The sequence below is a fragment of the Phenylobacterium sp. genome (assembly GCF_028290885.1).
In the GTDB taxonomy this organism is placed as follows: domain Bacteria; phylum Pseudomonadota; class Alphaproteobacteria; order Caulobacterales; family Caulobacteraceae; genus Phenylobacterium.
In genome coordinates this window covers 1-42,886 of the sequence record NZ_JAQGIZ010000010.1, presented here as the reverse complement: position 1 = coordinate 42,886, position 42,886 = coordinate 1, and the positions used below count along the sequence as shown (strand labels likewise).

Genomic DNA, 42,886 nt, shown 5'->3' with positions numbered 1-42,886 from the left:
CGCGCGAAGTGGGTACCGAGGGCAAATTGGGCGGTCAGGCGCGCGTTGAAGGCGTCGCCGGTACCTGGAAGGATCTCACCGACAACGTGAACCTGATGGCGACCAACCTCACCAACCAGGTGCGCGGCATCGCCAAGGTCGTCGCCGCGGTGGCCAACGGCGATCTCAAGCGCAAGCTCGCCGTGGACGCCAAGGGCGAGATCGCCTCGCTGGCCGACACCATCAACGGCATGATCCAGACCCTGGCGACCTTCGCCGACCAGGTGACCAACGTGGCCCGCGAGGTGGGCATCGAAGGCCAGCTCGGCGGTCAGGCCCGGGTGCCCGGCGCCGCCGGCCTGTGGCGCGACCTCACCGACAACGTGAACGAGCTCGCCGCCAACCTGACCAACCAGGTCCGCGCCATCGCCGAGGTGTCCACCGCCGTGACCAAGGGCGACCTGACGCGGTCGATCACCGTCGAGGCCTCCGGCGAGGTGGAGGAGCTGAAGAACAACATCAACGAGATGATCCGGAACCTGAAGGATCAGACGCTGAAGAACACCGAGCAGGACTGGCTGAAGACCAACCTCGCGCGGTTCACGCGGATGCTGCAGGGCGAACGCGACCTCTCGACCGTGTCCAACCTCGTGCTGTCGGAACTGGCGCCCTTGATCAACGCGCAACACGCGGTGTTCTACGTCTCCGACCTCGATGACGACGGCCAGGTTGTGCTGAACCTCGCGGCCACCTACGCCTTCAACAACCGCAAGCACCTGGCCAACTCGTTCAAGCTGCGCGAGGGCCTGATCGGCCAGTGCGCCTACGAGAAGTCGCGGATCCTGCTCACCAACGTCCCTGGCGACTACGTGCAGGTCTCCTCCGGCCTCGGCGAGGCGCCGCCGCAGAACATCATCGTCCTGCCGGCGCTGTTCGAAGGCGACGTGAAGGCGGTGATCGAACTGGCCACCTTCGGCGACTTCAATGAGACGCAGCAGGCCTTCCTCGACCAGCTGATGGAATCCATCGGCATCGTGCTCTCCACGATCGCCGCCAACATGCGTACCGAGGGCCTGCTCAAGCAGTCGCAGCTGCTGACGTCCGAGCTGCAGGCGCAACAGGAAGAGCTGACCAAGACCAACGACCGGCTGGAACAGCAGGCTGCGTCGCTCCGTCAATCCGAGGAACTGCTCCGCACCAAGCAGGAGGAACTGCAGCAGACCAACGCCGAGCTGGAGGACAAGGCGCAGCTCTTGTCCGAGCAGAACACGCAGGTGGAAGCCAAGAACCGCGAGGTCGAACAGGCCAAGTTCGCGCTTGAAGACAAGGCGGAGCAGCTGGCGCTGACGTCAAAATACAAGTCCGAATTCCTGGCCAACATGAGCCATGAGCTCCGCACGCCGCTGAACAGCCTGCTGATCCTCTCCAAGCTCCTCAGTGACAACACCCAGGGCAACCTCTCGGACAAGCAGGTGGAGTTCGCCCGCAACATTCACGACGCGGGCGCCGACCTCCTCGGCCTGATCAACGACATCCTCGACCTGACGAAGATCGAGTCCGGCACGGTCACGCTCGACATCAGCGAGATGTCCTTCGCGAGCCTGCGCGACCAGGTCGACCGGACATTCTCGCAGGTCGCCGCCGACAAGAAGCTCGACTTCGAGGTGGAGCTCGACCCGGCGCTGCCGCGGTCGATGTACACCGACGACAAGCGCCTGCAGCAGATCATCAAGAACCTGCTCTCCAACGCCTTCAAGTTCACCGAGAAGGGCCATGTGAAGCTGAAGGTCGAGCGCGCGCACAGCGGCTGGCACTCCACCAACGACCACCTGAACACAGCCGGCCAGGTGCTGGCCTTCTCGGTCGAGGATTCCGGCATCGGCATTCCGGAGGACAAGCAGCGCATCATCTTCGAATCCTTCCAGCAGGCCGACGGCTCGATCAGCCGGAGGTATGGGGGGACGGGCCTGGGCCTCTCGATCAGCCGCGAGATCACCGGCCTGCTCGGCGGCGAGCTGAAAGTGCAAAGCCGGCCCGAAGAGGGATCGACCTTCACCCTGTTCCTGCCGCTCAACTTCAGTCCTCAGGCCCAGGTCCTGACCGGCGGCCGGGCGCTGAACGTGACGCCGCGTCTGGCGGTGGCGTCCCACCGCTCGGAAGACTCCCCCGAGGCGGTCGCCGATGACCGTGACGACATCAAGCCGGGCGACGCCGTCGTGCTGATCGTGGAGGACGATCCGCGCTTCGCCTCCATCCTGCTGTCCCTGGTTCGCGACAGCAGCTTCTTAGGGGTGGTGACCGGCGAGGGCGGGGCCGCCGCGGCGCTGGCCAAGCGGTTCTCCCCCGACGCCATCATGCTCGACATCGGGCTGCCGGATATGGACGGCCTGGCCTTGCTGGACCTCCTGAAACGCACGCCTGAAACCCGCCATATCCCGGTGCACGTCATCTCCGCCGACGACCAGCGGGGGCTGGGCTTCGCCATCGGAGCGTTTGGTTTCACCCACAAGCCGGTCGACCGGGACGACGTGATCTCCACCTTGGAGGAGGTGAAGAGCTTCGTCGCCAAGGCCGACCGGCGCGTGGCCCTGGTCGGTGGGAAGGGACCGGCCGCCAAGGCGTTGCGCCAGTCCTTCAAGGCGGTCGAGCTTGTCGACGACCTGCCTTCAATGCTGGCGCGCCCCGAGGCGGACCGCCCCGAAGGTCTTGTCGTCGAGGTTTCCGCCATGCGCGTGGTCGAGCTGATCGAGACGCTGAAGCAGAGCGGCCAGCGGCCGGCTGTCGTGGTCTATGCGCCCGACGAGCTTTCCGCCGACGATGAGCGGCGGCTGCGGCTTGGCGTATTCGGCGGGCTGGTGCGGCTGGCCCGCACGACCGACCAGCTGATCGAACAGACCAGTCAACTGCTGCACCAGCCTGTCCAGGCCCTGCCGGAATCCACCAGGGTCAAACTCGCCCAGAGCCGCGCCGAGGATCCCGTCCTCGCCGGCCGCAGGGTCCTGGTGATCGACGACGACATCCGCAACATCTTCTCGCTGGCGAGCGCGCTTGAGGAATACGGGGTCGAACTGTCCTACGCGGAAAGCGGTCGAGCCGGCCTGGAACTGCTCGACGCCGATCCGACCGCCGACGTGGTGCTCGTGGACATCATGATGCCCAACATGGACGGCTACGAGACCATCCGCGAGATCCGGTCGCGTCCGGGGATGGCTGACCTGCCGATCGTGGCGGTGACGGCCAAGGCTATGAAGGGCGACCGGCAGAAATGCATCCAGGCCGGCGCGTCGGACTACGTTTCGAAGCCGGTGGACATCGACCACCTGGTGTCGGTGCTTCGGGTCTCGGTGCAGAAGGCCGACGCCCAGCGCCTGGCCAGCGAAGCCGTCGTATCAATGCTGCCCCAGGTTGGCTGAACATGATTGCGTTACCGCCCGAGAAGCTGGACCCCAGGCGGGATCGGCGCGACCCAGCCGACCTGACGGCGCCGCTTTGCGCCAAGGTCCTGATTGTCGACGATGACGAACGCAACGCCTTCGCGGCTGTCCAGGCGCTGGAGGGGCTCGGCCATGAACTGGTGGTGGCGTCGTCGGGGGAGGAGGCGCTTCGGCGCCTCCTGAAGGATGATTTCGCGGTGATCCTGCTGGATCTGCACATGCCGGGCATGGACGGCTACGAGACCGCCGCCCTGATCCGCAGCCGCAAGCGGACCAGCCAAACGCCGATCGTGTTCCTGACCGCGATCTTCCGGGACGAGGCCCATGTCTTCAAGGCTTACTCGGCCGGCGCGGTCGACATGGTGTTCAAGCCGGTAGACCCCTTCATCCTGCGCTCCAAGGTCTCGGTGCTGGTTGACATCTACCTCAGGACCGAAGAGGCCAAGCGCCTGGCGGCGCACCGGCAATGGCTGCTCGACGAGAACGCCCGCATGCAGGCGGCCCAGGCCCGCACCGAACAGGCCCTGCGCCGGTCCGAGGCCCATCAGCAGGCGATACTTTCGTGCCTTCCGATCACCTTCCACGCCCGCAATGTCGAGCCGCCGTTCGCGCCGACCTTCATCAGCGACGGGGTGGAAGCGATTACCGGCTTCCCGCCTGAACGCTTCGTCAGCGAGCCAGACTTCGGTTCGTCCAGGATCCATCCCGACGACCTCGCGCGGGTGGTCGAGACCGTCTCGGCCACCACCCGCACCGGAACCTATGCCTGCGAGTTCCGCTGGCGCTGCGCCGACGGACAGTATCGCTGGCTGACGGACCAAGGCGTCCTGGCCCCCTCCGGCGAGACCGGCGAGCGTGAGATCTTCGGCGTGATCATGGATTCCACCGAACGCCACCGGCTGGAGGAGCAGCTCGCGCAGGCGCACAAGATGGAGGCGGTCGGTCAACTGACCGGGGGCGTCGCCCACGACTTCAACAACCTGCTCACCGTGGTGCTGGGCAACATCGACATCCTGGCGCGGCGGCCGGAGGATGAGGTCAAGCGCGCCTCGCGCATCGACACCATCCGCCAGGCGGCCGAGCGCGGGCGGGCCCTGACCCAGCAACTGCTGGCTTTTTCGCGCCGGCAGAACCTGCGCCCCGTCACGGTCGAGGTCCGTCAGCTGGTGCAGGACTTCGAACCGCTGCTCCGGCAGGCGGTCGGCGACGCGGTGACCGTGCGCCTCGATCTCGGGGATGCGCCGCTGCGCGCCAACATCGACGTGGGCCAGATGGAAGCGGCCCTGCTCAACCTCGCGGTCAATGCGCGCGACGCAATGCCGAACGGCGGAACCTTCACGATCTGCGCTTCGCTGACCGAGGCCAACGACCCCAGCGGCCTGCCCGCCGGATCCATTTGCCTGGCCGTCGAGGACACCGGTACGGGCATGACGCCCGAGGTGTGCGAACGGGTCTTCGAGCCGTTCTTCACCACCAAGGAGATCGGACGCGGATCGGGCCTCGGCCTTTCGCAGATCTACGGCTTCGTGCAGCAGTCCGAAGGGCACGTGCGCATCGAGAGCGAAATCGGCGTCGGGTCGCGGTTCGAAATCCTGCTGCCGATGTCGTCCGAGCCGGTCCAGGCCCCGGAGCCCAAGCCCTCGATCGACGAGATGGTGGGCGGCAGCGAGCGGATCCTGGTGGCGGAGGACGACCCGGCGGTCCTTCGGATGACGGTCGACCTGCTGGAGGGGCTTGGCTACGGCGTCGCCAGCGCCGCCAACGCCGAGCAGGCGATGGCAATCCTGCGCGAGGACCCCCAGATCGACCTGCTGTTCTCCGACGTGGTGATGCCTGGCGGAACCAGCGGGATCGCCCTGGCGCGCGCGGCGCAGCGCGAGCGGCCGGAGCTGAAGATCCTGCTGACGTCGGGATTCATCGGCGACAAGGGCCTGGTGGGCGGCGCCGACCACCCGATCCTGGACAAGCCCTACGCCGCACCCGTGCTGGCCGCGAGGCTGCGGGAGCTGCTCGACCCGCCCCGGCGCGCGCCAGCCCGCCGGCGATCGCGCGGCCTCGCCAAGTCGGCCTGAGGCGCGGGCTTCTGTTGCGCGGATGGCCGCGGCCCTGAACGCCGCGGCCGCCTGGCGACGCCGGTCCAGGACCTAGTCCCAATCCGATTTCTTCTTCTTGCGCACCATGCCGCGCAGACCGGGGTATGGCCCCTTTCCGACGCGGTAGAGGCACCAGTCGTCATCGGGTTTGCATTCGAAAGTCCCGTCAAAGATCTTCTTCAGTTTGGGACTAATCACAGGGTAGGCGCGCGCGTTGGCTACGTCCCGCCCCAGCCGCTCTTCGCAGGCGTCTCGCTCAGCGTCCGTCAACGCCACCAGATTGGGGTTTGTACAGCCGAGGCGGTCCTTGAGTGCGCGTTGCAAGGTCGCTGCACTGGCGTCTTTCGGGCTCGTGTCTGGCGGCGACGTCTCGGGGCGCCCGACTGGTCCAGCGGACACCGGCGGTGCCTCGGGCTGCGGCGGTGGCGCTTGGACCGGTCGATGCAAGATTGGCGGAGCGCGGAGCGCAGAAGCCGGATGGCCGGGGGGCCTCTCCTTGGTCACGGCAGGCACAAGGCTCACCTGCATCGCCGTATCCGACGACAAAGCAGGATCGGGCGCCCGGCCCAGGAGCAGGAGGATGAAGCCGAAATGCACGGCGATCGCCAGAACTGCCGCAGCGGTTCGACGCCGGTTCGTGGCGCGCAAGCAACAAGGCTCCTGGCTTAAGCCGCCCCTCCGGATTGCCCTGGGCGCTGAGCCACAAGCTAGCCGACCGAAAAGGCCGCCTTATGGCGAAGGCTTCAAGGCGTCGAATCTCTGAGGGCAGTTCAGCCGATGGCGCCGATCACCCGGCCAGCGATTGTCGCCGACCGCGCTCCAAAGCACCGTTGGGCTGCCGGCGAGACCTCAGACAAGCCGAACGACTACGACCAGGCGCGGCGAAGCGGACGTCTTTGCCCAGCCGTTAGAGCTATTCTTCGTGGTCTCCGAATAGCCCCTTCTCGATGTTCCGGCTTATCGGCGGATAGGCCGGCCGCCAGACTGTCGGTTGGACGGCTCGCGAAGGTCGTTCCAGCGCGTGTGCGGCGGCGCTTGAGACAACGCAGAAGATCGCCGCGAATTGGAAGCAGCGCCCAGCAACGAAACTCTCATCCCCGTAGAGGTGACGTCCATGGCGGCCGACCACAACACCAAGGTGATCGAGGGGGTGAGTTTCGCCGGCTTCAACGCCGGCCTCTTCGACCGGATGCGGCGGATGAATCGCTCGTGGCTTGAGCGACTGCGCGAAATCCATCAGATCGAGTCCGAATTCGGGGCCAGATTGCTGGCGGCGAATAGCCGGGCTGAAGCGACGACGGTATGCCACGAGTGGATGGCGAAACGCCTGGAGACGGTGGCCAGCGAACAGCAGGCCTTCACGACCGCCTGGCTGGGACTGGTGTCGGAGACAATGGACAGCCCTCGGCCGGCCGGCGCCCGCAACGCAGACCGGTCGTCGGAAGGCCGTTAGCCGCGGCACGCAGCCCGGCGCCGGCGGTCGGGATCAGTGCGGTAGGTGATGACCAGGTATTCGCGATCGACGAACCGGTAGGGCCCGGGCGGATAGGCCGGCGCCGTCAGCGGCATCGCGAAGGCCTGCTCACGCACGTCCTGCTCTTTCACGGCGGCTCGCCTCCTTACGATCTGCCCGCGAGGCTATTCGCGGCCGTCCCGCTCCAGGTCGAAGACCACCACGCCCTCGTGGTTGGCCGGCCGCTCCAACAGATGCGGGTGGCGCAGGGTGCGGACCGTGTCGTGGTATCCGGCGCGCCAATGGGTCTCCATGCTGGAGCGCGAGAATTCATAGTCTTTGGAGTGGCCTTCGTGGCCGCTGGCCCGGTAGATCAAATGGGCGATGGTGTAAGCCTTGCGATCGGCTATGCCGCTCAGCAGCTGGGCTTCCGGACTGGCCTTCAGCTCCTCGGGCAACTGCGCCAGCAGGCTGGCGACCGTGTTCCGGACCCGCTGGGCGTATTTGAACTGGTCGGTGTTGGCGCGGGTGCGACTGGAATATTGTATCTCCTTTCGCCGCGTCTCGACCTCGGCCAGGTTGCCCGGAAATGTCCCCCGTGCGCTCCACAGGTCGACCTGGAAGGCCAGGGTGTCCTGGCGCGGCAGGCTGTCCATCACCCATTGCAGCGGGGTGTTGGAGATGAGACCGCCGTCCCAGTAGCGCTCGCCGTCGATCTCAACGGCCGGGAAGCCAGGCGGCAGCGCGCCACTGGCCATCACATGCTCCGGGCGGATGGTATGGGTCGCGGTGTCGAAATAGACGAAGTTGCCGGTCCGCACATTGACCGCACCGACGCTGAACCGCACGCCCTCGGCGTTGATCCGGTCGAAATCGACAAGGCTCTCAAGGGTGCTCTTGAGCCTTGCGGTATCGTAGAAGCTCGTCGCCTCGATCGAACCGGTCGGGTGCAACCAAGGCCAGCGCGAGCGAGGCGCGAAGAAGCCCGCCGCGCCGCCCATCATCGCCAGGCCGGCGCTCATGTGGCTCAACAGGCCGCGGCCCCAGTCCCCTTTCAACGGAGGCGGCAGCAGGTCCTGCCCCCAACTCTCGAACGCGTCGGTGGTGACCTGCTCCCAGAACTGGCGCAGCTTTTCAACGCGGGCTTCCGGCGGATTGCCCGCGATCAGCGCGGAATTGATGGCGCCGATCGAGATGCCGGCGACCCAGTCCGGATGGATGCCGGCTTCCGCCAGCGCCTCGTAGCAGCCGCCCTGGTAGGCCCCGAGGGCTCCGCCCCCCTGGAGCAGCAGGGCGATGCACTCGAAGGGCGGCCGCTGCTGGAGCCGATGGGTCTTGCGGTGTGCGGCTGCCGGCATCCGAAACGCTCCTCCCGGCCGGCGGCGCAATGCCCAGCCGCCGATGGCTACGTCCGGTCCGCATCAGGCTGGCCCGGGGGTCGCCTCAGCAAAGACCCGGCCCAGGCCATTCGATTAGCCCGAACATTCTGAAATGGTTATTTGTCTGCGGAGAAGAATTGATGGTCTTCGGGGGAATCCCGCCGGCCGTTGGTCAGGCGGCGCCCGCCGACGCGGCATGAGCCCGCCGATCACCTTTTCGCCATTCCTCGATGAACCGCAGGAAAACCATGAGCGGCATCGGCTTCTGGCGACGGCTGGGATGGTAGAGGAACACGCCATCCACCTGCCGACTCCAGCCTTGCAGCACGGTCACCAGGCGACCCTGCGCGAGGTGTTCCGCCACCATGTGCTCGGGGAGATAGCCGATGCCGGCGCCATCAAGAATGGCGCTCTTCATGAGCTCAAGGTCGTTGATGATCAGCGAACCCTCAACGGCCGTATCGATCTGCTCGCCGCCCTTGCTGAAAATCCAAGACGCGATCGCGTCGTCCCAGGGTGACCGGTAGAGGACACAGTTGTGAGAGTGCAGGTCCCTCGGATGGGTCGGCGTCGGATGGGTTTCCAGATAGGACGGCGCGGCGATCGCCAGGACCCTGAAGTCGTCGCCGATGCGCAGGATCGTCATGTCCCGCTCGACACGCTGACCGACGCGAATGCCCGCGTCGAACCGACTGCTGACGATGTCACTGTTGGTGTCGTCGACAGCGATCTCGAGGCGGATGGCGGGGTATTCCGCCAGGAACGGTGCGATGAGCGGTGCGAGCAGCATCGTCGCGAACGGCCGTGAGACCGCGAGACGCAGGGACCCCATCGGCTTGTCGCGAAAGGAATTGACGCTCTCCAGGGCGTGATCGATGCCGTCGAGGATCGGCTGGACTTCCGCGAGCAGCCGCTCACCGGCCTCCGTCAACGCCACGCTGCGGGTGGTGCGGTTGAACAGCCGGACCCCCAGTTGCTCTTCGAGCGAGCGGATCGTCTGGCTCATGGTCGGCAGCGCGATCCCCACCTGCGCCGCCGCCTTGGTGAAGCTGCAGTGTTCCGCGACCGCCACGAAGGCGGTGAGTTCGGTGAGTTGGATGCGGGTCATTCTTCTTGAGGTCCAAATAACCCCTTCTGAAAGTGTGCGGTTATCAAAAGGCTGCGGCCCCTTCAAGTTGGTCCTCACACGGCGCGGCATCCTGATCCGGCCCCCGGCCTCGACGAACCGCTCGGGCGCCCCCCCGGTCCCGGAAGCCACGGAGACGCGTCGGGATCGGACTCTGCTCCGACCAGGGCGGGCCAGGAGCCGGCGTGGTCAGGCGCCTACGGGAGACACACCATGACCGACTGCAAGACGCGCCGCCTTCGGGGCGCCCGCTGACATGAATGCGCCCAATCCCGCCGGACCGCGGGCCGAAGACCGTAGCGTGCTCGGGGACAAGGTGGTCGACAACCTAGAGCCGCGCGCCCGCCGGGCCCGCTATCGCAAGCCCCTCCTGTTCGCGGCGCCGGTCGTGGTGATCGTCGGCGGCCTGTTCATCTATCTGCACGGCGGCCGTAGCGAGGCGACCGACGACGCCTATGTGCAGTCGGTCAAGGTCCAGGTCAGCGCCAACGTCCCGGGCCGGGTGGTGGCGGTCGGGGTGACCAACAATCAGCGCGTGCGGGCCGGACAACTGCTGTTCCGCCTCGACCCGGCGCCCTACCAGGCCATGGTCGACGAAGCGGCGGCGAAGCTCGCCTCCGCGCGCTTACGGATCAGCGCCCTGCAGGCCAACTATCGCCAAGGAGCCTCCGAACTGAAGGCCGCGCAGGACCGCTTGCACTTCGCCGAGCGGGAACGCGACCGGCAACAGGAGCTGCTCGGCCAGGGCATCTCGTCCCAGGCGCAATACGACACCGCCGCCCTGGCCGCCGTCGCCGCCCGCCAGCAGATCGAAACCGTCGCGCAGCAGAACGCCAGTGTGCTGGCCAGCCTGGGCGGCGAGGCCACTCGGCCGGTCGATGCGAACCCGATCGTTCGCGAAGCTCAGGCGGCGCTCGACCAGGCCAACCTCCGGCTCGGCTACACGATCGTCCAGGCGCCGCAGGACGGCATCGTCACCCGCGTCGATCAGCTGCCGGTGGGCAACTACGTCGAGGCGTCGAGACCGGTCTTCACCCTGGTGGGAACCAGCCTCTGGATCGAGGCCAACTTCAAGGAAGACCAGCTGCACTACATGCGACTCGGCCAGCCAGCGACGGTGAAGCTCGACGCCTTTCCCGACCTGCGGCTGAAGGCCCGGCTGGCGAATTTCAGCCCCGGCACAGGCAACACCTTTTCGCTACTGCCGCCGGAGAACGCGACGGGCAATTGGGTGAAGGTCACACAGCGGCTGCCGGTTGAGTTCACCCTCGGCCCGACGCCCGCCAACCTGCCGCTGCATGCCGGTCTCAGCGCTTCGGTCACGGTCGACACCGGCCATCGCCGCCACCTGTTCGGCGGGGGCCAGGATCCGGGACGGCGCGCAGTGGTCGCCGCGGCTGCGCCATGACCCAGGCCGTCGGCCTTCCGGACAGCGCGACGCGCCTGTTCATCACAGCCTCGGTGATGGCCGCGACCCTGATGAATTCGCTCGACACGACGATCGCCAACGTCGCGTTGCCGCACATCCAGGGCAGCGTCTCGGCGTCGCGTGATCAGATCACCTGGGTGCTGACGTCCTATATCGTGTCCGCCGCCATCACCATCCCGCTCACCGGTTGGATCGCCGGCCGTTTCGGCCGCAAGCGCCTGATGCTGGTCTCGATCCTGGGCTTCACCCTGGCTTCGGGGCTCTGCGGGATCGCCAGCAATCTTGGCGAGATCGTCGGCTTCCGGTTGCTGCAAGGCGTATTCGGCGCCGCGCTGCTGCCCATGAGCCAGGCGATCCTGCTGGACATCAACCCACCCGAGAAGCACGGGCAGGCGATGGCCGTCTGGACGATGGGGGCGATCCTGGGGCCGATCCTGGGGCCGGTGCTCGGGGGCTGGCTGACCGACAATCTGTCCTGGCGCTGGGTGTTCTACATCAACCTGCCGATCGGCGTCCTCGCCTTGATCGGCATATCGCTCTTCCTCGCCGAGACCCGGTCGGCGAAGCCGGTCAGGCTCGACCTGTTCGGCTTCGCCACGCTCGGCCTGGCGATCGGGGCGCTGCAACTGCTGCTCGACCGCGGCCAGCAGCTCGACTGGTTCTATTCGACCGAAATCCGCATCGAGGCGGCGGCGTTCGGCCTGTTCCTGTTCATGTTCATCGTCCAGATGCTCACCGCGCGGCGGCCGTTCATCGAGCTTGGCCTCTTCGCCGACCGCAACTTCGTGTTCTGCTCTGTGACGGGATTTCTGCTCGGCCTCCTGGCCTATGGGGTGCTGTCGATCCTGCCGCAGCTGCTCGAAAGCCTGATGGGCTATCCGGTGGTGACCACGGGCCTGGTCATGGCCCCGATCGGGATCGGCACCCTGGTCTCGATCCTGGTTGTCAGGCGCATCGCCAACAAGGTCGACGGCCGGCTTTTGATGTTTTGCGGCCTGCTGCTGACCGCGGTCGCGGTGTTCATGCTGAGCGGCATGTCCCTTCAGATGAGCCAGAGCTTCGTGACGCTCGCCGGCTTCTGCCAGGGCATGGGCACGGGCCTGCTGTTCGTACCGCTCTCCACTCTCGCCTTCGCCACCCTCCCGGCGCACTTCCGCAACGAGGGCGCGGCGATGTTCACCCTGATCCGCAACCTCGGTTCGAGTGTCGGCATCTCCGCCTTCCAAGTGCTGAGCTACCGCAATGCCGAAACAGTGCGCGCGCGGCTCGCCGAAGGTCTGCGGCCCGACAATCCCGTCGTGGCGACCATGTCAGGGCGCTTTAGCCTCACCGATCCGGCGGGGATCGCCGCCCTCTCCGGCGAGGTCGAGCGGCAGGCTCAGATGGTCGCCTATGTCGACGGCTTCTGGCTGCTCGGCGTCCTGGCGATCGCCGCGATCCCGCTCATCCTGTTCATGCGCTCGCCGCGCCGCGGCGCGGCGAGCGTCAGCCTCCATCTGGAATGATCATGCGTTGCCGCTTCCATCTCCTCCCGCTGGCGCCCCTGTTCGCCCTCGGGCTGGCCGGCTGTGTCGTCGGCCCCGACTTCCATCGCCCTGCGGCGCCCGCAACGACGGCCTATCTGCCGCCGTCGGAGGCTCAGGCCGCCGCCGGGCCAGCCGGCGGGCCAGTGGCGACTTCCGGGGACGCGCCGCTCCGCTGGTGGGCGGCCTACGGTTCGCCGGCGCTCGACACCCTGGTCGATCGGGCCATCGCCAACAACCGCTCCCTGGCGGCGAGCAACGCCACGCTCGCCCGCAGCCGGGCGGAGCTCGCCGCGGTGCGGGGCTCCGCCCTGCCGCAGGTCGACATCAACGCTCGCGTGGAACACCAGCAGGTCAACCTCGCGGGCTTCGGCTTCCGGCCCGGAACCCTGCCGGGTCTTTCCGGCAATCCCGAATTCGACCTCTACTCGGTAGGCGGCGGCGTCTCCTACGACCTTGACCTGTTCGGCGGCCGCCGGCGGCGGATCGAACAGGCGGGCGCCGAGGCGGAGGCGCAATTGCGCCAGACGGAGGCGGCCCATCTGGCCATCGCGGGCCAGGTGGTGATCCAGACCATCACGGTCGCGGCGATTCGCTCGCAGATCGCCGCCGCGCAGGCGCTGATCCTCGAGGATCAGCGCAACGTCGAGCTCGTCGATCAGCGCCGGCGGGGGGGTGAAGGCACGATGGTGCAGGTGCTCAACGCCCGCAGCCAGCTGGTCGCCGACCAGGCCCTCCTGCCGCCGCTCCACCAGTCCCTGAGCGAGGCGCAGCATCTGCTCGCGACCCTGCTCGGCGTCGCGCCGGCGGAATTCGAGGCGCCCGAGCTGGATCTCGACGCCCTGCAACTGCCGGGCAATATCCCGGTGTCGCTGCCCTCCGCCTTCGTCCACCGCCGGCCCGACATCCTGCAGGCCGAGGCCAACCTCCACGCCGCCACCGCCGCGATCGGCGTCGCCACCGCGCGGCTCTATCCGGACATCACGCTCGGCGCCTCGCTCACCCAGGCGGCGCCGAGCGCGGGCGACGTCTTCAAGGGCGCGTTCCGCGGCTATGACGTGTTCGCAGGCCTGACCGCCCCGATCTTCCACGGCGGAACGCTCAAGGCCCAGCGCCAGGCCGCGATCGACGACGCGCGCGCGGCGAACGCCCTCTACCAGGACACGGTGCTGAGCGCCTTCGGACAGGTGGCCGACCTGCTCCAGGCCCTGGCGCACGACCAGCAGACGGTCGAGGCGCAGAGCCAGGCCTTGACCGTCACGGCCTCATCCCTCGACCTCTCGCGGCGCAGCTTCGCGGCCGGGAATTCCGGCGTTCTGGAGATCCTCGACGCGGAGCGCATCCATCAGCGCTCGGTCTCAGGCCTGGTCGACGCGCGCACGCGGCAATATCTTGACAGCGCCCGGCTGTTCGTCGCGACGGCGGGGGGCTGGACCGGGACGCCGGGCGGCTGACGGTCATGCCGGCGCCCCGCCCATCCGATCGTCCGCTGCCGGTCCTGGAACGCCCAACGGCGCCGGTCCGCCAGCGCGCGGAGCCCGACGTCGGTCGCCTCGACCTGAATCTGCTGCGCGTCCTGGACATCCTCCTGGAGGAACGCAGCGTCACCCGGACCGCCGCTCGGCTGGACCTGACGCAGTCAGCGGTCAGCCATACGCTGGGCCGCCTTCGTCACACGCTGGGCGACGAGCTCTTCCAGCGCAACGCCCAGGGCCTGCAACCGACCCGTAGAGCGCTGGAGATCGCGCCGGCGCTACACGCCGCGCTCGCCAGGTTGCAGGGTGCGCTGACGCCGATCGACTTCGACCCGGCGACCAGCGATCGAAGCTTCCGCGTGGTCGCCGACGCCAGCGCCTGCGCCCTGCTGATCCCGGCGCTGGCGGCGCGCCTACAGGCGCGCGCGCCGAACGCCCAGTTGCAGATCTCCGAGGCGTCCCTGGATCTGACCCAACAGCTGGACGCCGGACAGGTGGACTTCGTGCTGGGCGCCGTCACCGCCGCGCCGGAGCGGTTCGCCCGCGAGCGGTTGCGGCGCGAAGGGCTGGTCTGGATAGTGCGCGCGGGCCATCCGCTCGCCCAGGGACAGGCGACGCTCGAAGCCATCATGGCGGCGCCGCACGTGGCCGTGGCCACACAGCGCGCGGCAGCCGGACCGTCCGCCGTCACGCTGCGACCGGGCTGGGAGGACACCGGCGTGGTGGACGCGGACCTGGCCAGGCTGGGGCTCCGGCGGCGGGTCCGCGTCATGACCCCCGACATCTATTCGGCGCGGGCCATCGTCATGAGTTCGGACATGGTTGGCCTGGCGCCCGCCCGCCTGGCGCTGGCCTGGGGCCGGCGCGACGGTCTCCGGGTGCTTGAAACCCAGCCAGGCCTCATGGCGGACTTGTCGTTGCTCTACTGCAAGGATCGCCTCGCCGAACCGCCGGTCGCCTGGCTGCGCAGTCTCCTGATGACGTTATGACCAGGCGCACCCGGACTTTGGGCCTCGCGCCGCGCCCCGCCATCTGACGGACCGGTCAGCCGCCGGAGCGCGTCAACGCCGAGACGCGGGGGACGCGGGCGATGTTCGCGCCCAGGGGCCCGCACCAGTCGAACCGGGGCTCGCCAGGCGCAACCGCGAGGCCGTCGTCCAGCAGGGTCTGGCCCAGGTCGACGCCGTCGACGGAGACGCGGGCGAGGATGCGGTTGTCTTCGTCCGTCCCACCGGTCGGGGTGACAGTGACCTCGCGGGCCTCGGCGACAAGGCCTTGGACGTTTTGACGGACCTGACGCGCCGCGAGCGCTTCGCCCCAGCAGTTGGCATGCGGCGCGAGATGCGGGGCGGCCGCGTTGGACAGCCGGACGTGGCGGCCGTCGATGACCAGGGCATCGGGGTCCAACACCAGGACCTGGGGGGCGCGTGCGGCGGGAACGTCCATGAACAGCGGCGACCCGCGCGAGCAACCCACAAGCGTGATCGCCGCAATGACCCCCGGTAGCGCCGGTTTGTAGCTAAGCATGGCGAAGGGCGCTCAATCGCTCCGCGTGGGTTTGCGAAATAGGCCGCAGGGTCAGCTGGCCAGTCGCGCGCTCACCCCTGCGCGATAGGCCGCCGGCGCCACGCCGGTCAGCCGCCGAAAGACGCTGCTCATGTGGGCGTGGCTCGAGAAGCCTGCCCGGAGGGCCACCGTCGTCAGGCAGAGCGCCGGATCGCGCAGCAGCTCGCGGACACGGGCGATCCGCCGGGTGAGGATGAAGTGGTGTGGCGCCTCACCCGTAGCCTGGCGGAAGGCGCGGGTGAAATGAGCCGGGCTCAGCTGGACCAGCTCGGCGAGCTCCTGCACCGTGATCCGGTAGTCGAGGCGGGCCTCGACGTGGTCGACCACCCGGCGCAGCCTGAAGGGCGAGAGCGCCATCCGGACTGGTGATGGCGCACCTCCATAGATCACCGCCAGGGCGCGAACCAACATCGCCTTGCCAAGCGCGGCCATGTATCCGCGATCGGGGTGGGGCTCCTCGATCAACGCCCGGCGGACCTCTGCGGCCAGGGCGCCTACGCCCCGATCGGTGATCTGGATCGGAGCTTCGCCGGCGATCGCCGCGATGTCGGCGCGGCCGGCCAGGGCCTCAGGGCCGAACGTCAGAGCCAGGATTTCGAGAGGCGTGGTGCGGCTGACGCGCACGCGCACGCCGGGCGACAGCAGCGCGAAGGATCCGGGCGCGCAGGATATGTCCCGCGCCGGCGCGTCCTGGATGGCGACGATCGCATGGCCGGCGTCGAAGGTGAACCGTAGCTGCGGCCGCTGGCCGTCATAGCTCCAATGGCGTCCGGCGAGGCCAAGTTCGAACAGCACCCAGTCGGCGTCGAATGCAAGCACCGCCGCCGCCGTCCGTAGGGGTGACATCTTGGGTTCCGTCGCGCGCCGGGCCGCAGACTTCATCGCCCATCGCTCGGCGTGGGGCTTTGCCACTATCGCCTGGTTCATGGGGCCTTCCTGACGAGTTGACGCAGATCGTTGCGCACTTTTTGAGGCGTCACCGTTCCCGCGGTCGGGCAAGCGGATTGGCCGACTGGTGGCCATCTTGGAGGTTGGCAAGTGTTCCGATAACCACGAACATTCGGAATGACTTATTTGGTGACGACTAAGGATGGCCCGGATCCAACTGAACGAACTCCCGCTTTCGTGGCGGTGGAGGAACATCGCAGCTTCACGAAGGCGGCGAAGCGACACTGGCGACGGAGCGCGTCGCCATCCTGGCCTTTGGACGAGCTGCTTCTGAGGCAAGCTCTCCGGAAAGGACCGCGGGGCGGCAAGTTGGCGCCCCGCGTAGCCTTGTCGCTGGCGTGACGGCCCGAGGCCGGCAAGCTAGCATCGGGGATCCCGTCCCCTTGGTTCATCCGAAGGAGTTCGCCCTGGATCGCCCCGGCTTCCTCGCCCAGGCCGACAAACCGTCGCCCCGTCCCATTCGCGCCTGGGGCTTCACCACCGACAGCTTGGCCGCCGAGCAGCGCCGCGCGGCCTGGGAGGAGGTGATGGGTCGCCTGCGGTTGCCGCTCGGCCGGTTGGCCGAGGCCGAGCCGTTCCGCGGCAGCGTCTCCTGCCTCGGCTCGCCTCTCGGCATGGACTTCGCGCTGATGTCGGCGACGCCGCAGGAGATCTCCGGCCGCAATCCCGCGCAGCCCGCGGCGGTGTGGATCGTCGTCCTGCTCGAAGGCGAGGCCAGCTTCTGGGACGGCGAGACCACGACGGCGTTGAAGACCGGGGACATCATCTATGGGCCCACGGGGATCAACGCCGCCCTCAAGCTGACGACCGCCTTCCGGCTGCTATACATCAGCGCCCCGCGCGTCGCCCTCGACCACCGGCTCCTGGCCCCGCTGTCGCTGAAGGTGGGGCGGTTCGCCGGCGACCGAGGGCTGGGACACGTATTCTCCGGCCTGCTCCGCGCCACCGGGGAGACGCTGCAGGACCTCACCTCCGAACAGTTGCGGCCCATGGAGCTGGCGGTCACCGAGTTCCTGGTGGCCAATCTCGCCGCGGAGCATTCTCCCGCCGCCGTCGGGGGCGCCGGCGCGGCCCGGGCCGCTCACCTGCACCGGGTCTGCCAGACCATCGAGACGCTGCTCTCCGATCCCGAACTGGACCTGGAGCGCGTTGCGGCGGAGGACAGCATCTCGACCCGCTCGCTTCAGAAGCTGTTCGCCTCGGCGGGCCAAAGCTTCTCGACCTACGTGCGCGGCCGGCGCCTGGAGCGCTGCCGGCTGGACCTCTCAAGCCCGATTTGCGCGACCCTTTCCATCTCGGAAATCTGCTTCCGATGGGGCTTCAACGGCTCCGCCCATTTCAGCCGCGCGTTCAAGGAGCGCTATGGGGTGTCCCCGCGCGAATACCGCAAATCGCACCTGGGGGAGGACCTCGCCGCGGACGACGATCAGGCGGCGTGAGCGAAACGATCCGACGCGCGGGCGCGGCTGAGCAAATACTCGGGCGGCGGCCGCATAGACAGCCCTCGGTAAACGGGCGTCAATTCCGTTCAGCAAAACCCCATTTCGGTGAACGGAACGCGTGACCCTCGGCCTGCTCGCCCCACCACCGACCTCGACCGGCTCTGACCTGGAGTCCGTGGAGCTGATCTTCCGGCTGCTCGAGTTCCTGGCCGGGGCGCACCAACCACTGGGAGTCACCGAGATCGCCCGCGCGCTGGACATCTCCAAGCCGCGCGCCCACCGGCACCTGCGCGCCTTCGTGCAGCGGGGTTACGCCCGTCAGGACGCCCGCACCGAAGGCTATGAGCTGGGCGTGGGGCTGCTCACGCTCGGTGAACGGGCGCGCGAGCGGTTCGACGTCGTCGCCGCGATCCGGCCGCTCATGGCCCCCTTGCGCCGGGCCACGGGCTTCGCCGTGACGGCCTCCGTGCTGGTCGGCGACGAGGTGGTGGTGCTCGAAATGCTGCAGGGCGCGAGCGTGATCGAATTCGGCGTGCGACCTGGCTCGAAGCTCGATCTGCACGCCTCGGCGCACGGGCTCGTCGCCCTCGCCTTCGGACCGCCGCAGCTCATCGAAGAGGTCGTTCAACGCCCCTTGAAACCCTGGACGGAGCACACGCTCGTGGACCCGGCCGCCTTGCGTGATGCGGCCGCCCGCGTGCGGCGCCAGGGTTGGGCGACCGCCGTCGACGCCGTGCAGCTCGGCGTCAACGCCCTGGCCGCGCCTGTCCTCGACCACCGGGGCGTCTGCCGCGGCGCCATCGCGATCGTGGGCGCGACCCAACTGATCCCCGCCGAACCGTCGGCGAGCCAAGTGGAGGCGGTGATGGCCGCGGCCGCGGCGGCGTCTCGCAACATCGGATGGCAGGCGGCTTAGATCATGTCCTATTCCCTCGCGATCGACATTGGCGGCACCTTCACCGACGCGGTGCTGCGCGGCTCCGACGGGTCACTCGTCGTCGACAAGACCCTGACGACGCACAAGGACCTGCTCGAAGGCTTCTTCCGCGGCGTGGATCTGGTGCTGGGCAAGGCCGGCGTGGCGCCCCACGAGATTGACGGCGTCGTTGTCCACGCCACCACCGTCGTCACCAATGCGCTGATCGAGCGCAAGGGCTCCCCCACCGCGCTGATCAGCACCAAGGGCTTCGGCGACGTGCTCTCGATCCGCAACGAACATCGCTACGACATGTACGATCCGCAGATCGAGTTCGCGGACGCGCTGATCCCCAGGGCGCTGACCTTCGAGGTCGATGAACGCGTGCTGGCCGACGGCCAGGTGCTCCGACCGGTTCAGGCCGAGGAGATCGAGGCCCTCGCGCGACGGCTGAAGGCGGAGGGCGTGGTGTCCGTCGCCATCTGCCTCATCAACGCCTTCCGGAACGGCGCCAACGAGCAGGCGATCGCCGAGGTGCTGCGCGCGGAGGTCCCGGAAATCTATCTATCGCTCTCGTCGAGCGTGGCGCCGCAAATCCGTGAATATCCAAGGGCCTCCACCACCGCGATCAACGCCTACACCACCCCGATCACCGAGCCGTACCTCCGTGGGCTGAAGGCCGGGCTGGAGAACGCCGGGGTCGGCAACCGGCCGCTCATCATGCTGAGCAGCGGCGGCGTGATCGGGGCGGAGGTCGCCGGCCGCAATCCTGTGCGGATGATCGAGAGCGGTCCGGCCGCAGGGGCCCTGGCCGCCGCCTACTACGCCGAGCGCCTCGGGCTGAATCGGCTGCTCTCCTTCGACATGGGCGGAACCACCGCCAAGGCCTGCCTCATCGAGGACCGGAAGCCTCTGGTGACCGGAAGCTTCGAGGTGGACCGGATGTACCGGTTCGCCGAAGGCAGCGGCATGCCGCTGACGATCCCGTCGATCGACATGATCGAGATCGGAGCCGGCGGCGGCAGCATCGCCTCGGTGGACAGCCTGGGCCTCCTGAAGGTGGGCCCCCGCAGCGCCGGATCCGAGCCAGGGCCGGCGTGCTACGGGCGCGGCGGGACGGATCCGACCGTCACCGATGCCGACCTGGTGCTGGGGCTGCTGGACGCCGACAACTTCCTGGGCGGTGACATGCCCCTCGACCGCAAGGCTGCGGAAGCCGCCATGGATCGGGTCGCCGCTGAGCTCGGGACCAGCCGCGAGCACACCGCCGCCGGCGTGTTCCGCATCGTGGCCGAAACCATGGCCGGCGCCGCCCGCGCCCACGCCACGGACCGCGGCGTCGACCATCGCGGCCTGCCGCTGCTGGCGTTCGGCGGCGCCGGGCCCGTCCACGCCTGCGCGGTCGGCGAGCTCCTGCAGAGCACCGCCGTGATCTTTCCTCCCCAGGCCAGCGTGCTCTCCGCCTTCGGCTCGCTCGTGACCCCGGTCCGTCTGGACCTGGTGCGCAGCGCGCTCGGGCGGATCGAAGCCCTCGACTGGAGCGAGCTGGAGCGGCTGATCGGCGAGATGGAGAGCGAGGCCCGCGATGGGCTCGTGGAAGCCGGGACCGCGCCCGACGACATCCGCTGGAGCTTCGGCGCCGACCTTCGCTACGCCGGCCAACAGAACGAGGTCGGCATCGTCTTCGATCACGATCCACGCCAAACGCGCGACGTCGAGGCGATCCGCGCGACGTTCGAGGCCGCCTACTTCGCGCAGTACGGGGTCAATCCCTCCCACGTGCCGGTCGAGGTGGTCAGCTGGCGGCTGACGGCCCGGGGCCCCAACAATGTGGTGGATGCAGCGCCGGCGAACGCCAAGACGCCGGCCGCTCCGAAGGGCGAGCGGGCGATCCCGCTCTGGGCCGGAACGGCCAACGCCAAGCTCTACGACCGGACGGCGCTCTGCGAAGGCCAGACCATCGCCGGGCCCGCGCTCATCGAGGAGCGCGAAACCACCGTCGTGCTTCCACCCGGCTGGATCGGCGTCGTCGACGCGATCGGCTGCATCACCGCGAGGCGGAACCCCTGATGTTGGACGGCATCGAACTCGAGATCCTCTGGTCAAACCTGATCAGCATCGTCAGCGAGCAGGCCAAGGCTCTGCAGCGGATCGCCTTCAGCCCCGTGGTCCGGGAGGCCGGCGATCTGGCGAGCGGACTGTTCGATGCGCGTGGGCGGATGGTGGCGCAGGCGAACACCGGCACGCCGGGCCACATCAACTCGCTGGCCGCCGCCGGCGAGAGCCTGGCCAAGCTGTTCAAGGGGAAGCTCGTCCCGGGCGACATCGTGATCACCAACGATCCGTGGATGTCGGCGGGGCATTTCTTCGACATCACTGTCCTCTGTCCGATCTTCAAGGGCGAGCGCCTGATCGGTTTCATCGGCTCCACGATCCACCATACCGACATCAGCGGCTATGGGATCGGCGCCGGCGCCCGCGACATACACGAGGAAGGCCTCTGGATTCCGCCCCTCAAGCTCTACGAAGCCGGCGAGCCCAACGCCGTGCTGCACGCGATCATTGGGCGCAACGTGCGAACGCCCGATCATGTGTTCGGCGATCTCGCCGCCCAGGTCTCCAGCGGGCGCGCCGGCGGCGAGCGGCTCAACGCGCTTTGCGCGCGCCACGGCCTCGACGACATCGAAGCGCTGTCCGACGAGATCATCACCCGCTCGGAGAAGGCCACGCGGGATGCGATCCGCGCCCTTCCAGCAGGCACCTGGCATGGCGAAAGCCGCTTTGATGTGCCGGGCGGCGACGTCATCACCCTAAAGGCGGCGGTCACCATCGACAACGAGGCCGGCGAGGTCACGATCGACTTCACCGGCAGCTCCGGCGCGAGCCCGATGGGCATCAACGTGGTGATGAACTACACGCACGCCTATTCGACCTTCGCGGTCCGCAGCTGCCTCAACCCCGAGCAGCCGAACAACTATGGCTCGCTCGCCCCGATCAAGGTCACCGCCCCGAAGGGCTCCATCGTCAACGCCGAGTACCCGTCGCCGCTCAACGCGCGGCACGTGGTCGGCATGTTCGTACCCATGCCCATCTTGAAGGCCCTCTACCAGGTGATGCCCGACCGGGTGCTGGCGGAGGGATCCGGCGCGGTCTGGACGGTCCAGATCCAGGGCAAGTCGGCGACGGGCGAGGCCTTCACATCCTCGATGTTCAACTATTCCGGAGGCATGGGCGCACGGCTCACCAAGTCCGGCCCCAGCGCCACCTGCTATCCTACCGGCGTGGCGGCGGTGCCTGTGGAGATCCTCGAGGCCACCATGCCGATCGTCTTCGACCGGCGCGAGCTGCGCCGCGGCTCCGGCGGCAAGGGCCGGACGCCCGGCGGCGACGGTCAGGTGATCGGCTTCCACATGCGGACCGAGCAGCCGTGGCTGCTGAATGCGGTTCCCAGCCGCCTCGACAGCGGGCCGGAGGGCCTCGACGGCGGCGAGGACGGCGCGCCCGGCCGCTTCCTGATCAACGGCAAGTCCGTCTCGGAAGGCAAGAAGATGATGATGCAGCCCGGCGACCAGGTGGTGCTGGAGACACCTGGCGGCGGGGGATACGGTCCTGCCTGAGATCAAGGACACCGCAGCCATGGACATTCACGCGATCGATTGGAACGCCACGCCATGGGAGCATGTCCGCGACGGCGTGGAGCGCAAGGCGTTCTCCGGCGAGGGGGCGACCGTATCGCTCAACCGGCTGCAGCCCGGCCACGAACCGCGCCCACACGATCATCCGCACGAGCAGATCGTCTACATCCTGTCGGGCCAAATCGACTTCCACATCGGCGAAACCGTCACGCGGCTCGGACCGGGCGGTTTGCTGGTGGTGCCGCCGAACGCACGCCACTGGGGCGTGGTGGTCGGCGATGAAGCCGTGTTGAATCTCGACGTCTTCACGCCCAGGCGCGCCGAATACGCCGCCTGAACCCATGACCGACAAAGGACACCCGATGACGACGACGCCCAACACCCTGATCTTCGTCGACCTGGCGTCCGACGACCCGGCGGCGGCCGGCAAGTTCTACGCCGAGGTGTTCGGCTGGCGCGACGACGACCGACCGCGCGGCGTCTTCCACCGCATGGTGCCCGGCGGCAACTTCCTGAACCCGGACGGCTCGGAGAGCCAGATCGGCAACCTGCACCTCGGCATCTTCGATGCGGCCAACGCGCGTCCGCATCCCGACCCCAAGGGCGTGGGCCCGCGCACGCTCGCCGGCGAGGGGCGCAAGGCCCGCATCTGGATCCTGGTGGGCGACGGCCAGTCGTACGAGAACATCCTGGCGCGCGCGGTCGAGCGCGGCGCAACCGAACTGTGGCGCGACCACTACTGGAAGGAATTCAACGGCTACAACCACGCCTTCCAAGACCCCTGGGGCAATGAGATCGTCCTGTGGGGGAAGGCCGGGCCGGATCCGCAGGTTCCTGCCAACTACACCCGGGAGTAACCGCGTCTTGCCCCGCCTTCCCGCGCGTCGCTGGTTCACGTTCTCGGCCCTGAGCCTGATATTTTTCGTCGTCGCGGCGGGTGCGTTCTCGTCTCTGGGCGTGGTGCTGCCGGCCATGGTCAGCGAGATGCACTGGAGCTGGACGCAGGCGGGGCTCGGCTACACCTTGCTGGGCGTCGCCTGCGGGCTCGGCAGCCTGGCGCCGGCGGTGTTGATCCGGCGGATCGGCGTGCGGGGCTCCATGGTGATGGGCACGCTCTGCATGGCCGCCGGCTTTGGCGCCATGGCGATCACCCACTCCGTCTGGCTGTACCTGGCGGCCACCGTGCTGATCGGCCTGTCGTTCGCGCTGGTGAGCACGGTGCCGGGCACCCACGTGCTCACCGACCTCTTCAAGAATCGGTCGACCGCGCTCGGCGCCTATTTCACCATCGGCGCGCTCGGCCAGGTGGCCGGGCCCCTGATGTACGTGGGCGTGCACGAGCTGACCCACGGCTGGCGGCCCTACTGGCTGACCTTCGTGGTCATGGCGCTGGCGGCGGGGCTGTTCGCCATTCTGACCACCCCCGGCAAACGCGATGAGAGCCGTCACGCCGCCGCCGCTCCGGAGATCGAAGGCCCGGCCGAAGTGCTCGAGGGCCTGAAGGACTGGACGGTGCGTCGGGCGCTGGCGACCTCGCAGTTCTATGTGATCGTCGGCGGCTACACGACCTTCCTGCTGATCAACACCACGGCGCACGGCTTCGCCGTCGCGCACCTCACCCAGCGCGGCGTGGACGCGAAGGCCGCGGCCGCCATGCTCAGTCTGGAGGCTTTGATCGGCGCAGGCGTGTCGGTCTTGGGCGGCGTGGTCGGCGAGAGGGTTTCGGCCAAGACCCTGATGATCGCCTCGCTGCTGGCCCTGAGCGTCGGCACCGCGGGCCTGGCGCAGGCCAGCGGCTGGGGCCTGATGATGGTCTATGCGGTCGGCGTCGGCCTGGGCCTCGGCCTGTCGCTGCTGGCTTCGACCATGCTGCTCTACCAGTACTTCGGAAAGCGGCCGAACCTCGAGCTGTTCTCGATCATGTGCCTGATCAGCACCACCGCGGCGATCGGGCCCGCCTTCGGCGGCTGGGGTCGCGACACTCTGGGCAGCTTCACCGGCATGTTCTGGCTCTGCGTCGTCGTGACGTGTCTGATGCTGGCCGCCACCGTGTTCATGCGCCCGCCGGTCCCGCGGATCGCGCCGGAGCTCGAGGCCCTCGGCGAGGGCGCGTCATGAGTGGGCCACCCGTTCAAGCCGACCTGCTGATTTCCGGCGCGACGCTGATCACTATGGACGCCGAGCGCCGGGTGATCGAGGACGCCGCCCTGGCGATCGCCGGCGACCGCATCGTGGCGGTCGGCAAGCGCGAAGCCCTGGCGCGACAGGTGTCGGCCCGCGAGACCATCGACGGCCGTCGCTTCGTCATCACCCCGGGCTTCGTCGACGGCCACATCCACATCACCGGCGATCCCATCACCCGGGGATTCGCCCGGGGGGCGCCGGAAGACAGCTGGTCCGACAAGCTGCAGCGTTGGGTGATTCCCATCTTCCGGGCCCAGACCGCCGAGGAGGAGCGCATCGCGGCCCAGGTCGCGGCGCTGAGCATGATCCGCTATGGCACGACGACCTTCGTCGAAGCCGGCACGGTCATCCAGCTCGACGCGGTGATGGACGGCCTGGCCGAAACCGGGATCCGCGGTCGCGTGGGACAGTGGGTGGAAGGCCGCGCCTACAGCCCCGACGACGACCAGGCGGCGCTTTCGGCCGCGGCGATCGGCCTGCTCGAGGACGAGGTCGAACGATACCCTGACCGCGGTGAGGACAGTCGGCTGGCGGCATGGCCCCTGCTCGTCGGCCACTCGACTAACTCCGACGACGTCTGGCGGGCGGCCAAGGCCCTGGCCGACCAGCATGGCTTGCGCGTCTCGGCGCACATGAGCCCTCGTTCGGGCGATCCCGAGTGGTTCCTCGCGAAGTACAACCGCCGGCCGCTCGAACACCTGGCCGACATCGAGGTGCTGGGTGAGAGCGTGATGCTCACTCACCTGGCCGACATCGACGAGAGCGAGCTCGACCTGCTCGTGGAGTCCGGGGCTGGCGCCATCCACTGCCCTCATGCGGCCCTGCAGGGCGGGTTCGGGGTCGCGCACATCGGCCGCTTCCCCGAGATGCTGGATCGCGGGGTCAACCTGATGCTCGGGACCGACGGGCTGGCGGCGGACATCCTGGCGTCCGGCCGCCTGATGGCCAGCCTGTTTCGCGACGCGCGCCGCAACCAGGATCTGATCCCGGCGACGACGATCCTGGAGATGGCGACGCTGAACGCGGCCCGGGCGCTGGGCTGGTCCTCGTTCATCGGCTCGTTGGAGGTGGGCAAGAAGGCGGACTTCGTGCTCCACGACACGGACCTTCCGGAATGGGGCACGGTCTTCGACGCCGTGGGGCAGCTGGCGCTGAGCGCCCCCTCCTCCGGTGTGCACAGCGCCTGGATCGACGGCGTGCGGGTGCTCGAAGCCGGCCACGCCACCCTGATCGACGAACCCAAGCTGCTCGCCGACGCCCGTCAGGCGGGCCGGGCGGTGATCGCCCGCACCCGTCTTCCGAACCGGACGCCATGGCCAGTCAGCTGACCACCGCCCCTGCGCCGACGCCCACCGAATGGCGCGCCGCCATGGGCTACTTCCCGACCGGCGTCACCGTGGTGACCACCTGGCGCCGGGGCGCGCCGCTCGGCTCCACGGTCAGCGCGTTCTGTTCGGTCTCGCTCGAGCCGCCGCTGCTGCTGATCTGCCTGGATCGTTCGAATCCGTGCTGCAGCCCGGTCGCGGAATGCGGCGTCTTCGGGGTCAACATCCTGGCCGACGACAGCGGCGACCTGGCGCGCCGGTTCGCCGTGGCGCCGGAACTCGAGCGATTCGAAGGACAACCCTTCGGGTCCCTGGAGGGTGGCGCGCCACAGCTCCATGCGGCGCCGATCTTCATCGACTGCGTCGTCGAAACCACATCTCTCGCGGGAGACCACTTCATCGTCGTGGGGCGCGGGGTTCGCATCGAGCGCACCTCGGCCGCGCAGCCTCTGCTCTATCATGCGGGCCGGTTCCTGAGGTTCGATAGCTGTGGCTGAGGCCGCGCCCCGCAGCGGACGTGCACGCTCGGCAAATTGTCGTGCGCCTACGGACAAGCGCCATGCGTTCCTGGCGTATAGCGTTGCAAGTTCAGAGGCTTCTGACGAGGCGTGAGGCGATGACGAGCCAGACCAGTCATTCCGTTGGTCCCAGGCGGACCACCTGGACCCACATCGCCTTCGCCGTGAAGGACATCGACGCCAGCATCGCCTGGTACGAAAAGTTCACGCACCTGCGGCTGCTCGCCCGCGGCGAGGACAAGGACGGCAAGAACGCCTGGCTCGGCGATCCCGCCCAGACCGAGGCGCCGTTCGTCCTCGTGCTCGGCCAGTTCTATGAAGGGCACGATCCGTTCGCCCCGGCCGCGCACCCGCCGATGGGGCCCTTCGCCCATATCGGGATCGAGGCGCTGACCAAACAGGACGTCGACGACATCGCAGCTCGCGCCAAGGCCGAAGGCTCGCTGGCCTTCGGGCCGGTGCAGATGCCCAAGCAGATCGGGTATGTCTGCTTCATCAAGGATCCCGACGGCAACACCATCGAATATTCCTACGACCAGGGCGTCTACGAGAAGGCCCGCGAGGTGTGGGGCAAGAAAGCCGAGCCGGTCTGACCGGCCGCGACGGGACGGGGACGCATGATGGAGACGAATTCGAGAATTTGACCTTAAACACAGACACGATCCTCGACCGGGCGCCTCGGACGCTGGGTCGGATCGTTCGGCCCACACGCGGGTGTCACGCCATCGCCGTTCGCACCGGCGATGCCGCCGGGGGCGAGGGTCCTTCGGCGAACAGGTGCGCTTCAAATCCATTTATTACTGATGTTGTCTCTGTCAGCGAAATACTCGCGCGACGCACCGATGATGCGCGCAAGTTTTCGAGCTTGACGACCCGAGATATTCCGCCTCTATTTTGAACTCACATTGGGGGAGATGCTCAGATATTAACCGCAATGGCGGCAATGGCGGCCGATTCAGTACAGATCGCCTCATAAATCCGGCGCCCGCGGGGCGACCGAAGTAGCCTATCCAACAAGCACGATAATCCGGAACGGAGCGGGGGCCATGATTAGTCAATCGGTGCGCATCAAACGCAATCTCATGTTGTCGACCTGCGCTTTTGCAATCTCTGCGGCGGCGGCTTCATCCGCTTTAGCGCAAAGAGCCGCCCCCAGCGCAGGCGGCGGCGCGACCCTGGAAACCGTGATCGTCACGGCGGAGCGTCGCGGAACCGACGTGCAGCGCACGCCGGACGCGGTCACCTCGATATCGAGCACCACCCTCGACCAGTCGTTCACGACGTCGGTCGCCGGGCTGAACGCCGTGGTGCCCAGCCTGGAGGTGACCAAGACCTCAGGCTTCGAGAACCTGGTCACGGTCCGCGGCGTGGGCTCAGGGACGCCTGAGAACGGACTCACGACCGTGCCTGGCGTCTCGCAATTCATCGACGGCGTCTATATCGCCAACACCATCTCGCTCGATCAAACCCTGTTCGACGTGCAGAGCGTCGAGGTCCTGCGTGGACCCCAGGGCGCCCTCTACGGCCAGAGCTCGATCGGCGGCGCGATCAACATCATCACGCGCCAACCGCGACTTGGCGTCTATGACGCCTCGGGCGACGTCAGCTTCGGGACCTACAACCTGTCGCGCGTGCGGGCGGAGGTGAACCTGCCGCTGTCCGAGACGCTGGCCCTGCGGCTGTCGGGCCAGAAGTACGACCACGACGGCTTCACCGACAACCTGGCGATCCCGGGCTTCAAGCTGGACGACGCCCACGACGCGAGCCTCAAGGGCGCCCTGCTGTGGAAACCGACCGACACCTTCTCGGCCACGCTGAGCGCGGAATTCTACAGGTCAGACCAGCACGGCGACGCGCAGAAGAACATCGTCGATACGGCGACGGACCCGCGGAAACTGTCGCAGGATTATCCCAGTCACTTCAAGCTGGAGAGCCAGCTGGAGCACCTCAACCTGCAGTGGGACCTGCCGAACTTCTCGATCCGCTCGGTGAGCGCCTACCAGGGCCTGGACCACATCCAGCAGGAGGACTCCGACCGGAGCACCTTCGCCCAGCTTGGTTTCTACGACGCCGTGGCCGCGTGGAACACCCACGTCCACAACTACACCCAAGAACTGGACTTCCTGTCGCCGCAGGGTTCGAAGTTCGAATGGATCGTCGGCCTGTTCGGCCTCTACCAGACCAGCAAGCAGTACGTGGTCGAGTTTGGCGGCTCAACTCCGCCGACGCCGGCCCTTCTGACCATCCTGCCGGGGATCACCAACAACCCGCCGCCCAACCTGAACTACGGGAACGTGTCGCACGTGCTGCGCCGGTCCTACTCAATCTTCGGCCAGGCGACCTACCACGTCAGCGACGTGTTCCGGGTCACCGCGGGCGTGCGCTACAACAACGACGACTTCAAGGACAACAGCTACAATTTCTCGGCGTTCAGCACGAACACCGTGATCCATTCGCTGAAGGACAATGTGCCGACCTGGCGGGCCGAGGCCGACTACGACCTCACGCCCGACAACATGATCTATGCGAGCTACGCCCGCGGCTACAAGCCGGGCGGCGTCAACGGCAGCTTCGGGCAGGTCGTGATCCCGCCCACCTTCAAGGCGGAGAAAAACGACGCCTTCGAACTTGGCTCGAAGAACTCCTTCTTCGACCGGTCGCTCCGCTTGAACATCGCGGCCTTCTACTACCAGCACAAGGACTTCCAATACATCGAGACTGACCCCGTGCCGTTCGACGCCGGCATCACCAACATCCCGAAGATCCGCGACTACGGGGTCGAATTCGAGGCTCAATACGTCGGGCTGGGGGACCACCTGCGCCTCGGCGGCAGCCTGGCGCTGGAGAAGGGCGAGATCCAGGGCAAGACGCTGGTGCTCGACTCCACGGTCGTCAACGCGATCGAGAACAATCCGTCCTTCTCGAGCCCCTGCGCGTTCGGCGGCGCGTTCTACAACCCGGCCTGCTGGGCGGCGGTGATCGCCTCGGCCCGTGACGTCAGCGGCAAGGAGCCGCCGGCGATGCCGCAGGTGTCCGGCTCGGTCAATGCGTCCTACCGCTGGGATCTGCCCACCGGCGCGTTGACGGCGCGGGCGCAGTACACCTATCGCGGTTCCGAGTGGGCGCGGATCTTCAACGAGCCCACCCTGGACAAGGTGAAATCCTACGGCGTGGCCGATCTCTACGTCGAGTACGCCCCGACCGGCGGCCACTGGCGGATCTCGCTGACCGGCACCAACCTGTTCGACAAGGCCGGCGTGAACTCGCGCTACACCGACCCCTACGGGACCGGCCAGACCAGCCAGCAGTACATTCCGCCCCGCCAGGTCATCGGCACGATCGCCTTCGCCTTCTAGCACCGGTTCCCACGAGCGGTCCGCCCCGTTCCGCCCGTGGGGCGGGGGCGGGCCGCCACCTCAAGGGCCCTTTCCGGCTGAGCACGCATGTCCTCGTTTGATCGGCTCTCCACGCTCGACATTGCGGCCGATGTCGCGGCCGGCGTTCGCAGCGCGGCCGAGATCGCGCGCGAGGCCCTCGCTCGCGTCGCCGCCTACGAGGCCGTGCAGCCGCAGGTGTGGATCGCGCGCCTCTCTCCGGATCAGGTCACGGCCCAGGCCGAGGCCGTGGACAGGCGGATCGCCGCCGGCGAGCGCCTCCCCCTGGCGGGCGCGCCCTTCGCGGTAAAGGACAACCTCGACGTAGCGGGCCTGCCCACGACGGCAGCCTGCCCGGCGTTCGCCTACCGGCCCGAGGCCACCGGCCCGGTGGTGCAGCGTTTGCTCGACGCCGGCGCGGTGCTCGTCGGGAAGACCAACCTCGACCAGTTCGCCACGGGCCTGGTCGGCGCCCGCAGCCCCTACGGCGCCTGCGGCTGCGTCTACGATCGCAAGTTCATCAGCGGCGGATCCAGCTCGGGCTCCGCCGTCGCCGTGGCGGCCGGCCTCGTGGCCTTCGCGCTTGGCACGGACACCGCCGGCTCCGGCCGGGTTCCCGCCGCCTTCAACCACCTCGTCGGACTGAAGCCCACCAAGGGCCGCTGGAGCACCCGGGGACTCGTGCCGGCTTGCCGAACGCTCGACTGCATCACCGTCTTCACCTCCTCCACGCGGGAGGCCGCAGCGATCGACGAGGTGGTGGCCGGCTTCGACGTCGCCGATCCCTACTCCAGACGACCGCCGTCCGAGGGCGGCGCGCCTCTCCCGGACCGATTCCGGTTCGCCCTGCCGCGTCCCGAACAGCTCGAGTGGTTTTCCGACGCGCAGTCCGCCCGCCTGTTCCAAGGCGCGGTCGCCCGCCTGCAGGCCATGGGCGGCCTGGCGGTCGAGATTGACATCCGCACGCTCCTGGCGGCCGGGGACCTGCTCTACCAGGGCCCGTGGGTCGCCGAGCGTACGGCCGCGGTGTACGACCTGCTCCGCGAACGACCGTCCGCGATCCATCCGGTCGTGCGGCAGATCCTGGAGGGCGGGCTGCGCGCCACTGCCGTGGAGGCGTTCCAGGCCGAGTACCGGCTGCGCGACCACCAACGGGACTCGGAACAGCTATGGGAGATCGCGGACGTACTGCTGCTGCCGACCGCCGCAACCATCTACCGCATCCGGGAAGTCCTGGCCGAGCCCCTGGCGCTCAACGCCAACCTCGGCCGCTACACCAATTTCGTGAACCTGCTCGATATGAGCGCCATCGCGCTTCCGGCCGGGTTCCGCGACAACGGCACTGGTTTCGGCGTCACCCTGATCGGACCTGCCTGGGCCGACCGCCGCCTGCTGGCCCTCGCCCGCCGCTATGAGGAGATCGCCCCGATGCCCGAGCCCCCGCCCCTCGATCTTTCCGGCGCGCCTCAGTCCGTGAAGCTCGCGGTCGTCGGCGCCCACCTGGCAGCCATGCCCCTGCACTGGCAACTTACCTCCCGCGACGCGAAACTTGTCCGTCGCTGCACAACGGCCCCCGTTTACAGGCTTTACGCCATGGCCAACGCCACCCCGCCGAAGCCGGCCCTGGTGCATGCCGGAGCCGGCGCGCCGATCGAGGTGGAAGTCTACGAGCTCGCCACCGAGGCGTTCGGCAGCTTCGTGGCCGAGGTCCCGCCGCCGCTCGCGATCGGCACGGTGACGCTGGAGGACGGGACCGAGGTGAAGGGCTTCGTCGCCGAACCACGGGCCCTCGAGGGGGCTGAGGACATCACGGCGCTCGGGGGCTGGCGCGCCTATATCGCCCGCGAGCAGGCGCGCGCCTGACGCCTATGGCCACGAAACTCTCTGTGCGTCCCCAGGCAAGACCTTGCGGCCCCTCGACGCTACCTTTCGGCGCGGCCTGACGGCCCTTGAGCAAGGATGATCCCATGGCCTCCCCCGTCCTTACGGACGCGTTCATCGACAGCCTGGAAAGCTCGGTGGCGGAGCTCGACCGCGCAGAGACCCTGCCGCCGGCCTGCTATACCGACGCCGGAATCTACGCCTTCGAGAAGGAAGCTCTCTTCAACCACGAATGGCTCTGCGTGGGACGTGAGGACTGGGTCAAGGAACCGGGCGACTACTTCACCACACAGATCATTGGCGAGCCGATCGTGGTCGCCCGGGCCCGGGACGGCGTGGTGCGCGCCATGTCGTCGGTCTGTCAGCATCGAGGCATGCTGGTGGCGGAGGGCAAGGGCAATACGCGCGGCTTCGTCTGTCCCTACCACCATTGGGTCTACGGACTGGACGGCAAGCTCGTCAACGCGCCGGCCATGGAGCGGACCTGCGACTTCGACAAGAAGAAGATCCGGCTGCCAGGGTTCAAGGTCGAGACCTGGCTGGGCTTCCTGTTCATAAACTTCGATCCCGACGCCGCGCCGCTTACACCGCGCTTGGCCGGGGTGGCCGAAGCCCTGGCCGGCTACGACCTTGCGAACGCCGAGAGCGCCACCACCATGACCGGCCAGTTCGCCTGGAACTGGAAGGTGATGTTTGAGAACAACAACGACGGCTATCACGCCTCGAAACTGCACCAGGGACCGCTGCACGACTTCGTCCCGAGCGAGCTGGCGACCTTCCCGGAGTGGAGCGCACAGGACGCCGGCTTCTTGCGGTTCAACGGCACCCTGCATCCGGATGCGAGCTTCAATCCCACCCAGCGCGCCGTGCTTCCGGTGTTTCCGAAGCTGACCGAGCTCGACCGCGGCCGGATGACCTTCGCCAACGTTCCGCCGACCCTGTCGCTGGTGCTCACCAGCGACGTCGTCATCTATCTCATCCTGCGGGCCACCGGTCCGGAGACCATGGAGCAGGACACCGGCATCCTGGTGGCGCCGGGCGCCTCGCAGAACCCGGGCTTCCCCCACCGGCTCGAGATGATCATGACCAGCGCCGGCAAGATCATCGCTCAGGACATGCACGTGGACGCCCGCGTCCAGATGGGCCTGCGTTCACGCTTCGCGCCGCGCGGCCGGTATTCCTGGCAGGAGGGCGCGCAGGGCCAGTTCAACCAGTGGCTGGTCCCGCGGTACCGAGCTGCGTGGAACCGGATGAAATCGAAGACCGCGACGCCGGTTGCTGCGGAGTAGCGAGGTCCTCGACGCGGGCTCAGGAGTCCGCGAAACCCGTCGACAGGCTGAGCGCCGCCCAGCGCCCGAACTCCTCCTGGAACGAGGCCATGGCCTGGGTCGCATAATGGACGGCGTCGGCGCCCAGCAGAAGCTGCACGGGCGGCTCGGGCGAGGCGGCGATCTTCAGGATGGCAGCGGCGATCCTGGCCGGATCTCCAGCCTCGTGTCCCGCATGCTCGCCGAGAATCCGTTCAGCGTTGTGGGCGGTGTCGGCGTAGTCGGCGATCTTTCGCGCCGTGACGGTCAATGAGCGGCCGGCGTAGTCGGTGCGCATGCCGCCCGGCTCCACGTTCGTCACCTTGATTCCGAACCCGGCCACTTCCTGCGCGAGCGTCCGCCCGATCCCCTCCAGCGCGTGCTTGCTGCCGCAATAGATCCCGGTGCCGGCCCAGGCGGCCAATCCGCTAACGGAGGTGATATTTATGATGTGCCCGCCGCCGCGCCGCCTGAAGTGTGGCAGCACCGCCTGGATCGCGGCCACAGGGCCGAAGACGTTCACCTCGAACTGGGCGCGGATCTCGGCGAGGCTCGACTCTTCGATGGCTCCGACGAGCCCGTAGCCGGCGTTGTTGACCAGCACGTCGAGGCCGCCCAGCGCCGTCTCCGCCTGCTCGACAGCCGCCTTCACGGACGCTTCGTCGGCCATGTCGGCCAGGAAGCCGCGCGCTCGGCCCGGGGCCAGCGTTTCGAAGTCGGCGAGCGCCGCCGGCTGGCGCACGGTGCCCGCCACCTGATGGCCGGCGTCGAGCGCCGCCTTGGCCAGGGCCCGGCCGAGTCCGCCGCCGACCCCGGTGATCAACCAGTTTGCCATCGCTCAGTAAGGCCGGTCGCCGCGCACCCACAGACGATGCATCTCACGGATATACTTGGTGTCGTCGAACAGGGTGCCGGTGTGGAGGGTGCACCGGTTGTCCCACATCAGGATGTCTCCGACCCGCCATTTGTGCCGGTAGGTGAAGCGGTCCTGGGTCGCGTAGTCCACCAGCTCCTGGACGAGCTCCAGCCCCTCCGGGTTCGGCATGCCCATCACCTCGATGACCGTCCCGGTCGACGGCCAGAGCGCCTTGCGCCCGTCGGCGGGATGGGTGCGGACCAGCGGATGGAAGACGTCGGGGTTCTGCGCCTTCAGCTCATCCGAGAGCTCGCGGGCGCCGTATTCCCGGCTCGCCATGAAGTGCTGGTAGGAATGGTGCAGGACCTTGCCCTCGAGCTGGGCCTGGCGCTCCTTGGGCAGCGCCTCCCAGGCCGCCACGCAATCGGCGAGGATCGTGTCGGAGCCTTCCGCTGGGACCTCGACCGCGAACAGCATGGTCGCCATCACCGGCTCGGCCTTGTAGCTGTAGTCCGTGTGCCAGCCGACGCCGTCGTTGTGCGCGCCGATCGGCCGGCCATCCACGACCCGGTTGGAAAGCCGGTAGACCTTGGGAAAGCCCTCGACGGTGAACTCTTTCAGGGTGTGGTCTTCGGGCTCGCCGAACCTGGCGATGAAGTCCGTCAGCTCGCCCGGCGAGAGTTGCTGACCGCGCAGCAGGATGGCCCCATGCCTGTGGAAGGCGTCGACCACGCCGGCGAGGGTCTCCTCATCCGCCCGCCGCAGGTCCACGTCCAGGATTTCGGCCCCAAATCCGGGCTTCAGGGGCCGGGTTCGGATCGTCGCCAGAATGCTCACGTCGGACCCTCGTTCGCCATGGAGAAGTGTTGATCTTCAACCTAGCGAGCCCCCTCCCCAAGGTCTTGCACGCAGACGCCCCAATGCTTTGCCGACGCAGGACCAGCGTCGTGCGCTAGCAGCGGCCGGCGCCCAAAAAGTCGACCGGTTCCGACAACCTGGCGGAAGTTCAGGCATGCGCGCTGCCCTCGCCGCCCCGCCGCTCCTAAGCTCCCCACAATTCGATGACTTCCAACAAGGGGAACCGCCATGGCCTTTTTCTGTGACGACGGGCAGGAGCGACCCGACCTGGCGCCAGGTGCGCTGCACCAGCTCAGGGCGACGCCGCAGACGGTGCACTGGGGCTATTTCGACGCCGCGCTCGCGCCGGCCCTGACGGTCAGGAGCGGCGATCTCATCCAGGCCGAGGCGATCACCCACCACGCCGGCGACGCGCCGGAGCTGATGATGGACGAAGGGGTCCACGCGATTTTCCGCGAGATCCCCGAAAGCGACCGCAACCCGGGCGTCCACATCATGACCGGCCCGATCTACGTGGAGGACGCCAAGCCGGGGGACATGCTCGAGGTCCGCTATCTGCGGATGACCCCGCGCTGCAACTACGGTTCGAACCTCGCCGCCAACTGGGGCTACCTCTATAAGGAGTTCGGCGAGAAGGAGCGGGTGACCATCTACCAGTTCGACGCCAACGCCGGCCAGGCCGAGGCGCTTTATGCCTACGACTTCCCTGGCAAGTACCTGGTTCCGGGGACCATCACCCACTGCCCGGCCTGCGATCGCCAGGCGGCGCTCAAGGGGATTCGCGTGCCCGCCCGGCCGCACCTGGGCACGGCCGGCGTGGCGATGGACGTCGCGGGGCGCGTCAGCACCATCCCGCCGGGCGCCCACGGCGGCAATATCGACAACTGGCGGATCGGGGCGGGCGCCGTCATGTACTATCCGGTCCAGGTGGACGGCGGCCTGTTCTCCATTGGCGATCCCCATGTCAGCCAGGGCGACGGCGAGCTGTCCGGCACGGCCATCGAGGCCTCGCTCAACGTGCTGTTTCAGATCGTCGTGCGGAAGGATTTCAGCTTCCCCTCCCCGCTCCTGGAAACCCCGAACTGGTGGATCGTTCACGGGTTCGACGAGGACCTGAACGTGGCGACGCGCAACGCCGCGCTGGACATGCTCGGCCTGTTGCACGAGCACATGGGCCTGTCGAAGAACGACGCCTATTCGCTGATGAGCGTCGCGGGCGACTTTGCGATCACCCAGGTCGTGGACGCCCGGCAGGGCGCTCACGTGCGTATTCCGCGCTCGATCTTCCCGCGCAAGGGCGCGAGTGCTTAAAGCGACGCGGGAGGCGCCGCATGCCCGCACCGGAAATCGTTGTCGTCGGAAGCTACAACCAAGACGTCGTCCTCGTCGTGGCGCATCTGCCCGCGCCGGGCGAGACCTGCCTCAGCCTTGACCGGCGCGAGTCGCCGGGGGGCAAGGGATCCAATCAGGCCGTCCAGGCCGCCCGTTGCGGGGCGCGGGTGGCGATGGTGGCGGCGATCGGAATCGACCCCGCCGGCGACGACGCCTTGGCGGTCTGGGCGCGGGCCGGGATCGACGCTACGGCCGCGCCGCGCCTGGCCGACCACGGCACCGGCATGGCCGTGATCCTGGTGGACGCGAGGGCGGAGAACAGCATCGTCGTCGATCCCGGCGCCAACGCCCAGCTCAGCCCCTCCCACGTCGCGGCGGCCGCTCCGCTGATCGCCTCGGCCAAGCTCGTGCTCGGCCAGCTGGAGACCCCGGTCGCCGCCACGAAGCGCGCCTTCGAGATCGCCCGCGAGGCCGGGGTCCTCACGGCCCTGAACGCCGCCCCCGCGCCGGACGCCATGGACGGCGACATGCTCGCCCTCACCGACATCCTGTTCGTGAACGAGATCGAGGCGCTGGCGCTCACCGGGCAGGCCGATCCGGTCGCCGCTGGCGCGACCCTGCTGGCCGAGGTTGGCGTGGCGGTGGTCGTCACCCTAGGCAAGGAAGGCGCGGTCCTGCTGCGCAGGGATCAGGCGCCTCTCGCGCGCCCCGCGCACCGGATCGAAGCGGTGGACACTACGGGCGCCGGCGACGCCTTCATCGGCGCCTTCGCGGCGAGCCTGGCGAGGTCCGGCGACTTCGACCGGGCGATGGCCTGGGGCCTGGGCGCTGGCGCGCTCGCCTGCACGGCCATGGGCGCCGTCACGAGCTTCGCCGACGAACCCCGCATCGCGCGGCTGCTAAAACTTTAGGCCTGACCATGTCCGGGCACGCCTGAGCGGCAGCCCGACGCCGGGCGCCCATAATGATAGCAGCGACGAAATCCTGGCGGAGGGCGCCGTCGCTCAGCTGGCGGCTTTGACCCTCGCCAAAGGCCAAACTGACGCGCGTCAGGGTCGAGCTCCACCGATGATGGCGTGCTGGGCGGCCTTGGTCGACACGCACAGGAGCTCGTCATGACTCGGATGGAAATGAAGTTCGCCGCGATACCGCTCGCGATGGCCTTGGTCGCGGGATGCACCACAACCGGCGTGGGAACCGGCGAATCCAGGAGCGGCGCTGTCAGCGCGACCTTCACCTGGAAGGAATCGGGCCCCAGTCGCGGAACCATGACCGCTACGCTGAACACTGGTCAGACCTATCAAGGCCCGTTCTTCCAGGTCACGAAGGACACCACGATCGACACGCTCGATCCGCTGTGGGTCGGTTGGCATGGGCGGGGGCGTTGGCGCGGGTGGGGTTTCTGGGACCCGGAGCCGGCGTTCGTCACGGAATACACCGGCAAGGTGGTGGCCAACCTCGAAGGACCAGGCGGCCACCTGCGCTGTCACTTCACCCTGATCCGTCCGTCGTCCGGCATGGCCGGCGGCGGCGAGGGACAGTGTCAGCTCCCCGATGGGACCGTCATCCGCGCCGACTTCCCCCCGCAGTAACTCCAGGCTGGCGGCGCCGGGCCTGGCGGGGCCGCGCCGCCTCAGGCCAAGAGGCTCACCAGATCGTCGACCTTGATGGTGCTCCGATTGTCGACGCTGATCACGCCGGCGCCCGCCAACCCGCCCGTTCGGCCTCCTCGCGCTCGGAGTCTGGGCGCGCCACGCCGCCTGGCCCTGACGGGGGTCGGCTTTCGGCCAGCTGACGCCCGCTTGTTGGCCAGGCCGAAGCTGCTGACGCCCGTCAGTGCGAGAGGAAGGCGGCTGTCCTAGGGTCCCCTTCGTCCCGAAGAAAACGCTCCGGTTTTCAATGGGTAATCTCTCACCAGATGAGCGTCGAGGAGGACGTGATGAGAAGCGACAGCGATATCAAGCGCGATGTGGAGCTGGAGCTCCGCTGGGATCCTGACATCAGGCCGGACGACATTGCCGTCGCCGTGAAGGACGGCGTCGTCACGCTGACCGGCTTCGTGCGCAGCTACAGTGAAAAGTTCGAGGCCGAGCGCGACGCCAAGCGCGTTTCCGGCGTCGTCGGGCTGGCCAACGACATCGAAGTCCGCCTGCCGAGCTCCGACGAACGGCCCGATCCCGAGATCGCCCGCGAGGCGGTGAGCGCCATCAAGAGCCAGCTCCCCTTCACCTACGAGCACATCACGCCGGTGGTGAACAACGCTTGGGTGACTCTGGAAGGCGAGGTCGAGTGGAACTTCCAGCGGGATCTAGCGGAACGCGCCGTGCGGCGCCTGAAGGGGGTGAAGGGAGTCACCAACCTCATCCACCTGAAGCCGCGGGTTGCCCCTTCGGAGGTCAAGCGGAAGATCGAGGAAGCCCTCAAGCGCCACGCCGAACTGGAAGCCAACGAGATCACCGTCGAGGCCAACGGCGGCGAAGTCATCTTGCGCGGCAAGGTGCGGTCCTGGGCTGATCGCCAGGAGGCCGAACGCGCCGCCTGGCGGGCGCCGGGGGTCACCAAGGTCGACAATCGGCTAACCGTCGGCCTGCTGACGATGGCCTGATCGTTCGGCGGGCGCCCCGGCGAGGCTGGGACGCCCGTCTTTACTGCTTGCGGAAAACCTTTTCCGGCCGCCCGCGTCCGCGCGGACGGCCGGTCTTCGATCATTTGGCGTAGCGGAATTGCGGCAGCTTGCCGACGGCTTCCTTTGTCGCGCCGGCCAGCACGATGTGCTGACTGGTAACCGCCAGGCTGCTGTAGGGGACGGCGATCAGGTGCTCGCCGAGGCCCAGGAAACCGCCGACGCCGATGATGGCGAACAGCACCTTGTCGCGCCCGATGATCAGGTCGTCGATCTTGCCGATCGCCTGGCCGCGGTCGTTGGTGACGGCGCGGCCGATCAGTTGGCTCGCCCGGTAGCCAAGGGCCACCGCCTGGACATTGACCACCACCAGGGCGACCGGCGGGGGCGCCTGTGCGGCCGCGGGCAGCGAAAAGCTCGTTGCGAGGACCGCGGCGCAGAAGCTGGCCTTGAACAGGTTCGACATGGGGGTCTCCCAGGGTTGGCCGGTTCAGCCGGCGTGAAGCGGGCGGGTGGGTTGGTCTTCGACCGCAGCCGCACCTGCCGCGAGAATGGCGGCGGAAAGCGCCTCGAAGCTGTAGGCGCCGTCGTGGCGCACGCCGTTGACGAAGAAGCAGGGCGTGCCGTTCACCCCGCTCCTCACGCCGCCGATGAAGTCTTCGCGCACCCGGCGGGCGTAGGTTCCGGCTTCGAGGGCCTCACGAAGCTCCTGCTGAGGCAGGTTCATTGCGCCGGCGATGGCGAAGATCACCGGCAGGCTGAGCCGAGGCTGGTTGGCGAACAGCGCGTCGTGCATCGCCCAGAAGGCGCCGTGCTCGTCCGCGAATTCCGCCGCCTCGGCGGCGGTCTCGGCGAGCGGGTGGGCCTGCGTCAGTGGAAAGTGGCGGAACACCAACTGGGTGTCGTGCCCGTAGGCCTGCAGGAGGCTCTCGACCACCGGCTCGGCCGCCGCGCAGTAGGGACATTGGAAGTCCCCGTATTCCACCAGCACGACCGGCGCGTCGGGATCCCCGCGCCGGTGATCACGCGGCGTCAGCGGCGCCCTGAGCATGGCCATCGGAAGACTCCTGATCAGACAAGCGGTCGAGGGCCTCGAGGATTCCGTCCGCCCCCGGGTTGACGGCGATGGCGGAGAGGTAGCTCCAGGCGATCACGCCCTTCTCGTCGAGGACAAAGAGGGCTCTTTCCGCCACGCCCTCGCCCTCTCGATAGGCGCCGTAGGCGCGCGCCACTGCGCCCTTGGGCTCAAAGTCGGAGAGCAGCGGAAAGTGCAGGTTGCGGTGCTTCGCGAAGGCGTCGTGGCACCACGCGCCATCGACCGAGGCGCCCAACAGCTCGGCCCCGCGGTCGCGGATCTCCGACAGGACCTCGTTGTAGAGGGTCATCTGGTCGCCGCAGACAGGGCTCCAGTCGGCCGGATAGAAGGCGATAACCACGCGGCGCCCGCGCAGTTCGCTGAGCGACAGGGACTGGTCGGGCGTGACCTTCAGCGTGAAGTCGGGGGCGGTAAGGCCGGGCGAAAGAATCTGACCCATGGTGGGCCTCCGGTCGGATGTCCGGGGCAAGTTAGCGGGCAGATTGCGGTCCCGAACTGACGCGCGTCAGCCCGCCGGATTGGACCGCGAGGAAGCGCGCGGCGCCAGCACGCGTGACGCCGCTCAGAGGCCGCCCGACCTGGCGAGTTCCGGATTCAGCTGGGCGCGCAGCTTCGTCACCAGGCGAGCCGCCGCGCGCCGGTCGAGACCGCACAGCAGCAGCGCCTGGTCGGCCAGCCCCAGGCCTGCCGCCAGGTTCTCCGGAAACACCACCTCCGCGCCCTGTGCGACCAGCTCGGCCGCGGAGGCTTCATCGGAGGCGCTGGCCAGGCGATGGGCGCGCGGCGCTTCGGCTTTCGCCCAGTCCAGGATCCGGCTGGTCTCCCGGGCGGTGTCGAAGGTCAGCACCAGCAGTCGGCTGCGGGCGAGCCCGGCGGCGGTGAGGACGCCGAGCCGGCTGGCGTCCGCGAACAGCACCTTGAGCCCCTGGCCCCGGGCCTGCCGATAGCGCACGAAGTCCTTTTCCAGGGCCACATAGGCGAGCCCCGAGGCCTCCAGCGCCGCCGCCACCGGCCGTCCAATCCGGCCGCAGCCGCAGAGGATCACATGGTCAGCCAGGTCGTGCGCCGACTCGGCGACCGCGATCGGCGCCCGCGACGGCGCGAGCCCGCGGACCCTGCGCGCGATGAACGGCCAGAGCGGCATCACCACCGGCGCGAGCCCCATGCTCGCCACCAGCGCCAGCAGCACCGGGCCGGCGAGGGTCGCCCGCAGCAGGCCCGCGGCGAGCGCCTGGGTCATCAGCAGCAGGCCGAACTCCCCGCCGTTGGCGAACGCCAGCGCCACGCGCAGCCCCTCTTCACCGGGCCAGCGCCGCACCCTGGCCACCAGGAGGACGATGGCGGGCTTCACGAACAGGAAGGCCGCCAGCCACGCCAGGACCGCGAGCGGCTGCGACGCGGCGACGCCCAGGTCGAGCCCCATGCCGATGGTGACGAAGAACAATCCCATGAGCACGTCACGGAACGGCCGGATCTCATCCTCGGCGTGATGGCGAAGGTCGCTCTCGCCGACCAGCATCCCGGCCATGAAGGCGCCAAGCGGCGCGGCAAGACCGGCGAGGCCGGCCGCCCAGGCTGCGCCGAGCGCCAGCAGCAGGACCGCCAGCAGCAGCAGCTCCGCCGACCGGCTCTCTGCCACCCAGGCGAGCGCACCGCGGAACAGCGGCCGTCCGATCACCGCGGCGGCGACCAGCGCAACCCCGCCCAGCGCCACCTGGCGCGCCACCGCCAGCGGGTCGGCGTCCGGGCCGCCGGCGTAGGCGCCGACCATTACCAGGAACGGCAGGCTGGCCAAATCCTGGAAGAGCAGCATGCCCACCGTCAGCCGCCCCGCCGGGGACCCGAGCTCGCCCTGGTCGGACAGCTGCTTGACCACGACGGCCGTCGAGGACATCGCCACGGCGCCGCCGGTCAGGACGGCGGCCGTCGGCCCGGCGCCGAACAGGGCGGCGATCGCGCCGGCCGCGGCGGTCGTCAGGCCGACCTGCAGGGCGCCGGCGCCGAAGACGTCGCCCCGACCCGCGAGCATGGCCGGAAGCGAGAACTCCAGGCCTCCGGTGAACATCAGGAAGATCAGCCCCAGTTCGGCCAGGAACCGGGTCGCCTGGTCGGGCGCCACCAGGTCGAGGCCGTGCGGCCCGATCGCCAGGCCGGCGGCGAAGTATCCGAGGATCGCCGGCAGGCCCATCCGCCGCAGCAGCGCCACCGCCAACGCGGAGGCGGCCATCAGGATCAGGGCCTTGACCAGCAGCGGCTCGCCCAAGATGACCCCGCTTACGGCAGCAGGGCAGGATCGCCGACCAGCAGGCGGTTATCGACCGCCGTGACGCCCGGCGCCTGCCAGGCCGCGCGCTCGGCCTCCTCTTTTTCGGAGAGCGTCCGGACGATGCCCTTCAGGATGACCTTGCCGCCCTCGGTCTCGACCACGATCGAGGCGGCGTCGATCTCGGCATCGCGCACCAGGGCGCGTTCGATCTGCGCCTTGATGCCTTCGGGCGGCAGCCGGGGCTTCACCCGGATCAGGTTGGTGACCGACCTGACCCCGCGCAGACGGCGCACGACCTCCTCGGCCCGGTCTTTCTGAAAGCGCCACTCGACCTCGCCTTCGAGGGTCACCTCGCCGTCGTGGACGATCGGCGTGACGCCGCTCAGGAACGGAACCTGGCTGACCAGCGCCAGCACCGCTTCCTGGGCCAGCTCGGAATCGGGCCGCCGGTCGGCGGAGGGGAGCCTGACCTGCAGTTCGTTGGCGATGGCCGCCACGCCGGCCACCCGCTTGACGTCCTGCTCGGCCTGGTGGCGTTCGGTGAAGCTGCGCACGAAGCCGGTCAGGGTGACGATCCGGTTGCGGACGCTGACCCCGATGTCCCGGGATTCAATAGCCGGGTCGTAGCGGATCTCAAGCTCGGCATCGTGCTGGATGTCGCTGTCGGCCCGCATGGCGTCCTCCGCTCGGCGCGAGAGGGGGCGCCAAACTCGAGCCGCCGCACTGACCTGCGTCAGTGCAGCGCCCTCGACGCCCGGACCCGCAGCCGCAGCGCCTCCGGCGTCTCCTCGACGCAGTCGCAGGCCAGGGTCTTCTCCACGCACCTCTGCGCCGTGCGCCCAAGCTCCCCGCGCAGCAGGCCCAGCAC

Annotated in this window: 37 protein-coding genes; 24 read left to right on the top strand and 13 right to left on the bottom strand. The window is 68.3% G+C overall.

Annotated elements, in window-relative coordinates; translation table 11 throughout:
• Together JWP28_RS00820 and JWP28_RS00815 are read left to right on the top strand one after the other, a co-directional pair.
• Positions 1-3,392: response regulator (locus JWP28_RS00820; protein WP_299538893.1), on the top strand; the 3,392-nt coding region annotated here is incomplete at its 5' end.
• A 2-nt stretch (positions 3,393-3,394) separates the two neighbouring features.
• On the top strand, positions 3,395-5,485 hold the full coding sequence (locus JWP28_RS00815; RefSeq protein WP_299538891.1) for a response regulator: 2,091 nt from the start codon (positions 3,395-3,397) through the stop codon (positions 5,483-5,485).
• A 72-nt stretch (positions 5,486-5,557) separates the two neighbouring features.
• Here the strand turns inward: JWP28_RS00815 and JWP28_RS00810 are convergent, their stop codons facing one another.
• Positions 5,558-6,154: a hypothetical protein gene (locus tag JWP28_RS00810; protein ID WP_299538889.1), complete on the bottom strand. Its 597-nt coding sequence runs from the start codon at positions 6,152-6,154 to the stop codon at positions 5,558-5,560.
• A gap of 466 nt (positions 6,155-6,620) precedes the next feature.
• On the opposite strand from JWP28_RS00810, the gene JWP28_RS00805 reads away from it, so the two are divergent.
• The gene (locus tag JWP28_RS00805) at positions 6,621-6,959 is read left to right on the top strand and encodes a hypothetical protein (RefSeq protein ID WP_299538887.1); all 339 of its coding nucleotides are present in this window, start codon (positions 6,621-6,623) and stop codon (positions 6,957-6,959) included.
• Here JWP28_RS00805 and JWP28_RS00800 read toward each other — a convergent pair.
• The 3 genes from JWP28_RS00800 to JWP28_RS00790 form a co-directional block, all read right to left on the bottom strand.
• On the bottom strand, positions 6,956-7,111 hold the full coding sequence (locus JWP28_RS00800; protein WP_299538885.1) for a hypothetical protein: 156 nt from the start codon (positions 7,109-7,111) through the stop codon (positions 6,956-6,958). The genes JWP28_RS00805 and JWP28_RS00800 overlap by 4 nt on opposite strands.
• Positions 7,112-7,144: 33 nt before the next feature.
• Positions 7,145-8,317 (bottom strand): patatin-like phospholipase family protein, encoded by a 1,173-nt coding sequence (locus JWP28_RS00795; protein WP_299538883.1) that lies wholly within the window; start codon positions 8,315-8,317, stop codon positions 7,145-7,147.
• Positions 8,318-8,510: 193 nt separating this feature from the next.
• A complete protein-coding gene (locus JWP28_RS00790; protein ID WP_299538881.1) occupies positions 8,511-9,446 on the bottom strand; it encodes a LysR family transcriptional regulator in 936 nt (311 codons plus the stop codon).
• Positions 9,447-9,765: 319 nt separating this feature from the next.
• Here JWP28_RS00790 and JWP28_RS00785 point away from each other — a divergent pair, with 319 nt between their 5' ends.
• Genes JWP28_RS00785 through JWP28_RS00770 form a run of 4 tightly spaced genes read left to right on the top strand, consistent with a single transcriptional unit; the run spans position 9,766 to position 14,880 of the window.
• Positions 9,766-10,872, top strand: a complete 1,107-nt coding sequence (locus tag JWP28_RS00785) for an HlyD family secretion protein (protein ID WP_299538879.1) — start codon at positions 9,766-9,768, stop codon at positions 10,870-10,872.
• Positions 10,869-12,398 carry a DHA2 family efflux MFS transporter permease subunit gene (locus JWP28_RS00780; protein ID WP_299538877.1) on the top strand — a complete coding sequence of 510 codons (1,530 nt, stop codon included), beginning with the start codon at positions 10,869-10,871 and terminating at the stop codon, positions 12,396-12,398. The genes JWP28_RS00785 and JWP28_RS00780 overlap by 4 nt, the downstream gene beginning before the upstream one ends.
• A 2-nt stretch (positions 12,399-12,400) precedes the next feature.
• Positions 12,401-13,870, top strand: coding sequence for an efflux transporter outer membrane subunit (locus JWP28_RS00775; RefSeq protein ID WP_299538875.1), 1,470 nt, complete (start codon positions 12,401-12,403; stop codon positions 13,868-13,870).
• A 5-nt stretch (positions 13,871-13,875) separates the two neighbouring features.
• Positions 13,876-14,880 carry a LysR substrate-binding domain-containing protein gene (locus JWP28_RS00770; RefSeq protein ID WP_299538872.1) on the top strand — a complete coding sequence of 335 codons (1,005 nt, stop codon included), beginning with the start codon at positions 13,876-13,878 and terminating at the stop codon, positions 14,878-14,880.
• A 55-nt stretch (positions 14,881-14,935) separates the two neighbouring features.
• On the opposite strand, the gene JWP28_RS00765 is transcribed toward JWP28_RS00770, so the two are convergent.
• Both JWP28_RS00765 and JWP28_RS00760 read right to left on the bottom strand, forming a co-directional pair.
• The gene (locus tag JWP28_RS00765; protein ID WP_299538870.1) at positions 14,936-15,418 is read right to left on the bottom strand and encodes a nuclease; all 483 of its coding nucleotides are present in this window, start codon (positions 15,416-15,418) and stop codon (positions 14,936-14,938) included.
• 51 nt (positions 15,419-15,469) lie between these two features.
• Positions 15,470-16,303 carry an AraC family transcriptional regulator gene (locus JWP28_RS00760; protein ID WP_299538868.1) on the bottom strand — a complete coding sequence of 278 codons (834 nt, stop codon included), beginning with the start codon at positions 16,301-16,303 and terminating at the stop codon, positions 15,470-15,472.
• A gap of 485 nt (positions 16,304-16,788) precedes the next feature.
• Between JWP28_RS00760 and JWP28_RS00755 the strand changes: the two genes are divergently transcribed.
• The 13 genes from JWP28_RS00755 (at position 16,789) to JWP28_RS00695 (ending at position 32,969) form a co-directional block, all read left to right on the top strand.
• Complete coding sequence (locus JWP28_RS00755) at positions 16,789-17,844, top strand: helix-turn-helix domain-containing protein (protein WP_299538866.1); 1,056 nt, start codon at positions 16,789-16,791, stop codon at positions 17,842-17,844.
• 121 nt (positions 17,845-17,965) lie between these two features.
• Positions 17,966-18,763: an IclR family transcriptional regulator gene (locus JWP28_RS00750; protein WP_299538864.1), complete on the top strand. Its 798-nt coding sequence runs from the start codon at positions 17,966-17,968 to the stop codon at positions 18,761-18,763.
• 3 nt (positions 18,764-18,766) lie between these two features.
• Positions 18,767-20,833: a hydantoinase/oxoprolinase family protein gene (locus tag JWP28_RS00745; RefSeq protein ID WP_299538862.1), complete on the top strand. Its 2,067-nt coding sequence runs from the start codon at positions 18,767-18,769 to the stop codon at positions 20,831-20,833.
• Complete coding sequence (locus JWP28_RS00740) at positions 20,833-22,380, top strand: hydantoinase B/oxoprolinase family protein (RefSeq protein WP_299538860.1); 1,548 nt, start codon at positions 20,833-20,835, stop codon at positions 22,378-22,380. The genes JWP28_RS00745 and JWP28_RS00740 overlap by 1 nt, the downstream gene beginning before the upstream one ends.
• A gap of 19 nt (positions 22,381-22,399) precedes the next feature.
• A complete protein-coding gene (locus JWP28_RS00735) occupies positions 22,400-22,735 on the top strand; it encodes a cupin domain-containing protein (RefSeq protein ID WP_299538857.1) in 336 nt (111 codons plus the stop codon).
• Positions 22,736-22,739: 4 nt separating this feature from the next.
• Positions 22,740-23,255 (top strand): VOC family protein, encoded by a 516-nt coding sequence (locus tag JWP28_RS00730; protein WP_299538855.1) that lies wholly within the window; start codon positions 22,740-22,742, stop codon positions 23,253-23,255.
• Positions 23,256-23,262: 7 nt separating this feature from the next.
• Positions 23,263-24,516, top strand: a complete 1,254-nt coding sequence (locus JWP28_RS00725; RefSeq protein ID WP_299538853.1) for an MFS transporter — start codon at positions 23,263-23,265, stop codon at positions 24,514-24,516.
• Entirely contained in the window at positions 24,513-25,910 is a 1,398-nt protein-coding gene (locus JWP28_RS00720) for an amidohydrolase family protein (RefSeq protein WP_299538851.1), read from the top strand. Before JWP28_RS00725 ends, JWP28_RS00720 begins: the two co-directional genes overlap by 4 nt.
• Positions 25,895-26,404 (top strand): flavin reductase family protein, encoded by a 510-nt coding sequence (locus tag JWP28_RS00715; protein WP_299538849.1) that lies wholly within the window; start codon positions 25,895-25,897, stop codon positions 26,402-26,404. The genes JWP28_RS00720 and JWP28_RS00715 overlap by 16 nt, the downstream gene beginning before the upstream one ends.
• Before the next feature lie 119 nt (positions 26,405-26,523).
• The gene (locus tag JWP28_RS00710; protein ID WP_299538847.1) at positions 26,524-27,018 is read left to right on the top strand and encodes a VOC family protein; all 495 of its coding nucleotides are present in this window, start codon (positions 26,524-26,526) and stop codon (positions 27,016-27,018) included.
• 591 nt (positions 27,019-27,609) lie between these two features.
• The gene (locus JWP28_RS00705; RefSeq protein WP_299538844.1) at positions 27,610-29,781 is read left to right on the top strand and encodes a TonB-dependent receptor; all 2,172 of its coding nucleotides are present in this window, start codon (positions 27,610-27,612) and stop codon (positions 29,779-29,781) included.
• 87 nt (positions 29,782-29,868) lie between these two features.
• Positions 29,869-31,662: an allophanate hydrolase gene (atzF, locus tag JWP28_RS00700; RefSeq protein WP_299538842.1), complete on the top strand. Its 1,794-nt coding sequence runs from the start codon at positions 29,869-29,871 to the stop codon at positions 31,660-31,662.
• Between the two features lie 104 nt (positions 31,663-31,766).
• Complete coding sequence (locus JWP28_RS00695; RefSeq protein WP_299538839.1) at positions 31,767-32,969, top strand: aromatic ring-hydroxylating dioxygenase subunit alpha; 1,203 nt, start codon at positions 31,767-31,769, stop codon at positions 32,967-32,969.
• Positions 32,970-32,988: 19 nt separating this feature from the next.
• Here the strand turns inward: JWP28_RS00695 and JWP28_RS00690 are convergent, their stop codons facing one another.
• Together JWP28_RS00690 and JWP28_RS00685 are read right to left on the bottom strand one after the other, a co-directional pair.
• Complete coding sequence (locus tag JWP28_RS00690) at positions 32,989-33,822, bottom strand: oxidoreductase (protein WP_299538836.1); 834 nt, start codon at positions 33,820-33,822, stop codon at positions 32,989-32,991.
• Positions 33,823-33,825: 3 nt separating this feature from the next.
• Positions 33,826-34,680 carry a TauD/TfdA family dioxygenase gene (locus JWP28_RS00685; protein WP_299538833.1) on the bottom strand — a complete coding sequence of 285 codons (855 nt, stop codon included), beginning with the start codon at positions 34,678-34,680 and terminating at the stop codon, positions 33,826-33,828.
• A 249-nt stretch (positions 34,681-34,929) separates the two neighbouring features.
• Here JWP28_RS00685 and JWP28_RS00680 point away from each other — a divergent pair, with 249 nt between their 5' ends.
• The 4 genes from JWP28_RS00680 (at position 34,930) to JWP28_RS00665 (ending at position 38,638) form a co-directional block, all read left to right on the top strand.
• The gene (locus JWP28_RS00680) at positions 34,930-36,012 is read left to right on the top strand and encodes an acetamidase/formamidase family protein (RefSeq protein WP_299538831.1); all 1,083 of its coding nucleotides are present in this window, start codon (positions 34,930-34,932) and stop codon (positions 36,010-36,012) included.
• Between the two features lie 20 nt (positions 36,013-36,032).
• A complete protein-coding gene (locus JWP28_RS00675; RefSeq protein WP_299538828.1) occupies positions 36,033-36,944 on the top strand; it encodes a ribokinase in 912 nt (303 codons plus the stop codon).
• A gap of 213 nt (positions 36,945-37,157) precedes the next feature.
• Positions 37,158-37,625, top strand: coding sequence for a hypothetical protein (locus tag JWP28_RS00670; RefSeq protein WP_299538825.1), 468 nt, complete (start codon positions 37,158-37,160; stop codon positions 37,623-37,625).
• Positions 37,626-37,972: 347 nt separating this feature from the next.
• Positions 37,973-38,638 carry a BON domain-containing protein gene (locus tag JWP28_RS00665; protein WP_299538823.1) on the top strand — a complete coding sequence of 222 codons (666 nt, stop codon included), beginning with the start codon at positions 37,973-37,975 and terminating at the stop codon, positions 38,636-38,638.
• A gap of 100 nt (positions 38,639-38,738) precedes the next feature.
• Here the strand turns inward: JWP28_RS00665 and JWP28_RS00660 are convergent, their stop codons facing one another.
• The 5 genes from JWP28_RS00660 to JWP28_RS00640 form a co-directional block, all read right to left on the bottom strand.
• Positions 38,739-39,122, bottom strand: a complete 384-nt coding sequence (locus JWP28_RS00660; RefSeq protein WP_299538820.1) for a PRC-barrel domain-containing protein — start codon at positions 39,120-39,122, stop codon at positions 38,739-38,741.
• A 24-nt stretch (positions 39,123-39,146) separates the two neighbouring features.
• On the bottom strand, positions 39,147-39,713 hold the full coding sequence (locus JWP28_RS00655; RefSeq protein WP_299538817.1) for a thioredoxin domain-containing protein: 567 nt from the start codon (positions 39,711-39,713) through the stop codon (positions 39,147-39,149).
• Positions 39,679-40,191 carry a redoxin domain-containing protein gene (locus JWP28_RS00650; protein ID WP_299538814.1) on the bottom strand — a complete coding sequence of 171 codons (513 nt, stop codon included), beginning with the start codon at positions 40,189-40,191 and terminating at the stop codon, positions 39,679-39,681. The genes JWP28_RS00655 and JWP28_RS00650 overlap by 35 nt, the downstream gene beginning before the upstream one ends.
• Positions 40,192-40,314: 123 nt before the next feature.
• The gene (locus JWP28_RS00645; protein ID WP_299538812.1) at positions 40,315-42,015 is read right to left on the bottom strand and encodes a cation:proton antiporter; all 1,701 of its coding nucleotides are present in this window, start codon (positions 42,013-42,015) and stop codon (positions 40,315-40,317) included.
• An 11-nt stretch (positions 42,016-42,026) separates the two neighbouring features.
• The gene (locus tag JWP28_RS00640; RefSeq protein ID WP_299538810.1) at positions 42,027-42,692 is read right to left on the bottom strand and encodes a BON domain-containing protein; all 666 of its coding nucleotides are present in this window, start codon (positions 42,690-42,692) and stop codon (positions 42,027-42,029) included.
• Positions 42,693-42,886 lie beyond the last annotated feature (194 nt).

Excerpts from the sequence above, each read along its gene's own strand:
- JWP28_RS00815 (WP_299538891.1), top strand. The coding sequence starts at position 3,395 with ATGATTGCGTTACCGCCCGAGAAGCTGGACCCCAGGCGGGATCGGCGC.
- JWP28_RS00805 (WP_299538887.1), top strand. The coding sequence starts at position 6,621 with ATGGCGGCCGACCACAACACCAAGGTGATCGAGGGGGTGAGTTTCGCC.
- JWP28_RS00795 (WP_299538883.1), bottom strand. The coding sequence starts at position 8,317 with ATGCCGGCAGCCGCACACCGCAAGACCCATCGGCTCCAGCAGCGGCCG.
- JWP28_RS00790 (WP_299538881.1), bottom strand. The coding sequence starts at position 9,446 with ATGACCCGCATCCAACTCACCGAACTCACCGCCTTCGTGGCGGTCGCG.
- JWP28_RS00780 (WP_299538877.1), top strand. The coding sequence starts at position 10,869 with ATGACCCAGGCCGTCGGCCTTCCGGACAGCGCGACGCGCCTGTTCATC.
- JWP28_RS00775 (WP_299538875.1), top strand. The coding sequence starts at position 12,401 with ATGCGTTGCCGCTTCCATCTCCTCCCGCTGGCGCCCCTGTTCGCCCTC.
- JWP28_RS00770 (WP_299538872.1), top strand. The coding sequence starts at position 13,876 with ATGCCGGCGCCCCGCCCATCCGATCGTCCGCTGCCGGTCCTGGAACGC.
- JWP28_RS00765 (WP_299538870.1), bottom strand. The coding sequence starts at position 15,418 with ATGCTTAGCTACAAACCGGCGCTACCGGGGGTCATTGCGGCGATCACG.
- JWP28_RS00760 (WP_299538868.1), bottom strand. The coding sequence starts at position 16,303 with ATGTCACCCCTACGGACGGCGGCGGCGGTGCTTGCATTCGACGCCGAC.
- JWP28_RS00745 (WP_299538862.1), top strand. The coding sequence starts at position 18,767 with ATGTCCTATTCCCTCGCGATCGACATTGGCGGCACCTTCACCGACGCG.
- JWP28_RS00740 (WP_299538860.1), top strand. The coding sequence starts at position 20,833 with ATGTTGGACGGCATCGAACTCGAGATCCTCTGGTCAAACCTGATCAGC.
- JWP28_RS00735 (WP_299538857.1), top strand. The coding sequence starts at position 22,400 with ATGGACATTCACGCGATCGATTGGAACGCCACGCCATGGGAGCATGTC.
- JWP28_RS00730 (WP_299538855.1), top strand. The coding sequence starts at position 22,740 with ATGACCGACAAAGGACACCCGATGACGACGACGCCCAACACCCTGATC.
- JWP28_RS00720 (WP_299538851.1), top strand. The coding sequence starts at position 24,513 with ATGAGTGGGCCACCCGTTCAAGCCGACCTGCTGATTTCCGGCGCGACG.
- JWP28_RS00715 (WP_299538849.1), top strand. The coding sequence starts at position 25,895 with ATGGCCAGTCAGCTGACCACCGCCCCTGCGCCGACGCCCACCGAATGG.
- JWP28_RS00710 (WP_299538847.1), top strand. The coding sequence starts at position 26,524 with ATGACGAGCCAGACCAGTCATTCCGTTGGTCCCAGGCGGACCACCTGG.
- atzF (WP_299538842.1), top strand. The coding sequence starts at position 29,869 with ATGTCCTCGTTTGATCGGCTCTCCACGCTCGACATTGCGGCCGATGTC.
- JWP28_RS00695 (WP_299538839.1), top strand. The coding sequence starts at position 31,767 with ATGGCCTCCCCCGTCCTTACGGACGCGTTCATCGACAGCCTGGAAAGC.
- JWP28_RS00690 (WP_299538836.1), bottom strand. The coding sequence starts at position 33,822 with ATGGCAAACTGGTTGATCACCGGGGTCGGCGGCGGACTCGGCCGGGCC.
- JWP28_RS00680 (WP_299538831.1), top strand. The coding sequence starts at position 34,930 with ATGGCCTTTTTCTGTGACGACGGGCAGGAGCGACCCGACCTGGCGCCA.
- JWP28_RS00675 (WP_299538828.1), top strand. The coding sequence starts at position 36,033 with ATGCCCGCACCGGAAATCGTTGTCGTCGGAAGCTACAACCAAGACGTC.
- JWP28_RS00670 (WP_299538825.1), top strand. The coding sequence starts at position 37,158 with ATGGAAATGAAGTTCGCCGCGATACCGCTCGCGATGGCCTTGGTCGCG.
- JWP28_RS00665 (WP_299538823.1), top strand. The coding sequence starts at position 37,973 with ATGAGAAGCGACAGCGATATCAAGCGCGATGTGGAGCTGGAGCTCCGC.
- JWP28_RS00660 (WP_299538820.1), bottom strand. The coding sequence starts at position 39,122 with ATGTCGAACCTGTTCAAGGCCAGCTTCTGCGCCGCGGTCCTCGCAACG.
- JWP28_RS00655 (WP_299538817.1), bottom strand. The coding sequence starts at position 39,713 with ATGGCCATGCTCAGGGCGCCGCTGACGCCGCGTGATCACCGGCGCGGG.
- JWP28_RS00650 (WP_299538814.1), bottom strand. The coding sequence starts at position 40,191 with ATGGGTCAGATTCTTTCGCCCGGCCTTACCGCCCCCGACTTCACGCTG.
- JWP28_RS00640 (WP_299538810.1), bottom strand. The coding sequence starts at position 42,692 with ATGCGGGCCGACAGCGACATCCAGCACGATGCCGAGCTTGAGATCCGC.